The sequence below is a fragment of the Paenibacillus sp. J2TS4 genome, from assembly GCF_018403245.1.
Classification (GTDB): Bacteria; Bacillota; Bacilli; order Paenibacillales; family NBRC-103111; genus Paenibacillus_L.
Genome location: NZ_BOSH01000016.1, coordinates 1 through 57,671, shown reverse-complemented (window position 1 = coordinate 57,671; position 57,671 = coordinate 1). Strand labels below are relative to the sequence as shown.

The following is a 57,671-nucleotide window of genomic DNA, read 5'->3' as shown; positions in this document are numbered from 1 at the left end:
GCATCCCTTCCATTGATTGAACAATTGCTTCCGGTAGTGGACAACTTTGAACGGGCGATAGATTCCAGCAAGGAAACTAATGATTTCGATGCGCTTGTCAAAGGATTGGAAATGACATTCCGCCAACTGGATCAGGTCCTTAAGCAGGAAGGTCTGGAGCAGATCGAAGCGGTCGGCCAGCCTTTTAACCCTGAATACCACCAAGCGGTTATGCAGGTGGAGTCGGAAGAGCATGAAGAAGGAATCATAGTCGAGGAATTGCAAAAAGGCTACAAGCTGAAAGAAAAAGTCGTTCGCCCCGCTATGGTTAAGGTAAGTATGTAATTTAATATGCACTAAGAAGCATCTGGTCGCATATCACATATTTGAGGAGGTAGGAGTAGAATGGGTAAAGTAATTGGGATAGACTTGGGAACGACGAACTCATGCGTGGCTGTTATGGAAGGCGGCGAAGCAGTTGTCATTCCTAATCCGGAAGGGAACCGTACGACACCTTCTGTTGTTGGGTTTAAAAAAGACGGAGAGCGTCTCGTTGGAGAAAGCGCCAAGCGTCAGGCGATCACAAATCCGGATGGAACCGTCGCGTCCATTAAAAGATATATTGGTACAAACCATAAAGTGAAAATTGGTGATACGGAATACACTGCGCCGGAAATTTCCGCAATGATTTTGCAAAAGCTTAAATCCGACGCCGAGGCCTATCTGGGAAGCACAGTGACTCAAGCGGTCATTACGGTTCCTGCCTATTTTAACGACAGTCAGCGTCAAGCTACTAAAGACGCCGGTAAAATTGCGGGCCTGGAGGTTCTCCGTATCGTTAACGAGCCGACCGCAGCGGCGCTGGCCTACGGTCTGGAGAAGGATGAGGAGACGATTCTGGTCTATGACTTGGGTGGCGGAACGTTCGACGTGTCCATTCTTGAACTGGGCGATGGAACTTTCGAAGTATTGGCGACAAGCGGTGACAACAAGCTCGGCGGCGATGATTTTGACCAAATGATTATCGACTATATGGTAGCTGAGTTCAAAAAAGAGCAGGGCGTTGATCTGAGCAAGGACAAAGCGGCTGTTCAGCGACTGAAGGATGCGGCTGAAAAAGCGAAAAAAGAACTGTCCGGCGTACTGACGACGACCATTTCGCTGCCGTTTATTACGATGGTTGACGGGGTTCCGCAGCACTTCGAGATGAATCTGTCCCGCGCCAAGTTCGAAGAATTGACAGCCGGTCTGGTAGAAAGAACGCTCGGTCCGACCCGCCAGGCGTTAAGCGATGCCGGATTGACTCCGAACGATATTCAAAAGGTAGTTCTGGTCGGGGGTTCGACTCGTATCCCTGCCGTTCAGGACGCCATCAAAAAGCTGACCGGCAAGGAGCCTCATAAAGGGGTTAACCCAGACGAAGTCGTTGCTCTGGGGGCTGCTATTCAGGCAGGGGTTCTTACAGGAGATGTTAAGGATGTCGTTCTGCTTGACGTTACTCCGCTGTCTCTGGGAATCGAAACCGCAGGGGGCGTCTTTACCAAAATGATTGACCGCAATACGACTATTCCGACCAGTAAGTCGCAAATTTTCAGCACCTATGCGGACAATCAAACCAGTGTTGAAATCCACGTGCTTCAAGGCGAAAGATCGATGGCTGCCGACAATAAAACGTTGGGCCGGTTCATGCTTGGAGAAATTCCTCCGGCGCCGCGCGGTATTCCGCAAATTGAAGTAACGTTCAACATTGATGCTAACGGGATCGTTAACGTATCCGCTCTCGATAAAGGAACGGGTAAAAGCCAAAAAATTACAATTACCTCCTCCGGCGGGCTGTCTGATGAAGAAATCGACCGCATGATGAAGGATGCCGAGGCGCACGCCGAGGAAGACCGCAAGCGTAAGGAAATGGTTGAAGTACGCAATGAAGCGGATCAACTCGTATACACGGTTGACAAGACGATCAAAGACCTCGGCGATAAAGTGGATTCCTCCGAGATCGATAAAGCCAACGCAGCAAAGGATAAAGTGAAGCAGGCGTTGGAAGGAGACGATCTGGACGCGATCAAGAAAGCTACGGAAGAACTGACGGAGGTCGTTCAGCAGCTTTCGGTTAAGCTGTACGAGCAAGCTTCCCAACAAGCCCAAGCCGAGCAAGCCCAAGGACAGGATGCAGCGGGAGACGCAGGCAAAGGAAAAGAAAATGTAGTAGATGCCGATTATGAGGTAGTGGACGATCAGGAGAAAAAATAAACCGGCATGGTCGAAGCGTGATCGTTAGCGAGAGGAGGTCAAAGTCGGGACCGGCCTGACTTTGACTTTTCTTGCTGCAAGGTGCTATCTTATTCATTACAATTAATGCTATTGCTGCTCTATAGATATATAAGTTGAACTAAAGATTTAATAGATCATGGAGTGGAGAAAGAAAGATGCTTCCAGGGCGAGTTTTGGCTTTGTATTCCCACCATCCGAAGGCCCATCCCATAAATAAGGAGCTCGGTTTGGTCAGGGCCCCCGAAAAGTACCTGGAATCGCTTCGAAGCTCGTCTTCACTTTTTGGGGTAGAAGTATGATGTTTGAAGCTTCGGAGGCACTTTCCTTCGGAACGGAATGATCCCTTTCTTTAGTTCCAAATATATAGAAGATGAGAGTGCCGGTGGAAAGAGGGGTGAGCAAATGAGCAAACGCGACTATTATGAAGTGCTTGATGTGGATCGGAACGCGACTCCCGAGGAGATTAAGAAATCGTTTCGTAAAATGGCCAGACAATACCATCCCGATGTCAACAAAGAACCGGATGCGGAAGAGAAGTTTAAAGAAGTCAAGGAAGCCTATGACGTGCTGAGCGATTCGCAAAAGCGGGCAACCTATGACCAGTTCGGCCATATTGACCCTAACCAAGGAATGGGCGGTGCTGGCGGCTTCGGCAACATGGATTTCGGCGGCTTCGGCGATATTTTCGATATGTTCTTTGGCGGCGGAGGGGGAAGACGCAATCCGAATGCCCCTCAAAGAGGAAGTGACCTGCAGTATTCGATGACGGTTGAATTTAAAGAGGCGATCTTCGGCAAAGAAACCGACATTGAAATTCCGCGTACCGAAACGTGTGATACTTGTCATGGCTCGGGCGCCAAGCCGGGAACCCGACCGGAAACCTGCTCCGGCTGTAAAGGAACCGGGCAGCAGGAAGTGATCCAAAACACGGCATTCGGGCGAATCGTCAACCGCAGGATCTGCAGCCAATGTAATGGCCAAGGCCAAATCATTCGAGATAAGTGCGGAGATTGCCAAGGCACCGGAAAGGTGAAGAAACGCCGCAAAATTCACGTGAAGATTCCGGCTGGCGTAGATGAAGGCGCCCAGCTTCGGGTGTCGGGCGAAGGTGAGCCTGGAACGCGGGGAGGCCCGCCGGGAGATTTGTATATCGTCATCCGGGTGAAGCCTCACGAGTTTTTTGAACGGGAAGGCGACGATATTTACTGCGAGGTTCCGCTCACGTTCACTCAGGCCGCGTTGGGAGACGAGATCGAGATTCCTACGCTGACGGAAAAGGTCAAGCTGAAAATTCCAGCCGGAACACAAACGGATACTTACTTCCGCTTGAAGGGGAAGGGCGTTCCGAAGCTGCGTGGCTATGGCCAGGGAGATCAGCATGTGAAGGTCGTTGTCGTGACTCCAACGCATTTGAACGAGGAGCAGAAGGAATTACTTCGTCAATTTTCTAAATTTAATGGAGAAAAAACTCACGAGCAGCACCAATCGATCTTTGAGCGGATGAAAAAGGCATTTTTAGGGGAGTAATAGATCAGCTGAATAAGGAAGGACCGGTCGTCATAGGACGATGGGTCCTTTTTTTGTTGACCTGGTGGGAAAAGCTCGGGATAAGGGGTGTGAGCGAGCCGTCAAGGACATGACACGCCGGAATGGAATCTTCTGCATAACCGAATGCATACGGGATAAACTATGCGGGAAGGAAAATCTGTCCGCGGTTAGCGGCAGGAAGTGGAGGGATATGGTATGCACAACAGTGGCAAGGAACGAAAAGAAAAGAACGAAAATAGAAGCCGGGAGCTTCCCGTTACTAAAAATGAGGATGTGGAATTTTCCAGAGAATGGGCCGACGAGGACGATTTGGAGGCACTGGCCCGGGCGGAGGCCGCCGATGAAAGGGCGGGATCTTAATGGCGGAAAAAAACATATTGGCCTACTTTAAAGATCCGCAGGACGCTGAGGAAGTGGCCGCCAAACTGAAAGCTATGCGGGCTATCGATGTGCAAGTTGATCGAATCAGCCGTTTTCCCGGTGAGCCGGTCTCGGAAACCTTCAATCCAATCTCAGGAAATATTAGCGGACTGGGAGCACTCACTTCCGATGCGGATGTATCCAACAAGGACGTGGGCGTTCTGATCGCGGCCGATGTAACGGCCAGCGGAATGAGCGATGGAGGGCAGGATCCGCTAACCGGCAGAGATATACTGCTTGTTGCCGTTGTGGATGAGGAGATTCATCATCAGGCGTTAAATCTGATTGAGCAGAGCGGCGGCATGGTATAGATGGATATAATTGACAAACAGCTCTTCCTTGGCGAGGGCTGTTTTTTTGCAGTAAATCATATATAAAAAAGCGATCATGGTAAAAATGTTTTACTGGGGATAGGGTTGTAGTACAATAGACGATAGTGCATTTTTTTCCCGGCAACGGGCCGAATGGATGGGAGGGGTTTCATGCGTTGGCATGAAGTGACGGTTCATACGACAGAAGAAGCAGTAGAGATGATTTCTAATTTTATGCACGAGCTTGGTGCCGGAGGGGTATCGATAGAAGAATCCGGCACACTGAATAAACCGCGGGACACCTCGCTCGGTCAATGGTATGAACTGCCGTTGAACGATATCCCGGAAGGACGGGCGGTCATTAAAGGCTACTACTCGGAAGGAACGGATATGGAGCGGTTATTGCAGCAGTTGGAGCAGTCCATTAAGCAATTATCCGAATTCGACATTGATACCGGCTCACCTGTAATCGAACATGGTCTCGTGGACGATGAAGATTGGGCGAATGCGTGGAAGCAGTACTACAAGCCTTTGCGAATATCCGACAGGCTGACGGTCAAGCCGACATGGGAGGATTATGATCCGGCTCCGGGAGAGATCGTTCTTGAGTTGGATCCGGGAATGGCCTTCGGTACCGGGACTCACGCCACGACGGCACTTTGCTTGAGAACCTTGGACAAGGTCATCCGCGGAGGGGAAGACGTCATAGACGTCGGTACCGGCTCGGGAGTGCTTTCCATTGCGGCCGCCAAGCTGGGGGCCAGAGCGGTTCTGGCGCTTGATCTCGATCCGGTGGCCGTGTCCAGTGCAGAGGAAAACACGAGTTTAAACGGGCTGGAGAACCAAATAACGGTAAAGCAGAGCGATCTTCTGGGCGCATTGAAGGAGCAGGAACCGCAGCAGGGGGAGACGTCAATCCAGCTTCCCGTTCAAGTGGTCGTAGCGAATATTTTAGCTGAGATTATTGTGCAATTTGTAGAAGACGTCCGGGAAGCACTGCAGCCGGGAGGGCTGTATGTCGCCTCAGGCATTATACAAGCCAAGCAGGACCTTGTGGAAAAAGCGCTGACGGAGCACGGCTTCGTCATTGAAGAAACCTTTAGGGAACTAGACTGGATCGCTATCGTGGCGAGAAAACTGTAGAAGGCGGAGGTTAACAAATTTTGGAAAATTTTTTAAGATTTCCGCTGGACATGATTCCGTTTGTCTTTCTCGTACTTCTGATCGCTTTTACATTTCATGAATTTGCCCACGCTTATTTTGCTGATAAATTTGGAGACCCTACACCGCGCTCTATGGGCAGAGTAACCTTGAATCCGCGGGTTCATCTGGATCTGTTGGGGACGATTCTTATTTTTGTAGTTGGCTTTGGCTGGGCCAAGCCGGTGCTAGTCCGGCGCAGCAGCTTTCGCAACCCGCGGGTCATGAGTGTGATTGTTTCCGCCGCCGGACCGCTCTCCAACCTGATCATCGCATTTATCGGTGTTCTGTTAACGTATGTGCTTGCTTATTTTGGCTGGTTCGAGACGATGAGCCCTGGCGTGTTTGAAGCGGTGCGAGTTTTTCTCAGCCTGCTGATCTATTTGAACCTTATTTTATTTTTGTTCAATTTGCTTCCCTTGCCGCCGTTGGACGGCTATCGGATCATTCAGGAGTTTCTTCCCATGCGGGTAAGATTGAAGCTGCAGCAGTATGAACAGTGGGCCTTTTTCATCATTCTATTACTTGTGTTTGTCCGTCCGCTTTACAATGTTACGCTTGGGGCCGTTTTTTCATTAATGCCGCCCCTTTTATTCGGAATGGACTCTGTGTGCCAGATGATCTTCGGCAAGGCGATTCATTGGGCAAGCTTCCTTAAGATCAGTTGATTGAAATGTACAGGTCAGCTTCAAAAGATATTATGTAGTTTAGTACAAAAATCTTCCCGAACTTGGTATGGTGGTGGGACAAGCACTAACTGGCAGACGGCGCGGCTGAGCATATGAATTGCGGTTGAATTTGGCACTCCATGCGGACACTGACAGTGGCATTTCAGGCTGAAAAGTTGTATGATAAAATGTGATATTTGCACAGAAAGAGAGTCCGACTATGCAGCGATATTTCATACATCCGGACCGATTCACTGACGATTCGGTTGATATAACGGGCGAAGATGCCCATCATCTGGTCCGCGTCATGCGCGCGGCCATTGGCGATCAGGTGATCTGCTGCGACGGAATCCGCCGGGAATGGATCGTGCGCATAAGCTCGATCGAAGATGGCCTGGTGAGAGCGGAGCTCGTCGAGCCGTTGGGCAGAAGCAGCGAGCCCGGCGTCCGGATTACGATAGCACAAAGCTTGCCGAAGGGCGACAAGATGGAGCTCGTCATCCAGAAAGGAACGGAGATTGGAGCGGCAAGCTTCCTCCCATTCGTTTCGGAACGAACCATTGTACAATATGACGGGAAGAAAGAAGCCAAACGATTGGAAAGATGGAGCAAAATTGCTAAAGAGGCCGCAGAGCAAGCTCACCGCAGCCGGGTTCCCGAGCTGGCTTCGCCGGCATCATGGAAACAGCTTCTGACTTTGGTCCGGGAGGCGGATTTGGCTCTTTTTTGCTATGAGAAGGAAGAGACCCGGCAGCTGCGGCCGCTCATTCGCGATAAGCTGGCAGAAGCTCGTTCATCCGGCCAACCCCCGAGGGTGGTCGTGATTATCGGCCCTGAGGGAGGGTTCACCGAAAGGGAAGCGCTGGAGGCCGAGGCTGCCGGGTGTGTCCCCGTCAGTCTTGGCCGGCGGATTCTCCGTACCGAAACGGCCGCCATGGTGGCTTTAACCTGCATACTATACGAACACGGAGAGATGGGAGGGTAATTATGCCAAACGTTGCTTTTCATACATTAGGCTGCAAAGTGAACTTTTACGAGACGGAAGGAATTTGGCAGCTGTTTAAAAAAGAAGGCTACGAGCAGGTCGACTTCGAGAGGAAGGCCGACGTCTATTTAATTAATACGTGCACGGTTACCAACACGGGAGACAAAAAAAGCCGACAAGTCATTCGTCGGGCTATACGCCGCAATCCGGATGCGATTATCGCGGTAACCGGCTGCTACGCCCAAACGTCTCCTGCGGAGGTGGCAGCTATTCCCGGTGTGGACATCGTCGTAGGGACTCAGGATCGGGACCAGATCATTCCCCTGATTAACCGTTACCGGCAAGAGCGTCAGCCGATCAATGCCGTTCGCAACATTATGAAAACGAGAGAGTTCGAGGAATTGGACGTTCCCGAATTTACCGATCGTACCCGGGCGTTTCTGAAGATTCAGGAAGGCTGCAACAATTTCTGCACGTTCTGCATCATTCCGTGGTCACGCGGGCTGCTGCGCAGCCGCAAACCGGAAAGCGTCCTGACTCAGGCGAGACAGCTTGTAGATGCCGGCTATAAGGAAATTGTCCTGACCGGCATTCATACCGGAGGCTACGGCGAAGATCTGGACGATTACGGTCTGGCGAAGCTTTTGTGGGATCTGGACAAGGTGGATGGGCTCAAGCGGATCCGGATCAGCTCGATTGAGGCCAGTCAAATCAGCGACGAGGTGCTGGAGGTGCTGCAGGGCTCGGACAAAATGTGCCGTCATTTCCATGTCCCGCTTCAGGCGGGAGACGATCGGGTGCTGAAGCGGATGCGCCGGAAATATACGACGGCCGAATTCGGCAGCAAAATCGAGAAAATCCACCGTATTATGCCTGAAGCTGCCATTACGACCGACGTTATTGTCGGCTTCCCTGGCGAGACGGAGGAAATGTTCCGCAACGGGTATCGTTTCATGGAGCAAATGCAATTTGCCGAGATGCACGTCTTCCCATATTCCAAGCGGACCGGTACACCCGCCGCCCGCATGGAAGATCAGGTGGACGAAGAAGTCAAAAACCAGAGGGTCCACGAACTGATCGATCTGTCCGAAAGAATGCAGCTCGCTTATGCCAAGCCTTTCGTTGGACAAGTGCTGGAGGTTATTCCTGAACGTCCTTACAAAGAAGCCCCGGAAAGCGGACTCCTTATGGGCTACACGGACAATTATCTGCAGGTTGTCTTTCGCGGGACCGAGGACTTGCTCGGGCAGATAGTTCAGGTGAAAATCGACGAAGCCGGAGTCAATGAATGTCTGGGCTCACACGTTCGCACGCTGGATTCGGTTCGTTCTGCGGTTATCTGACCATTGGCTGCCGTTTCGGCAGCTCGTTTCCAGGATTTCGTTCTGTATCCCAGAATGAAATCCTTCTTAATTTTACAAGGAGAGGAAGAGGGCTAATGGAAATATCCGCCGGAGGCGTAGTATTCAGAAAAGAAAATGGGGCCTGCTGGATTCAAATGATTCAGGACCGCTACGGAAAAATCACTTTGCCTAAAGGCAAGATGGAGCCGGGTGAGACAGAGGAAGAGACCGCTCTGCGCGAAATTAGCGAGGAGACCGGAATAGAAGGAGAGATTGTCGAGCCGATCGAAACGATATCGTATCGATTTACCCACCCGAAGCATGGTTTGATGGATAAGCGGGTTCATTATTTTCTAGTTCGGGCGGTTGGAGGGAATCTCCATGCTCAAATCGAAGAAATCCGCGGGGTCGAATGGCTTGAGCCGAGAGAAGCCTGGCGTCAGCAGGTCCAGTATGGGTATAACAATAATGATTCGGTGCTGCGCCAAGCTTTAAGCCGATTAGGAATCGAGGTGAGCGGCGATGAAATGGGATAAAATGAATCTGGCACAAGCTATTGATCACACGCTGTTAAAGCCGGATGCCCGGACGGAGGCCATACGGCAACTGTGCGAGGAAGCGGTGCGGCATCAATTTTACAGCGTATGCGTTCATTCCGGCTGGGTGCCTGTCTGTCGAGAGCTGCTCGAGGGCTCGGGAGTACGCATAAGTGCGGTTTGCGGCTTTCCTCTTGGGGCTAATTTGAGCGAGGTGAAAGCGTTTGAAGCGGCCCGCTCTGCGGATAAAGGGGCCACCGAAATCGATATGGTGCTGCCTATCGGGCTGCTGCTGGATAATCGCATAAACGAAGTGGAAGCCGATATCAGACAAGTGGTGGACGCGGTCGAAGGACAAGCCGTTGTCAAGGTCATTCTGGAAACCGGAAATCTGAATGATGAGCTCATACGAGCGGGCTGTCAGGCAGCCGAACAAGCTGGCGCCGGATTCGTCAAAACAAGCACCGGATTCGGCCCTGGAGGAGCGACAGTAGAACATGTCCGGTTAATGCGGCAGACGGTATCATCGGCGGTCGGGGTCAAGGCTTCGGGTGGCGTTCGTGATGCTCATACAGCAATGGCAATGCTGGAAGCTGGCGCCAATCGGCTCGGCACCAGCTCAGGGGTCGCTATTGTTACCGGGATACAGGGTCTGGAAGCGTATTGAGGTTCATCCGGGATGCGTATCGGGTGAAGTTACGTTCTATAAGCATACAGTGCGAGTCTCGATCAAGCAGCACCTACGGCGAAGTCTAACTCAAGAAGTCTATAGAGGTGAAGCCTGGTTCAGGTGCATCTAAGCTAAGGATGCCTGACTTATTTTAATCGTTTGATCAGCGAGGTATAGCATAACGGCAGCGCAATTAAAGAACAGGCGATGTTGAAAATGGTCTGGGCGCGGGCGACTTGCAGCGACGGTGAATCGGTCATCCAGGTAACGACGTCGCCTAGTACTCCAATCAGAGGATAGAACAGAATGGCCCCGCCGACGTTAAGCAAAATATGGCTCCAAGCTACGTAGGCGCCGAAGCGGCTGCCTCCTATGCTGGCCATAAGGGCGGTTACGCAAGTACCGACGTTGGCTCCGATCGTAATGGCGATTCCGACCTCCGGAGAGATGACCTGAACCGATGCGAGCGACATAGCCATCGATATCGTCAGCACCCCGCTGTGGACGATTGCGGTCAGAATAGCGCCTGCGATCATGGCCCACAACAGACTGCTTTGGGATTGCTGGACGAACCAACCGAATAAACCGCGGGAGCGCAGGTCCGGAATAATCGACTGCATCACCTGCATGCCTAATAAAATACAAGAAAAACCAAGGACGGCCAATGCCCCGTTGCGCACATGTCTTTTCCATAATTGAGGATACTTGGGCAGGCCGGGAAGAACGAATGTGGCGAGCCATACGGCTAACGACACAGAGAACAGCGACAAGGAGTGCTTGTGCAAATTCAGGCCGATGAGCTCGGTCGTCAGGCACGTCCCGATATTGGTTCCGAGAATGATGCCGAGAGTCTGGGGAAAACGCATCAATCCCGCATTGACCAGTCCGATCGTGATGACCGTGACGGCGGTGCTGCTCTGCATGGCCGCTGTAATGCCTGTCGAGGCCAGCATTCCGCGAAACGGCGTTCTTGTGAATCTTTCCAACAGCACTTGAAGATATCGGCCCGCCCATTGGTGAAGTGCCGCCTCCATCACTTTCATGCCGAGCAGGAAGACGGCAAGCCCTAGAGTCATTGGGATAAAAATAGTTGTAAACATGCCGTGCTTGTCTCCTTTTTCAGAATTAGTCCATGTATATGTCTGAAAAAAGAGATCCATGATAGATGAGGATGGATTGGCCAGAGATCCAGGGACAAACCATGGGCTGATTGCAATACGGATAAGATAAGAACGGTTGAGGCTATTAAGGTGCAGAAGTGTTCTTTAATTTACCACATGACCGGTTTTTGTCGATTAAGGTGCATTTGTGCTTTCTAATCGCATTCGTTTAAGGAAATTCTGGATTTACCAACAATTAAAAGGTACTTTTGCACTCCGTTCAACGAAAACGCAAAATTAGAGAAATTAAGGGGTAGTATTGCACTTTAATTTCCGCACTTCTTTTTGCCCCAAACCCCATAACCGCAAACCGCAAACCGCACACTCCCCTCCTAATGACATCTTATTCTCTTCCTGCTCCACCATTCATCCCCCTGTATTTTGATATATAAAAAACCGCCCGTTTCTCAAAGCCGTGCAAATTCACAAATCGAAAGCTTGCTTCACTCAATTAAAACTAGAAATTAACATAATAAGGAGAAAGAAACAGGAACAAATGATCTCCCTCTCATCATAGAAATATGATAGAATTAAGTAGACAAATCGAAGGGGGACGACCCATGAATAGTAGAATTATCGTTGGCCGGGCCGGCAGCGGCAAGAGCGAGCTGTGCTTGCGCGAGATTCGTGAACGGCTCAGGGACAAGCCTGATGGTACGCCGCTGATCCTCCTCGTTCCGGAGCAAGCGACGTTTCAGGCGGAGCAAGCCCTGGTAACAACACCCGGAATATCGGGAATGATACGGGCCCAGGTCTATAATTTTTCCAGACTCGCCTGGCGGGTCATGCAGGATACCGGGGGCACGGCGGGCATACCAATAGACGAAACCGGGAAAACGATGCTCCTGCAGCGGATTCTGCATAAGCACAAGGAGCGGTTCCATTTGTTCCAGCACTCGGTCGATCAGATCGGGTTCGCGGAAGAGGTATTGACTCTGTTCAGCGAGCTTAAGAGACAATGCATTACGGCCGAAACCTTGCAGCAACAGCAGGAACGATTGATTCCGCTGTTGGAGGAGCAGCCCGGAACGCTGCGGCACAAGCTGGACGATTTACTGAAAGTATACATAGATTACGAGCAGCAATTGGCTGAGCAATACTTGGATGCGGATGCTTTCTTGGAACGGATGGCAGCTCAATTGGCGGAATGCCATTGGATGAAGGATGCGGATATTTGGGTGGATGGTTTTTTTGGCTTCACCCCATTGGAGCAAGCGGTTCTGGTCCAATGTATGCTTCATTGCAACAGTGTGACGGTAACGCTCTGCCTTAATAAGCCCTATGATGCGGGGGAATTGCCGAACGAGCTGGATTTGTTTTATCCGACGGCCATCACGATGGTGCGGCTGCGGGAGCGGATGAATGCTCTGGGATTGCCGGACCCGCAAATCGTTCGACTGGAGCAGGATGTTTCGCCGCGATACGCTGAGAATCCGATGCTGGCTCATCTGGAGCGGAACTATGAGCACAGGCTGTCGGCGGCGAAGCGGGCTTACACGCGACAGGAAGTTCAGGCTGGATTGTCGCTGCGGGCGGCGGTACACCGCAAGGCGGAGGTGGAAGGGGTTGCCCGGCAGATGCTCCGGCTGGCCGGAGACCGCCATATACGCTGGAGAGATATGACCGTCATGGTCCGCGATATGGATGGATACGGGGATTTGCTGACAACGGTGTTTCAACAGCTGGGCATTCCTCATTTTATTGATCAGAAAAGACCGGTGCTTCATCATCCATTGACGGAATTTATCCGTTCCGCTCTGGAAATCATTATTCGTCATTGGCGTTATGATGCAGTATTTCGCTGCGTTAAGACGGATTTTTTCCTGCCATTGGATGCTTCGGAAGACAACTGCGTAGATCGGCATGCTATGGACGAATTGGAGAACTATGTTTTATCCACCGGTATTCAAGGATCTCGCTGGCAGGATGAGCGGGCCTGGCAGATGAGGGGGAGAAGCGCGTTGGAGGAGGATTCCACAACGGATGATTTTCGTCCTGATCCCGAATATGTCAAACGGATGGAACGATGCCGCAAGCGAATAGTGGAGCCGTTGACCGCTTTTCAGCAAAGCTTTGGGCAGGCCGATAATGTCCGGCAAATGGCGGAAGCATTGTATGGGCTGCTGTTGGAGGTAAAGGCGCCGGAACGGCTGGAAAGATGGAGCGAGGACTGTATTCAGAGCGGAAATCCGGAGAAAGCTCGAGAGCATTCCCAAGTATGGGAACGAATTGTCGACTTGCTGGATCAACTGGTGGAGATGCTCGGTGACGAAAGTGTCGGACGCGAGCTGTTTGCGGAGATGGTGGATTCCGGACTGGATAGTATCCGTATGGGGCTCGTGCCTCCGTCCCTGGATCAGGTGCTGATCGGAACGATAGACCGGACCCGTTCGACCCGGGTGAAGTATTGCTTCGTCCTGGGCGTCAACGATGGTGTGCTGCCGGCCAAGATAAATCTCGACGGAATCCTGTCGGAGAACGAACGGGAGCTTATGCGGGAAGCCGGAGTGAAGCTTGCCGACGGCGGCAGACGCAAGCAATTGGACGAGCAATTGCTTATTTACTCCGTGCTGTGCACTCCTTCGGAGCATCTATGGCTCAGCTACCCTCTGGCGGACGAAGAAGGAAGAGCCCTGCTGCCTTCGGAGACGATCAAGCAGATTCAAGCGATGTTCCCGACGGTCGAGGAAAAGCTGCTGTTGGCTGAGCCCGACGCCTCGCTTTCCATAGAGGAGCAGATGCAGTTCATAACGCCTCCCGGACAGGCCGTCTCTTATTTGTTCGTGAGAATGAAGCAATGGATGAAGGGCGAGGAGATGGCTGATTTTTGGTGGGAGGTGTACAACTGGCTGCAGAAGCGTCCCGAATGGCGGGACAAGCTGGACATGATGGTGAAGGCGCTCGATTATTCGAACCGGGAGAGTTCCTTGTCCGTCCAATCCAGCAGGCTTCTCTATGGCGGTCAATTGAAGGCCAGCGTATCGCGGATGGAGCGGTTCGTCTCTTGTCCGTTCTCCCAGTTTGCCTCGCATGGCTTGCGGCTTGCGGAGCGGCGGGTTTATCGGCTGGAGGCTCCCGATATCGGACAGCTGTTCCACGCCGCTCTTAGCGGGTTAATCGGTTCCTTGCAGCAGGAGCAGGCCGATTGGGCGATGCTCAGCCGGGAACAGCTGCAGGATCGGGCTTCTGCCATCGTAGACAGGCTAGCCCCGCGGCTGCAAAGTGAAATTTTGCTGAGCTCTCCCCGCTACCGATACATAGCTCGGAAGCTTAAAGGCGTGATAGGCAAAGCTTCCTATATTCTCGCGGAGCACGCGAAGCGCAGCGGGTTCGTGCCCGTCGGGCTGGAGCTTGGCTTCGGGCCGGGAGAGACTCTGCCGCCGTTAACGTTCCAATTAAGCAACGGCTGTACGATGGAAATCGTCGGCCGAATTGATCGGGTCGATCGGGCGGAGAGCGAACGCGGCCTTCTGCTGCGGGTGATCGACTACAAGTCGAGCCAAACATCTTTACAGCTGGCTGAGCTTTATTACGGCTTATCTCTTCAAATGCTTACTTATCTGGACGTAGTTCTCAGTCACTCCGAGCGTTGGTTGGGCCGGCAGGCTCAGCCGGCCGGGGTGCTGTACTTCCATGTCCATAATCCGCTTATAAGAACGAAGCATCCGATTTCTCCGGAAGAGGCCGAAGCGGAAGTCCGCAAGCAATTTAAAATGAAAGGGCTCGTTCTGGCCGATGAGGAAGCGGTCCGGCTCATGGATAAGGAACTGAAAAGCGGTCATTCCCAGTGGATTCCGGTTGCGCTGAAGACGGATGGAAGCTTCTATTCATCGGCATCGGTCGCCACGCCTGAACAATGGGATCGGTTGAGGGGCTATGTCCGCCGGAAAATTCGCGGAATCGGGACGGAGATTACCGAGGGCAATGTGAGCATCACTCCATTTCGCCTGGGAGGCAAGTCGGCCTGCACCTTCTGTCCCTACAAGCCGGTCTGTCAGTTCGACCCGCTGCTGGAGGGGAATGAGTTTCGTATTCTGGAAAGAAAGAGCAGTACCGATATATGGACCCGCCTGGGGGAGGAACAGGCGATAGACATGATGGGAATTGGAGGGGAAGCCGCGGATGAACCGGGAACTGGAGCAAGATAACGAGCTATTGAGTCCGCCGGCCTTCGCTGCAGACAAGCCAGCCGGATCCGCTTGGACAGACGAGCAGTGGGAAGCGATTAGCCGCACCGGGCAGAATATTCTTGTCGCCGCGGCCGCGGGATCGGGCAAGACCGCTGTGCTGGTCGAGCGAATTATCCGGCGGATTTCCGACGAGAGCGAATCGGTGGACGTAGACCGTTTGCTGGTAGCCACGTTTACGAAAGCGGCGGCCTCCGAAATGCGCCAAAGAATTCGCGACGCCCTGGAGAAAGCGTTGTTTGAAAAGCCGGATTCAGCCTATTTAAGAAAGCAGCTGGCTTTGCTCAACCGGGCCTCGATCACGACATTGCACTCGTTTTGTCTGGAAGTGATCCAGCGGTATTTTCAGCTCATTCGGCTGGACCCTGGATTTCGCGTAGCGAACGAGACGGAAACGGCGCTGCTGCGCCAGGATGTGCTCGAAGAGCTGTTCGAGCATTACTATACTTATTCAGAAGAAGACAGCGAATTCTGGAATGTGCTGGAGTGGTTTGGAGGAAACCGCAGCGATGAAGCTTTGTTCTCTCTCGTGCTCCAGCTGTATGACGCCTCGCGCAGCCACCCGCAGCCGGACAGGTGGCTTGACCAAATGTGCGGGCTGTTTGATACGGATGCTACTGAGCCGACCCTGTGGCTGGACAGTCTTGAGAAGGATGTTCGTCTCGATTTGGAAGGAATTCTCGGATTGTTGACTCAAGCTTCTCATTTGGCTGCACAACCGGGAGGGCCTGCTCCCTATTTGGATAACCTGACGGACGAAATAGCTATGACAGAGCAATTGATAGAACGGTGTGGGGAAAGCTGGGAATCGCTTTACGTAGCGTTCCAGACCGCATCGTTTGGCCGTCTGAAGGCATGCAGAGGAGACGGGCTGGACAAAGCGCTGCAGGATCAAGTGAAGGCGGTCCGCGACGCAGCCAAAGAGCGGTTCAATGCGATGCGTGAGGAGCTGTTTACTCGTTCGCCAGAACAGTATAAAGCTGAATTAATGGCGATGCATCCGATCATGAGTATGCTGGCGGAATTGGTGAAGCAATTTGGCAAGCGTTTCTCCGAAGCGAAGCGAGGCAAGGGCTTGATTGATTTTGCCGATTTGGAGCATTATTGCTTGCAGGTGCTGACCGACCCGGATTCCCCAACAGAGGAGCTCAAGCCTTCGGAAGCGGCTCTCGAATACAGAGAGCAATACGTCGAGATTTTGTTGGACGAGTATCAGGATACGAATTTGGTGCAGGAAGCGATTGTAGAGCTGCTGTCCCGGGAGGATAGAGGAAATCGCTTTATGGTCGGGGATGTGAAGCAGAGCATCTATCGCTTCCGACTGGCGGAGCCGGGACTCTTTCTCGATAAATACCGATCGTTCCGTCGTGATGGAAGCGGTCGGGGCCGGCGAATCGACCTGGCTCGTAATTTTCGCAGCCGCAGACAGGTGGTCGACGGCGTGAATTTCGTGTTCAAGCAAGTGATGAATGAAACCGTAGGCGAGATCGCTTATGATCGTGAGGCGGAGCTTGTGTACGGAGCGGAGTATTACGAGCGCAGCGAGCAAGGCGCTGAGGTTCGCCAGCTTCCGGTGGAATGGATGCTGATTGATCGGGCCGGCGAATCCTCAGAGGCGGATTCCGGCGGGTGGCCGACGGAAGAGCCAGGTGAGTCGGCAGAAATAGCAGGGGCCGGCGGACAAGAGCCGGGGCCCGTCTCGATAACCGAGGAAATCCGCGAAATGGAAACGGCTCAAATGGAGGCTAGAGCCATTGCTCTGCAAATCCGTAAATTGCTGGGTGAAGATGGAGGAGAGCAGTTCACGGTTTATGACAAAAGGGAGAACGGGATGCGGCCTGTTCAATACCGGGACATTGTTGTTTTACTGCGCGCCACGCACAGCTGGGCCCCGGTTTTTATCGAAGAGCTGCGACAGCAAGGGATTCCAGGGTATGCCGATTTGAATACGGGGTATTTTTCGGCGACGGAAGTCGATGTTGTCCTCTCCCTGCTCAAAATTATCGACAATCCTTATCAGGATATTCCTTTGGCCGGGGTTCTTCGCTCTCCCATTGTCGGCCTGAGCGCGGACGATCTGGCCATCGTCAGGATGACGGACCGGAAGGCAGGATTTTACGGAGCTTTGCTGCAATTTACGGCAGAGCAGAGTGAAGAGCATCAGGAGCTTCGGCACAAGCTAGCCCATTTTATATCGCGCTTGGAGCAATGGAGGACGGCCGCCCGCCAAGGAACGTTGGCTGACTTGATCTGGTCCTTATATCGGGATACCGGATATTATGATTTCGTCGGCGGAATGCCCGGAGGTCTGCAAAGGCAGGCGAATTTACGGGCGCTGCATGATCGGGCCCGCCAGTACGAGGCGACGTCGTTCCGCGGTTTGTTCCGGTTTTTACGATTTGTCGAGCGGATGCAGGAAAGCGGAGGCGATTTAGGGACGGCGAGAGCGTTAGGCGAACAGGAAGACGTTGTCCGGATTATGTCCATTCATAAAAGCAAAGGTCTGGAATTTCCGGTCGTCTTCGTCGCCGGAATGGGCAAAGGCTTCAATCGCCAAGATTTAAACTCGCATTTTCTAATCCATAAAGAGCTTGGGCTGGGTCCTTATTATGTAGACATGGAAAAAAGGATCAGCTTCCCTTCCTTGCCCACCTTGGCCATCCGCCGGAGAATGCGGCTGGAGATGCTGGCGGAAGAGATGCGGGTGCTGTACGTCGCTTTGACGAGAGCCAGAGAGAAATTGTATTTACTCGGCTCGGTGCGCTCCCTCGCCAAGCAGCTGGACGTATGGGCACGAACCGATCTGGAGGCTCCGGTCCTGGCGGACTATGAGCTGGCACAAGCGAAGTGCTACCTGGACTGGATTGGTCCGGCCTTAATAAAGCATAGGAGCAGTCAGCCGTTAAGAGAAATGGGCCATATGCTTCATTCCGCAGCAGACTGGGCAGCCGAGGATCCGTCCGAATGGAAGGTTTCCGTTATTTATCCGGCAATGCTCGCGCAGGAGGCGGCAGCGGCCGAACAGCCTTCCAGCCTGCAGGAAGCGAGGCTGGATGCCGTCCGGCGTTTGCTGCCGGTAGACCTGCCGGACCGCTCGGAGGAAGAGGAGGTGGCCCGCCGGCTGGGATGGGCTTATCCTTTTGCCGAATCGACGCAGCTGCTTTCCAACACATCGGTCTCCGAGCTTAAGCGGATGCATGAGGAGAAGGTGCTGGCCGTTTCCGACGATACGGCTGCGCGTTTATCCGCGATCAGCGCTTTTCAGGCCCCTGTATATCGCCGGCCCCGCTTTATGGAGCAGCGACAGATGAATGCTGCTGAAAGGGGGACCATTCATCATGCTGTTATGCAGAGGGTGCGGCTGCATCCCGGATTGGACGAGGCGGAGATCGTGGAGGAAATACAGCGGATGGTCGATCTCCGTTTACTGACAGAGGAGCAGCGACAGGCCGTTGATCCTTCTATGATCGCGGGATTTTTCCAGACGGACGTTGGCAGACGGCTTCTTGCAGCCGATAGAGTTAAGCGCGAAGTGCCTTTCAGCTACGGGCTGCCGGCCAGGGAGGTTTACCCCAAGGCGTCCCCGACCGTAGAAGGGGAGACGATTCTCATTCAAGGGGTGATCGACTGTCTGTTTGAGGACGAGGAAGGACTCGTGCTCCTCGATTATAAAACAGATGCGATGAGAGGTCGTCCGCCGGAGGAACTGGCGGAGCGCTATTCCATTCAGCTTGGTTTATATACCCGGGCCATTGAACGGATCTGGCAACGGGAGCTGTCTCATATTTATTTATATTTCTTTGACGGCTCCCATTTGGTGAGGATGGACAATAAAATTAAGCCGCTTCAGGGGGGAGAGTAATGCGCATATTGCATACAGCCGATTGGCATCTCGGGCGGACGCTGGAAGGAAGAAGCCGGCTGGAGGAACAGGAAGCCTTTATGGACGAACTGGTCGCGATTGTAAAGGATCAGCAGATCGACCTCGTGCTGATGGCGGGCGATGTGTATGATACGGTCAACCCGCCGGCACAGGCCGAGAAGTTGTTCTATGACAGCATTTCCCGCCTGGCGGATGGCGGGGAAAGGCAAGTCGTGGCGATAGCGGGCAATCACGATAATCCCGAACGGCTGGCAGCCTCTACTCCGCTTGCCGGGCGTCAAGGGATTACACTGCTGGGGCTGCCGGACAGCGAAGCGATATCTGTCGATATTCGCCGGACAGGAGAACGGGCCATCCTCTATGCGCTGCCCTATCCTTCAGAATCGCGCTTGAAGGAGTTATTATCCGACGAGGCAGATGAAGAAAGCTTGCAGGCGGCCTACTCGGATCGAATCGGCGCGATGATCCGGAGGGCAACGCACCGCTTCTCGCCGGCTACCGTTAATCTGATCATGAGTCACCTGTATGTGCTTGGCGGATCGGAATCGGACTCCGAGAGGCCGATTCAGGTCGGCGGAGCTTACACGGTTAACGCCAACGCTTTCGGCTCCGCGGCCGATTACGTCGCACTGGGTCACCTTCATCGCCCGCAATTCGTCAAGGCGGAAGTGCCGGTCAAATATGCCGGCTCCCCGCTGGCCTACAGCTTTTCTGAAGCCGGGCAGGCGAAGTCAGTCACCATCCTCGATATTCACCCGGGAGGGACGGGGCAAATGGAAGAAATATTCCTGACCAGCGGACGCCCGCTGGTCCGATGGAAAGCGGTGCAAGGCATCGCACAGGTCTATGAATGGCTGGAGGAAAACAGGGATGCTGCGGCGTGGATTGACCTGGAGATCCATCTGGAGGAATCCTTATCTATGGAGCAAATTCAAAATTTGCGGAAGCAGCGAAGCGGGATTATTCAAATCCGACCGATATTTGCGTCATCCGTCGAGCAAGTCACGATGGAGCAGGAGAGGCTGCCGATCGATGAAATGTTTTGCCGGTTCTATGCCAAGCAAACCGGGGGGGCGCGGCCGGAGCCGGAGTTGCTTCAGCTATTTATGGAGCTGCTTCATTCCTCGGAGGAGGAAACCGCAGTGGACAGGGAAGGAGAGGAGAAACGATGAGGCCGGTTTATTTGGCACTCTCCGGATTACAGAGCTATCGCGAGAAGCAGGAGATTGACTTTACCCGGTTATGCGATGCCGGAGTCTTTGGAATTTTTGGCCCGACGGGCAGCGGGAAGTCATCCATTCTCGACGCCATCACTTTAGCTTTATATGGCAAAGTGGAACGGGCCAGCAACGGGACGCAAGGCATTCTCAACCATGCCGAGAAAGTACTGTCCGTTACTTTTGCGTTCGAGCTGTCTTATGCGGGCGGGGTTAAAAAATTCCGCGTCGAAAGGCAGTTCAAGCGGGGAAATGAATTGTCCGTTAACAATACTATCAGCCGTTTGATCGACGAAACCGACGGAGGCAGTCTTGTTCTCGCGGACAAGGTATCAGAGGTCAACCAGCAGGTTCAGCTCATCCTTGGCTTGTCCATGCAGGATTTTACAAGAGCGGTCGTTCTTCCCCAAGGGAAATTCGCGGAGTTTTTATCGCTCAAAGGAAGCGAAAGGCGGCAAATGCTGCAGCGGCTGTTCCATCTGGAGCAATATGGAGATCTGTTGAATGCGAGAGTCAGCCGGAGGCTCAAGGATACGGAGTCCGTAATCAGGGAGCTCGCCGCGGAGCAGCAAGGACTGGGAGATGCCTCCGAACAGGCGGTGACGGCAGCGAAAGAGCGCTTCCGAACGGCGGAGGAGTACGCCAAGCAGAAGCGCGAGCAGCGGCAGTACGCCGATCAGCAATGGGAGGACGGCCGGAAGATTTATCTGCTCCAGCAGGAACTGGGCGTTCTTCGGCAGCAGGAGCAGGAACTGGCCGCTAAAGAGCCGGCTGTCCGCGCCATGGAGCAAGGACTGCAAAGGGCTGCGGAGGCGGATGCTCTCTACCCGCTCTTCCGGGAATGGGAGGAAGCCCGGCGTCTGTCGGAGGAGAAGGCGCGATTACATAAGGAAATCAGGACGAAGTATGAGCAAATGACGAAGCATCATGATGAGACCTCCCTCCGCTATACGGAAGCCCGAAAGAGGCTGGCCGAGCAGGAGGCTCCTTTGCGCATTCGCATGGAAGAGCTCCAGCAAGCCCTCCGCCTTATGGAAGAGGCGGGCAAAAGCGAAGCCTCGCTTCGGACGATAGAGGCCCGCAAGCGGGAGGCTGCGGCGCGGAAGCAAGCGGCGGAGGAGGAGCTCCTGAAGGAGCGGGAGCTTCATGCGAAGGCTGTTCGCCTGCAGAGCGAGCTGAAGGAGCGCCAGCGCTTGGCCGAGGTCTCCTCCGAGGAGCGGCGGCTCCTTCATGAGGCCTCAAACGCGAAGCAGCAGTGGGCGCTGCTGGTCCGCCAGCGGAGCGAAGCCGAGGCGGAGGCGGCAGAAGCGCAGCAGCGTCTAGCCTTAGCGGAGCAAGAAGCGGGCGAAGCGCAGGGCAGGCAGGGAAGCCTGGCCCGCGAATTGCAGCTGCTGGGAGGCGATATGGCGGAGCGAACGATAGCTGTCGCCCGCTTGGAGCAAGCCGCTGATGGACTGCTTCGCCTGGCGGGCGAGCGCCTTAGACGCTGCAAGGAAGAGCAGAAGGAGCGGGAGATCGGCCGACTGGCTTCGATTCTCGCCGCTTCTATGGCTCCAGGCGACGCCTGTCCGGTGTGCGGCTCCGTTCATCATCCCGACCCGGCAAAGCCTGCCGGAACCGACGAAGCGGATGGAGAAGCAGAAGAGCTGGAGAAGGTGATGGAGCACACGAAGGAGCTGCAGGTACAGACGATACAGCTCAAGCTCTCGCTCAGCCATTGGACGGATAAGCTGGCTGAGCGCTTGGACGGGGGCGCTATGGAGGAAGCGGCGGTAGCGGCTGACATCGTTCCTGTGAGGGAAGTCGCCGAGGCGGAGGAAGAATCGGATAAGCCGGCGGGACTGCTTAAGCGAAGCCAGGTAATCCGCGAACGATTAGCCGCCGAAAAGGCTCTGCTGACGGAACGGGAAGCCCGGCTTCGCGAGGCCTTCGCCGAATGGAAGCAATGGGAGCAGCGGCATGGGGAGCTAGCGGCCCGGATTGACGCGCTTCGGACGATGCGTGACGGGACCATTCGCAAGCTCGAAGCCACTCAAGCGGAGCTGCGTTTGCAGGAGGAGCGCTGGAAGCAGCTATTTCCGCAGGTGGACAAGGAAACGTTGGAGAATAAGCTCGCCGAGCTGCGGCGGAAGGATGAAGCCAGCGAAGAACTTCGCAAACGCCTGGATAAAAGCGTCAGCTTCCTGGACGAGTCGCTGCTGAAGCTAAACGGCTTGCAAGCGGAAATGGTGGAGCGTGAGAAGGAATGTTTGCAGCTTGATACGGAGGGCAAAGGGATCGAACAATTGCTGCGAATGCAGGAGCAGCAGTTGATTGAGAAAGCGGGCAGCGAGCCGGTAGACCAGCAAATCGCTGAGGTCCAAGGCCGCCTGAAGCAGCTTATTTCCGACGAACGGGAACAGTCCGATAAGCTGGAGCGGCTGCAGGAAGAATTGCGAGAGCTTAACCGGCAGCACATTACTTCGGAGCAGGATGGTGTAACAGCCGCTCAGCAACTTGCCAAAGCGGAAGCCAACTGGCACCGGGCTCTGGAGCAGTCGCCGTTCAGCGGAGAAGAGGAAGTTCGCAGCGCGCTGCTTACCCAAGAAGCGGCAGACGAGTGGTCCGAGGAAGTGAAACTGTACCGGGAACGGAAATCACGCCTCCAGGCGCGGTTGGAGCATGTGGAAGGCCAACTGGACGGTGCTTCTATGACAGAAGAGAAGTGGGAGGAAATCCAGAAGCGGCGGGAGGACGCCCACCAGCAGGATGAGCAAGCTCTCAGTGAGCGGGCTAAAGCGGAGCGGGATTTGGACGATGTAATCCGCAAGCATGCGGAGTGGTCTGAATTGGAAGCCAAGCGAATTCGTTCCGAGCAAGATTACGGCCGCTTGCACAAGCTGCAAACGGTCTTTAGAGGAAATGCCTTCGTCGAATTCATTGCCGAGGAGCAGTTAATGCAGGTAAGCGGGGCGGCATCGCAGAAGCTCGGGCAATTAACCCGTCAACGATATGCTATCGAGGTGGATTCCAGTGGCGGATTCGTTATACGCGACGATGCGAATGGAGGAATTCGGAGGCCTGTCAGCTCTTTATCCGGAGGGGAAACTTTCTTGACCTCGCTTGCTCTGGCGCTTGCCTTATCCGCCCAGATTCAGTTGAGCGGTCAATATCCTCTCGAATTTTTCTTCCTGGATGAAGGCTTCGGCACATTGGACCCGGATTTGCTGGAAACGGTCATTGGGGCTCTGGAGAAGCTGCATACGGACAGGCTGACCGTAGGAATCATTAGCCACGTCCCGGAACTGAAAGCCCGTTTGCCCCGTCGGTTAATTGTCCAGCCGGCTGAGCCATCGGGCCAGGGGAGCCGGCTTTACTTGGAAACTTTATAGTTTAATTCGAACAAGTACCAATCCATAAAGGTCTGGGCCGTCATCGGCTTGCCGATCAAGTAACCTTGAACTTCATCGCAATTAAGCTGTTTTAAATAATCGTATTGCTCATAGGTTTCAACGCCTTCGGCTGTTACGTTTAATTTAAGAGTATGGGCCAGGGCGATGATCGCCTTGACGATGGCGGCATCATCGGCATTTTTATGGATTCCGCTAATAAAGGTCCGGTCAATTTTGACAACATCAATCGGAAACCTCTTCAAATAGCTGAGGGAGGAATAACCGGTGCCAAAGTCATCAATGGCGATCGTGAGCTTCATTTCTTTCAGCTCTCGCAGCATATGCTCCGCATAAGTGACGTCTTCCATGGCCGCGCTTTCGGTAATTTCCAGCTCGAGATGCTCGGGAGATAGCTTCGTATCCCTCAGCACTTTGGCAATCGTCTTGGGCAGATCCTTTTGTCTGAACTGTCTGGGGGACAGGTTGACACTCATGCGAAACGGCGGAAGCTCCGTGTTCAGCCATTGTTTGCATTGTGTACAGGCTTTGCGCAAAATTTGCTCCCCCAGCGGAACGACAAGACCTGTATCTTCCGCCAACGGAATGAAATCTTTAGGGGGAATCATCCCCAATTCCGGATGCTTCCAGCGCACGAGCGCTTCAACGCAGACCAGGCCGCCGGAACGAATATCGATTCTCGGCTGATAGTTGACGACCAGCTCATCTCTCTCCAAGGCATGTCTCAGCATCGTTTCCATTTGAATTCTTTCAATGCCGCCGGTATCTACAGGCGGGGTGTAGAATTGATAATTGTTTCTGCCCTGATCCTTGGCTCGATACATGGCAGTATCCGCATTTTTCATTAACGTTTCTGGATCGGTTCCGTCATCCGGATATAGAGCGATTCCAATACTAGTTGTAATAAATACTTCCCGATGATGAAGTGGAATCGATTGCTGGAAAGCTTGAATAATCAGCTCCGAGACATGAGCCGCTTCATCGGGATGCTTCATGTTCGGGAGCAGCAATGCAAATTCATCGCCGCCCATGCGGGCAAGCAGCGCTTCGGCAGGCATTTCCTTCTTGATTCTTTCGGCCACCGTTACAAGCAGCTCGTCGCCTGCAGCATGGCCCATCGTATCATTTATGTATTTGAATCGATCCAGATCGAGGAACAAGACCCCGATATAACGGCGTAATTTGCGATTGTCCCGAATCGCATGGACCAGCTGTTGCTTGAAGCGAGCCCGGTTAGGCAGCATCGTCAGCCAGTCGGAGAAAGCCATACGATTTAGCCGGTCCGTGCTTCTTCCAATAAAAATAACGAACAAAATCATTCCTAAAAAAGTGAGAATCGTATTCAAAGACCAAAAATCCGAATTTTGACTGAGATGGTAGATGACTATGTTCATTGTACTGAGCAAGCTGAACAGGACGGAAGAGGCCACCCCAAATTCAAAAGCGTAAAGCGGAACTAACAACAGCACGATCCAGGTCGGTTCATATTGTCCTTGCCACGAGGGGATCGTAAAAATCGCTGTGCAGAATACGGAGTCTATGAGCAAATAGATCCAATAAAACCCTTTAGTTAAATGATTATGTAATTTCTTTTGGTAGAAAGCTTGAAAGATTAATAATAAGCACCATAATATGGCCAATAAGGCGATGACTAGAATAGAGGCCTGCCGATAATTAAAATATAAACTAATAAGAACGATAGGCACAAAGACATGGCCTAAGGAAAACATTCTCTCGCTCTTGTGGATCATAATAGCACCTCGTCGGTGATTCAGATAGGCTTAAAGTCACACTCTCAATATAGTAGTATATTATATTTCCCTTTTTCTTACTATGCATAATCCGAGTTGTTCTTTCAAAAGACGACAAAAAAATCACTCTTCATTTTTCATAGAGTGAGTTTTTAATGGAATTGTATAGCAGCCGTTTGACTGCTCGCCGTTATTGGCCGGAAGCAGACCTGATATGGCACGTCTGCCGGCAGCGGCCTTGCTGGCTAACAGACTGAGAATCGGTTCGATCGGAGTTGGTCTATTTGAAGTTCCTTCGACAATGCGACATAAATCTGCATAATTCGAGAAAATCTGGTTTGGCTTGCTCGCTCCATCTACAATAGTTATAAGTTTTTCTCATCCATTATATCGGAGGATTCCGACCCGGTCTACTGACGAAATAGCGACAGTTTGGGGGGAGTTCAGTTCGCTGAAAGATCCGATACGGTTCTGGGGGGGAAGAAGCTGGACAGTAAGTTGGATGTGTTCCTTTTTTTTGCTACAATAAGTAGTATTATTTAAATTAAGTGGAGGAATGGTTCGGATATGGATTGTATTTTTTGTAAAATTGTTGAAGGCTCGATTCCTGCCAATAAAATTTATGAGGATGATACCGTGCTGGCCTTCCATGATATTCAGCCGGCGGCTCCTGTCCACGCCCTGATCATTCCGAAGAAGCATATAGCTGCGATGAAGGACGTTCGGGAAGAGGATTTGCCGCTCATTGCGGATATTCACCGTGCCGCGCAAAAGGTAGCCAAGGAGCTCGGTGTAGACGAAAGCGGGTACCGACTGCTTAATAATTGTGGGAAGAACGCGGGTCAAGTCGTGTTTCATATCCACTATCATTTGTTAGGCGGAGCCAAGCTGGGGCCATTAAATCATTGAATAGCGGTGCCGTAAAAGGCTCATAGACAATAGACTCGTCAAACAGATTGTAAAAGACGTTCCGGCATGAATGATGTAGGTTGACACCCGCTTTCTTTTTAACATATAATGAAGTTTGATAACCGTGTTTAGTCGTCTTGGACGGTCTGTTCGGAGGGAGGGAAATCTGGTGTCAGAAACAAAAGTTCGCAAGAATGAAACAATAGATGCTGCTCTTCGCCGCTTTAAACGTTCCATCGCTAAGGATGGGGTGCTGGCTGAAGTTAAAAAGCGCAAACATTACGAGAAGCCCAGCGTTAAGCGTAAGAAGAAGTCGGAGGCCGCTCGGAAGCGGAAGTTCTAGGAGGACTTATTAATGAGCTTAAGTGATCGATTGAACGAAGATATGAAGCAGGCGATGAAGAGCCAAGATAAATTCAGACTCTCCGTAATCCGAATGATTCGCTCCGCGATTAAGAATATAGAAATCGATCAGCGAAGATCGTTGGATGACAACGAAGTGCTTGATATAATAAGTCGTGAAATCAAACAGCGAAAAGATTCCCTCCAGGAATTCGAAAAAGCAGGCCGAGAAGATTTAGCGCAATCTGCTAAAGCAGAAATTGCCGTCATCGCTGAGTACCTTCCGCAGCAATTGACAGAAGAAGAGGTTAAAGTTCTTGTACAGCAGACCATCCAAGAAACAGGCGCTTCTTCCAAAGCGGATATGGGCAAGGTGATGGCTGCTCTGATGCCGAAAGTAAAAGGCCGCACGGACGGCAAGCTCGTCAATCAGTTGGTCCAACAACTGCTGACTTAAACCGACAACAAGCAAAACACCCCGGATCGGGGTGTTTTTTACTGCCCGAGGAAGGGTCAGTGATCCTGCCATGGATGGTTTCAGAATAATAAAGTCCCAAAGATGCGGATGAAAACGGTTGTTTTATTTTCTATAAAGTTACATATAATCCAAAATGTTTAGATCTATGGGGAATATGTTATTATCCTGACCAGAAAATTGTTTAAGGATTGAAACATAAGCCGAAACTTTACGTAGTACTGTGTAAAGGTAATTAAGCTAACGCTTGAGGAAGGAGGGGTATACTATGAAAAGAAGATGGTTAATCGGACTGCTAATGCTGCTTCCTCTGCTCGCCGTATTGCTTCCTTACCCGGGAGTGAGCGCCGAAAGCAAGACAGCTTCTTCACGTGCAGTCTATATTATCCCCGTGCATCAAACGATTGAAAGCGGACTGCAAAGCTTTCTCCAAAGGGCATTTAAAGAGGCTCACGAAGCGTCAGCTCAGCTGATTGTGTTGGATATCAATACGTTGGGTGGCGAAATAACGGCAGCGATGGAAATTGGCAATATGGTCAAGGACAGTCAGATTCCAACGGTGGCGTTCGTTCATGGAGACGCCGCATCGGCTGGAACTTTCATTGCCTTGAACGCTAATGAGATCGTCATGGCTCCAGGCAGTGTCATTGGAGCGGCCTCTATCGTGGATCAGTCCGGCAGAGAAGTGACGGATGCCAAGCTGGTTTCTTATTGGGTGGAATCAATGGAATCCGTAGCAAAAATGCGCGGCCGCGACCCCCGAATCGCCGCTGGAATGGTAGATAAAAATATCGACGTGGATATTCCGGAGGCCAACCGGAAATTTGCAGCAGGACAGCTGGTTTCGCTTTCTTATGACGATGCTTTGAAAGCGGGCTATTCGGAGCATACGGCGGCTACTCTGGAAGAGGTGCTGCAGTATAAGAACGTACAAGATGCTCCCCGTATTCAAATTGAGCCCAGCACCGCCGAGAAGCTCAGCAGGCTGCTAACAAGCCCTGTAGCCAAAACCTTGCTTTTGTTGCTTGGTATTGCCGGGGTAGCGATTGAACTGTTTGTTCCTGGGTTTGGCTTGCCCGGCATTCTTGGAGCTCTTGGCTTTGGCTTATATTTTTTCAGTCATTATATTGCCGGGTTTGCAGGAATTGAAGAAATCGCGTTATTTATTATCGGTATTATTCTGCTCTTGGTTGAAATTATCGTCCCTGGCTTTGGCTTGTTCGCTGTTGCGGGCTCCATTGCGCTTATAAGCGGAGTGGTGATGGCATCCTACAATACGGCCAGCGGTCTGAAATCTTTAGGGATTGCGGCGATCGTCGCGATCATTGTTATTGCCATATTTATTAAAATTTTCAAGCATAAAGGGGTGTGGAATAAATTTATTCTGCGCGATGAGCAGAAGAATGAGATGGGCTACACTTCCACTTCTTCCAAGGAGCATTTGATAGGCAAATCAGGGATTTCTCTAACAACTCTTCGTCCGTCGGGCACGGCTCTGATCAATGAGGAACGCGTTGACGTTGTGACGCTCGGAGACTATATTGACCGCGGTCAGAAAATTAAAGTGACCCAAATAGAAGGAACACGGGTCGTGGTTCGCGAACTTAAAGAGGATGAAATCTGATTTAAAATTTTGGGTTGTAATCTGGTTCGACTAATACCAATTAAGTACAGGAGGTTATTTCATTGGATCCTACTAGCATTTCTTTTTTGCTGTTAGCAGCACTGGTCATTATCGTATTAGCCGTATTCTTCAGCTTCTTTCCGATCATGCTGTGGATTTCGGCTCTTGCATCCGGCGTACGCGTCGGCATATTTACGCTGGTGGCCATGCGCTTGCGTCGAGTCATTCCAAGTCGGATTGTCAATCCCCAAATCAAAGCGACTAAAGCGGGATTGGGTCTTAATATTAACCAATTGGAAAGCCACTTCTTGGCGGGCGGTAACGTGGACCGCGTAGTTAACGCCTTAATTGCCGCTCAGCGTGCTAATATCTCGCTCGGCTTTGAACGGGCTGCAGCGATCGATCTTGCAGGCCGGGATGTGCTGCAGGCGGTACAGATGAGCGTTAACCCGCGTGTTATTGAAACTCCCATGGTCGCTGCTGTAGCTAAAGACGGAATTGAAGTGAAGGTTAAAGCCCGTGTAACCGTTCGGGCCAACATCGACCGCTTGGTCGGCGGAGCCGGGGAAGAAACGATCATTGCCCGGGTAGGGGAAGGGATCGTTACGACGGTCGGTTCTTCCAATACACACAAAGATGTACTGGAAAATCCGGATTTGATCTCCAGAACAGTACTTGGTAAAGGATTGGATGCCGGAACCGCATTCGAAATTCTATCCATTGACATTGCGGATGTGGATGTAGGCAAGAACATTGGGGCTAATCTGCAAACGGAACAGGCAGAGGCCGATAAGCGGATTGCTCAGGCGAAGGCGGAAGAGCGCCGGGCTATGGCCGTTGCTCAGGAGCAGGAGATGAAAGCAAAAGTGGTTGAGATGAAGGCGAAGGTTGTTGAAGCCGAATCCCAGGTACCGCTGGCTATGTCAGATGCGCTGCGCCAAGGCAAGCTTGGAGTGATGGACTACATGAATTTGAAAAATATTGAGTCCGATACTCAGATGCGCTCCAGCATAGGAAATACTCAGAATACGAACGATAAGAATGTTAAGGAATAACCCTGGTTTCGCCATAAACCGAAGCAGAGGGGTGAGCTGAATGGATATCATAGATTTTTTGAAGAACAATATATTTATTGTATTTATATTGTTTGCTATTTTATCCGGTTTGATGAGCAAGGCCAAGCCGGGCAAGCAAGGAAATACAAGATCGATGCCACCTTTTGGAGGAGGCTCTACGTCGCCGCCTTCCGCATCGGACGGCTCCTTGGAACCCGAGCGACCCAGGACGGAAGCCCCCGAGTATAACCGCCGGGCTGAAGGCCGGACGGTATGGATGGAAGAGGCGTATGATGGGTTATCGGGCCATGAAGATGAACGCAACGATGATATTTCTGGTTATGAAAGAACCTCTTACGATAAAAAAGCGGCCGCTTCCTCGCGGAAAGCCAGCTTTTCTCTTGATCGGGAGACGATGACTGACAGGCAGGCGGAGATAGATGTTAACCGAAGAGCCGAGGAACTGCAGCGCCAAGTGGTTCAAGGAATCATCTGGTCTGAAATTCTGGGACCGCCCCGGTCCAAAAGACCCTTTCGCAAATAGACTTCCCCCTGTCGGCTTGCCGGCAGGGGAATTTTGCATTCTTTAATCGATAAAGGAGTGCCCGAGATGATAAGAGCTATTGGAATCACTCTACTCCTGCTGCTCGTCAGCGCATGCTCAATTGATGGGAACGGGCAGGGTCTTCCTAGAGAGCCAGAGGAGAATGCCGTTGCAGGGGATAAGTTTCCATACGAAATGGAAATCCTGGCTAATCAATTAAATGTGCCTTGGGAAATGGTTTTCACCCCCAACGGAGATATATTGTTGACGGAAAGACCCGGACAAATCCGACGAATTCAGGAAGGGAAGCTGGTGGACGAGCCGGTCTTCCGCTTTGAGGAGCCGTTCATTAGCCGGGGAGAAGGAGGCCTGCTCGGGCTGGAAATCGATCCGAACTATTCGGAGAATGGCTATTTATATGCTTATCACAGCTACGAGACGGGCGGACAAGTTAAAAACAGGGTACTTCGCCTGAAGGACCGGGAGGGCCGCGTAGAATTGGACAAGATATTGATTGCGGACATCCCGGGCGATACGAATCATAACGGAGGCAGGATCAAATTCGGCCCGGACGGGCTTCTTTACATTACGACCGGGGAGCGGTATGATCCCCAGCTTGCGCAAGATTTGCACAGCCTGGGGGGCAAAATCCTTCGTCTCCATTCCGATGGCTCCATCCCGGAGTCCAATCCGTTTCCGGATTCCCCGATTTACAGCTGGGGACATCGGAATCCGCAAGGATTGGCTTGGCATCCTGTTACGGGCAAGCTCTACAGCTCAGAACATGGTCAGACTGCCCATGACGAGATTAATCGGATAGAGCCCGGCGGCAATTACGGATGGCCAGAAATAAGCGGGGATGAGGAGCGAGAAGGAATGATCCGTCCCCTTCTGCACAGCGGGGAAACGACCTGGGCGCCTTCCGGTATGACCTTCGTCAGCCAAGGGCCGTGGAAGGACAAGCTCTTGGTAGCCAACTTGCGCGGGATGCAAATTCTGGAGATCACCTTCGGCGGGGCGGATTATACTTCCGTAGAACATATGGATGGATTATTTCAACAGCAATTGGGGAGAATCCGCAATGTGGCGGAAGGTCCCGACGGTTCTCTCTATATCATGACCAATAATCGGGATGGGCGCGGAACCCCGACACCCGAAGATGATAAGTTGATTAGATTCCGGCCCCTATTTGAATCATAAAATAGCAGGAAACATTCCAAGCAGAGCGATAGAGCTCTGCTTTTTTCTTTTATCCGCGAAGAGAGAAGCAGTCCTTTTCATAATTAACGGCCCATCAGCATATTTTGTAAAAAAGCCTATCGGTTCGGAGGGATGAGCGAGGCATGCGCTCCATTAAAAAAAAGCTCAACATGGTTACAGCGAAGCTGCTCGAAGTGCCTCAGGACGTCATCCTCGATCTGCCCAGATTGACGATGATCGGTAATATGCAGCTCTATATCGAAAATCATCGGGGAGTTCTTCATTTTTCCAGTCAACTGCTGAAATTAGCATTCGGAAAAGGCGAGCTGGAGGTTCACGGCAAAGATTTGGTCATGAGGGGCATTCAGACGGAAGAAGTGTTCATCGAAGGGACGATTAACGATATCAAATATATCAATAACGACAAAGGGTGAATTCGGGTGCAGCCAAATCTATTTTCCAAGATTAAAGGATACATTACAATCGAATTGCGTGGCGAACGGTTGGAGGAGCTGATTAATCTGGCTGTGGCCACCCGCCTCGTTCTGTGGGATATACGGATAATCAAGGAGCAACTGGCGGAGGTGAATTTATCCATCTCGGATTTCTACAGGCTTCGTCCGCTGTTAAAAAAGACAGGCTGTCGCTTGCATATCCTTCATCGCTATGGGCTTCCCTTTTTTTTGGACAAACTGGGTAAACGAAAATTTTTTGTCGCGGGCGTTTTCTTTTTTCTAGCCGGTCTTTTTCTGCTGACCTCTCTTGTCTGGAAGGTCGAGGTGGAAGGAAATGAGAAGCTCATGACGGTCGAAATTTTGGAAAAAGCGAAGCAACTGGGGATTTATGAATATCAATGGAAATTCCGCTTGAAGAACCAGGAGGATCTGGCTCGGGAATTGCATAATCAGCTTCCCGGGGCAGCCTGGATAGGTGTCCAGGTGGAGGGGACCCATATCCGCATTAAAGTGGTGGAGAGCGCCAGCCCCGAAGAAAGAGAGCCTATGAATCCACGTCATCTGGTCGCGACGAAGAATGCGGTGGTCACCCAAATTTTAGCGGAAAAAGGGAAGCCGGTCGTGCAGCCGAATCAGTATGTTCGCGAAGGGGACGTGCTCATCTCGGGATGGATCGGCAACGAGGCGAATCAGCAAACCGTCGTCTCGCAAGGTCAAGTGAAGGGACTCGTCTGGTATACGAGTACAATAGAAACCCCGCTGGTCCGCAAATATAAAACTTATTCCGGGAATTCATTTAAACGGTTTTATCTCGTTTTTGGCAATCGGGCCTTGCAATTAACAGGCTATGGTCATAAGTATGAGGCATCCGAATCGGCCTCGTCCCGCAAAACGCTGCAGTGGCGGAATTACGGTCTGCCTGTCGGTTGGCTGAATGAAAAGGTGCGCGAGGTTCATCTGCTGGAAGAGCCCTTGGAGAAAGAAGCGGCACGGGAGATCGGATTAGAGCGGGCTCGCGCAGATTTGCTGCAGGAAGCCGGCAAGGAATCCAAAATTATAGCAGAGAAAATATTGAAGGAGCAAGAGGAGAACGGGAAGCTGGTGATGGAGGTTCACTTTGAAGTGGAGGAAAATATCGCCGTGGAGCAGCCGATTGTGACCGTACCGCCCGAAGAAGCGGCACCGGATCAGGAACCAGGCTCGGGTCCAGGTCCTGTCAGCTAACCCCATCCCACACGAAACTAGCAGCAGCATATAACGAAGCAGCAGAGATTTGAGGCGGCGCCGGTTGCGGCGTCTTTTTTTTCCTTATAGAAATTTGAGGGGTTATTTTATGCACATGGTTGTCGTTTATAGCCTCTGCTTTCTAGCATTGTAAGCCTTTGCTCCTTCTTCAGGAAAATTCTTGGCATCCTTCGTGAACAAAAGGGGACTTTTTTCCCGTCTCTTCAGATTAATATTTGCTTCCAGGCGCACATATACGATAATATCTTACGTATAATATAGTTACTCAAGAGCTAAGGAGAATGAGGCCTTTTGACCGATCAAGAACAGATTGTTGTTAAAATTCCGCTCGCTAACGTAGCCGAAGGGCTGTCGTTGTTCGGGCCGCAGGACAAGTATTTGTCTATTATCGAAAAGCAAGCCGATGCCAAAATCTTTTCTCGGGAAGAAGAGATCGTTATTCAGGGACAAGCCCGGGAGGTCCAGCAGCTTCAGCAGCTGTTCGAGGTGTTGCTGGAATTGGTTCGCAACAACTATCCGTTATCCGAACGGGACGTTCTGTACGCCGTTGAATTATCGAAGCAAATGATGGCCGATCAGCTTCTCGATTTGTTTAAAGGGGAAATTACCCATACGTATCGGGGGAAGCCGATCCGGATTAAAACAATAGGGCAGAAGCAGTATGTCGGCAAAATCCGCAAGCAGGACATCGTCTTTGGAATTGGCCCTGCAGGTACTGGAAAAACTTATTTGGCGGTTGTGTTGGCTATTGCCGCTTTGAAGGAAGGCAAGGTCAAGCGGATCATTCTTACCCGTCCTGCGGTGGAGGCAGGGGAAAGTCTCGGATTTCTGCCGGGAGACCTTCAGGAAAAGGTTGACCCGTATCTACGGCCATTGTATGATGCTCTTAACGATGTCCTCGGAGCTGAACAAGTAGCGAAATCGTTGGAAAGAGGGCTGATCGAGATCGCCCCGTTAGCCTATATGAGGGGCAGAACACTTGACGATTCGTTCATTATATTAGATGAAGCCCAGAATACGACCCCCGAGCAGATGAAAATGTTTCTGACCCGCTTAGGCTTCGGCTCGAAGATGGTGATCACCGGCGATATTACACAAATCGATTTGCCCAGGGGCAAACGGTCGGGGCTGGTGGAAGCGGAGCGGATTCTGGCGGGAATTGAAGAAATCGGATTCGTCTATTTCTCGGAGCAAGATGTTGTCCGTCACTCCCTGGTCCAAAAAATTATAACTGCTTACAACCTAGATCAAGAAAAGCATGGATAGAGAGGACTGAGTTTCATGTCAGGAAACGAAGCGTCCGCCAACGGAAAAGCCTCTTCCCGGCTGAGTCAGTGGAAAACAAGCCCGATTATCCGGTATGTGCTGTTGTTGGGTTTTGCTTTGCTTTTCTACTTCTCTCTTATTAATAAGGTCGTTCCGGAAACCTATGATATTCAGCCGAACACCATAAGCGAGAAGACTATACTGGCCCCGTACCAGGAGGAAAATTCGTTGGCTACGGAGCGGGCGAAGGAAGAAGCGGCTTCCCGGCTTCAGCCCGTGTACAAGATTATATCGATCAAGAACGAGCAAATTGTCGAAACGATATTCGACAAATTGGAACAGAATAATGCGGATCCGGAAATGACCTTCGACGTCAGGGTCAGTCTATACCGCAACCTGCTTCCATCTATTTATACCGATTATGTTGAAAGATTCATGAAGACGATGAGAGCGGCCGGGAACTATAACGATACTTTGATGAATGAGATTGAGAAGCAGCTTCTGGAGCAGCAGTACAAGTTTTCGGAGGAAAGCTTCTATAAGTTTCCGAGGCTGACCAAGGAAGATTTGACCGATATGGAAAAGGTAGCCAAGGACATTGTCAATAAATTGATGAATGATCCCTTGGTGGAAGCACAAGCCGCCCGCTCTAAAGTAACAGAGATGGTGAACTCTTCGACGCTGCAGAAGAATACGGCGCGGGAGCTCGTTCAGGAGATTGTCCGATTCGCTCTTACTCCTAACAAATTCTATGACGCCAAGGAAACGGATCAAGCCCGGGCGCAAGCCAGAGAAAATACGAAGCCGGTTCTATTCGGAAAGAATGACGTGCTTGTGTATAAGGGCGAAATGATAACGGAGGAAACGTATCAGCGGTTGAAAACCTTCAATCTACTGAAGGACAAAACCGATATTCGGCCTCATCTAGGCCTGGCTCTGCTGGTGTTGATGTTCGTGCTCGTTATCTTCCTGTTTATTCGCCAGAGTCAGTTGAGCATTCGGACTAACAATTCCCAACTCGTTATGCTGTTGCTTATCTTCTTCCTAAACATTATTGGAATGAAGATCGTTGCTTTGGGACAAAATTTGGAGTATCCGTACATCGGCTATCTGGCTCCCGTTGCTATGGGGACGATGCTGGTTATTATATTGCTGGATGCTCCCCTTGCCTATGTTTCGTCCATTCTATTCAGTCTGATGTCCGGAATTATCTTTAATATGGATCAGGATCGATTAATGGATCACCGGTACTTGTTTATTTCTTTGATCGTAAGCTTCGCGGCTATTTTCTCCCTGCATAAGGCGAGCCAGCGGATTACGATTTTGAAGGCGGGCATTATGGTATCGGTGTTCGGCTGTCTTGGAATTGTCACCCAGGTGCTGCTCGACAATCGAATGACGATGGCCGATTTGTCCTTCGGGCTTTCCTTCGCGGCATTGGGAGGAATCATCAGCGCCATTCTGGTCATCGGAATTATGCCGTTCTTCGAGATGGCGTTCGGAATTCTTTCGCCTCTCAAGCTGGTCGAGCTTTCTAATCCGAACCTGCCTCTGCTGCGCAAGCTGCTGACGGAGGCACCAGGCACATACCATCATAGCGTCATGGTAGGGAATTTATCGGAAGCCGCCGCGGAAGCGGTGGGAGCGAATGGTCTGCTTTGCCGGGTAGGATCATACTATCATGATATTGGCAAAACTAAACGGCCCAGCTATTTTATTGAGAATCAGATGAATATGGATAATCCCCATGACAGCATAGAACCCAGCTTAAGCAAAGCGATCATTACCGCTCACCCTAGAGATGGGGTAGAAATGCTTAAGGAGTACAATCTGCCTAAAGCCATTCGCGATATCGCGGAGCAGCATCATGGCAAAACGCTGTTAAAATACTTTTACTACAAAGCGGTCAAGCAAGCAGAAGAATCAGGGGAAACGGTAGAGGAAAGCGATTATCGTTATCCCGGACCCAAGTCTCAGTCCAAGGAAGCGGCCATCGTAGGCATTGCCGACTGTGTGGAAGCGGCCGTCCGCTCGCTGCGCAGCCCAACGATTGAACAAATCGATTCGATGGTTCGTAAAATTATTAAAGACCGGTTGGATGACGGCCAATTTGACGATTGCGATCTGACCATTAAAGATTTGGACACTATTGCCAAAGCGCTCAAGGAAGCACTGCTAGGCATTTTCCACGCCCGCATTGAATATCCGAGTGATTTGCCTAAAAATAATGAAAGCAAAGGAGAGTCATAAGCGATGGCCTTGTTGCTAGAGTGGAGCAATGAACAAGATCAGTACGAAATTACACCGGAGCTGATTTCGTTGATCGAGGAGCTGCTGCAAATCGCCGGGAAACGGGAAGACATTCCGCTTGGTGAAGTGGCCCTCAGCTTTGTTACCGACGAAGAAATTCGTAAGTTGAACAAAGAATACCGGGCGATAGACCAGGCTACCGACGTGCTTTCATTTCCAATGATGGAGTTCGGTGCGGGAGAGATCGAAATCAATTATGGCGACCTGGAGGAAATTGCTTCCGATGAGGATACCCTCACCGGAAGCATGTTCGGCGGAGATCAATTGGGAGATATCATTATTTCAATCCCTAGAGCCATAGAACAATCCCAGGAATACGGTCATTCGGTAAATCGGGAAATCGGCTTTTTGTTCGTGCATGGCTTTCTTCATTTGCTCGGCTACGATCATCAGACGGAGGCTGAAGAGCAAGTGATGATTAGAAAGCAGGAAGAGATTTTACAGGAGGCCGGCTTGACCAGGTGAACGGAATAACGAGATGGCTAAGAAGCTTCCGATTCGCTTATTCGGGAATCAAATATGCTTTAACGACCCAGCGGAATATGAAATTTCATTTTTCCGCTTCTTTCGTCGTCCTGCTGTCCGCTCTCTTTTTCCGGCTGGGCAAGTTGGATATTTTATTCCTTCTGCTGGCCATTACCCTTGTCATTGTTACGGAACTGATTAATACAGCTGTAGAAAAGGCGGTGGACCTGGCCATGCCGGAGGTTCATCCCCTTGCCAAAATTGCTAAAGATGTTGCCGCAGCCTCTGTCCTGGTGTCTGCGGTTTTTGCCGCTGTCGTTGGAATGGTCGTTTTTTACGAGCCATTGGAGCGTTGGATTAATGGGGTTAAGGAAGAGCCGGCCAGGCTGTCCTCCTCTGCGGTCTGGCTCTATCTTGCGCTAGTCGCTTTTACTCTGATTGCGGTGGAATCTCGATTCTCTGCCAAATCGGCGATCAGGCCCAGCCTGTGGATGGCCGTCTCATTTTCGATATCCACTCTTATTTCGGTCATCTCCTTGCAACCTTTGGTGGCTGTTTTAGCCTACAGCTTGTCCCTTCTTTTTATGTTCATGCTATACCAGAGGAAGACCCGCACCTGGCCTGCGCTTTTGCTTGGCGCGTTCATCGGGACAGCAGTGACGATTTTGGCTTTTTGGCTGCATACGTTATTATAGGAGTAACCGTTATATTCTGACGGCAAATAGAATTAACACCCATGCATGGGGTGGGGCCAAAAAGCTGTCGACAGGGCAAGTTATCGTAGATTAGAGTTACATCGGTTACGTTTGGGTATAGGTTAATATACTGGGGCCCCCGAAAAGTACATGGAAATCACTACGAAGCCCATCTTCACTTTTTGGGGAAGGAGTATGATGTTTGAAGCTTTGGAGGCACTTTCCTTTGTAAAGGAATGATAGCTTTTTTAGTGCCACATGTTTAACAATAAAAAGTCCCAAGTGAAAGCTTTACTTATTGCACGCAAGGAGGTAGAGGAATGGATGTATCCGCATGGATAAAAGAAGCTGCCTTGGCGCGGGACAAGGCCTACGCGCCTTATTCGGGCTTCCGGGTGGGCTGTGCGTTGATAGGTGCCGATGGTACTGTATTTCACGGATGCAATATTGAGAACGGCGCTTACGGACCGACTAATTGCGCCGAACGAACCGCGCTTTTCCGGGCGATTGCAGATGGACAAGCACCGCGATCGTTTCAGGCTCTGGTCGTGATTGGGGATACTCCGGAGCCGATCACTCCCTGCGGAGTTTGCCGCCAGGTCATGATTGAGCTATGTTCGCCGGATATGCCGGTTTATATGGCTAATTTGGCTGGGGACGTTCAGGAGACAACCGTGTCGGATTTGCTCCCCGGAGCGTTTATGCTGCGAGTATAATGGAGTACTAACGGAAGAGCGGCTTTCTTTAGGTGGGTTGGATCGGGGTCCCCGAAAAGTAATTGGAACTCACTTCGAAGCCCATCTTCACTTTTTGGGGTTTCATGCCGGAATGGACTCCAGGAAAGAATAGATCAGGAGGATAATCAATGAAACCAAGCTTTTCTTCAGGCTTTGTAGCCATTATTGGCCGGCCTAATGTGGGCAAATCCACACTGCTAAACCAAGTCATTGGACAGAAAATCGCGATTATGTCAGACAAGGCGCAAACTACCCGAAATAAAATCCATGGAGTTTATACAACGGATCACAGCCAGATCGTCTTTCTCGACACTCCGGGAATCCATAAGCCAAAGTCCAAGCTCGGTGATTACATGATGAAGGTGGCGGAAGGAACACTGAACGAAGTCGATGCCATTCTATTCTTGGTCGATGTAGTCGAGGGCCTGGGCGGCGGAGACCGATTTATTATAGAGAGATTAAAGCAGGTGGATACGCCGGTGCTGCTGGTTCTTAATAAAATCGACCAAGTTCATCCGGAGGAGCTATTGCCGATTATTGCGCAATATAAAGAGCTGTATTCGTTTGCTGAAATCATCCCGGTATCGGCTTTACAGGGGAACAACGTGAATGCCCTGCTGGAAGCTCTGTCGCGGTATTTGCCGGAAGGGCCGCAGTATTATCCGGCGGACCAAGTGACCGATCATCCGGAGCAATTCATCTGCGCAGAGCTTATTCGCGAGAAAATTCTGCATATGACCCGAGAGGAAATTCCTCATTCGATCGCGGTGACGATAGAGGACATGCGCCAGGAAGAAAACGGAGTCGTTCATATTTCGGCAGTGATTTACGTGGAACGGGATTCGCAAAAGGGGATTATTATCGGCAAGCAGGGCGCTTTGCTGAAAGAAGTCGGGAGGCAATCCCGAATGGACATCGAGAGGCTGCTCGGTTCCAAAACTTTTTTGGAGCTGTGGGTCAAAGTAAAGAAGGATTGGCGGAATCAGGAACGAATTTTAAAAGATCTAGGCTTTCGCCATGATTAATTGCAAATCGTCAACTGTCAATTATTGCATCGCATAGGAGTCGAAGATTGGATCATCCTATTAGTAAGCATTTATACTTTTCTTGGAAAGGGAGCTGCTTGCTTATGAATGAGTTTTATTGGGATTATTTTTCCAGGACGGGCAGTATAGACGCTTATTTGCTTTACAAAGATAACGACGAATGGTCGGAGGAAGACTGGAATTGGACGGACGAGGAGCCGAACAATACAAGGGAAGCATAATGCCTTTCCGGCTAGTATAAGAGAGGAACGAAGCCTATGCTTTACCGGACGGAAGGAATCGTTATCCGCACGATGGATTATGGGGAAGGTCACAAAATTTTATCTCTGTTCACACGCTCGCTGGGGAAGGTAAGCGTGATGGTACGGGGAGCGAAGAAGGTTAAAAGCAGGTATTCCGCCATTGCGCAATTATTTACGCATGGCGATTTTGTTATTTATAAAGGAAGTCAGATGGGAACGCTGAATCATGGGGAGCCGATTCATTCTTACCAGGGACTAAGAGAAGATTTGCATAAAGCGGCTTATGCCGCCTATTTGGTTGAGCTTGCGGACCGTATTCTGCCGGAAGCCGAGCCCGACCTCGTTATGTTCGAGCAGTTGACGGCGGGATTATCGGCGATTGATGAAGGGAAAGATCCGACGATAGTTCTCCATATAATAGAGATGAAGATGCTGGCCTTGTCCGGCTATCATCCCCAGTTGGACGAATGCGTTTCCTGCGGCAGGGCGGCAGGGGAAATGGTGTTAAGCCCAATGCAGGGAGGGATTCTATGTTCGGCATGCAAAGGAAAGGATCATTCAGCGGTTCCTGTGCCGGCAACGATCTTGCGCCTTCTTCGTCTGTTCCAAAGAGTGGATCTCCGTATGCTGGGGACGGCTGACGTTAAGCCCGAAACGAAAAAAAGACTTAAGGCGGCGATGAGAGCCTTTATGGATGCGCATCTCGATATCCGCTGGAAATCTCGAAATTTCATAGATCAAATGGAGAAATATAACATTTGAATAAAAATAGAATAAGAGTAGTGAAACGAATGGTTGAAACAAACGTATATAATATAATGGGCATCTAACTTGATGCTCTCCAAGTTGCAGCATTTTAGCGAACCCGAGCTCTATTGTCCGGGTTTATAACATAGATAAGGGAGGTTGCAAATGACGGAATCTATCGCAACACCAGTCGTATTTGTCGTCTCCGACTCCGCAGGGGAGACCGGGGAATCGGTCGTGAAAGCGGCTGCCGTACAGTTTTCCCCGATCAAGATTGATATTCGCAGGGCGACCTATATCCACGATAAGCAAGGAATAGATAATATCGTTCACATGGCCAAAAAAGTGAACGGGGTGATCGTGTTCACATTAGTTATTCCTGAGCTGAGGGATTACCTGCTGGAGCAGGCGGTTATTCAGCAGGTCATTACCATCGACCTGCTCGGTCCGATTATTACGAACCTGGAGAAGGTGCTTCATCGTCCAGCCCGGCATGAGCCCGGCATGATTCACCAATTGGACGAGGCCTATTTCAAAAAAGTGGAGGCTATTGAGTTCGCAGTCAAATATGACGACGGCCGGGATTCCCGAGGGATTTTGAAAGCAGATATCGTACTGGTTGGCGTCTCCCGTACTTCCAAAACTCCGTTAGCTATGTATTTGGCACTGCATAAACGATATAAGGTAGCTAATGTGCCGCTCGTTCCCGAGATGAAGCTGCCCGACGAGCTATTTAGTATTTCCAGCAAAAAGGTAATAGGGTTGACCATTAGGTCAGACAAGCTGAACGTGATCCGTAAAGAACGGCTCAAGGCGTTGGGTTTGGCCGGAAACGCCAACTATGCCAAGGTCGAACGAATTAATGAGGAACTGGAATATTCCGCATCGGTTATGTCCAGGCTGGGGTGCGTAGTCATTGACGTGTCCAATAAAGCTGTTGAAGAAACAGCCAGCCTGATAGAAGACATTTTACGCACCAGAAGATAGGATTTTGTATGAATAGCAGGAATTTATCAATAAGAAGCGTATATACTTAGTGACGATTAATCCAATTCGGAATGTAAACCGGATGCGAGGGAGGTAACGGGTGAAGGCACCTAAAGTGATTGTCGATGCGGATGCGTGCCCGGTAAAGGCGGAGATTGTGAAGGCGGCCGGTTTTTATCGCATCGCTGTCTGGATGGTAGCATCTTTTGACCATCATTTGTCTCCCCGGGAAGGGGTTCGGGTCATTCAGGTGGACCGCTCCGATCAATCCGTCGATCTGTACATCGCCAACCATATTTCACCGAACGATGTGCTCGTTACGCAGGATTTTGGCTTGGCCACGATAGGCTTGGCCAAACAGGCGGTAGTTATGTCGAATCGAGGCCAAATTTATTCCGATAGGACCATCGATTTTCTTCTCGAGCGAAGGCATGAGCAGTCCAAAAAACGGCGGGCAGGGAAACATACGAAGGGCCCAAAGCCTTTTACCGACGATGATCGGGAGCGATTTCTACAAACTTTGACAAAACTTTTAGAGAATTTGCAGGAAAACGGGTCCATATAGCGAATAGTATTACGTGTTAACGATTGAAGGTGATTTGGAATGAGCTATGGACGAATTCCTGAAGAAGTCATTGAGGCTGTCCTGAACTATCACGATATTGCCGACGTTGTGGGCAAATACGTCAACCTGACGAAGCAGGGCCAATACTTGAAAGGATTATGTCCCTTCCATTCCGAAAAGACCCCTTCCTTTACGGTGACTCCGGAGAGGCAGACGTATTACTGCTTTGGATGTCACGCGGGCGGAAACAGCATTCATTTCCTGATGGAGAAGGAAGGATATTCCTTTATTGAAGCCGTTCGCCACATGGCGGAGGAGGCCAATATCCCGATCACCTGGGAGAGTTCCTCCGGAGAAGAAACGGAAAGACAGAAGGAAGCCTCGGCCTTGCTGGCTGCCCACGAATTGGCGGCCAAGTGGTATCATTACGTTCTTCTCAACACGGAGCAGGGAAGGCACGCGCTCGAATATTTGCGTTCCCGGGGGCTGGGTGATAAATGGATCGATTTTTTTCAAATCGGCTACGCTCCCCCCATGAGAGATAAGCTGGGGCAGTTTTTAATGAAGCGAGAGCTGCCGCAACCGATGCTTGAACGGGCCGGACTTATCGCAGCGCGATCCGATGGCAGCGGTTATATCGACCGCTTTAGAGATCGCATCATTTTTCCGATACATGATTATAAGGGGAGGGTCATTGCTTTTGCGGGAAGGGCGCTCGGAGACTTTCAGCCTAAATATTTAAACAGTCCCGAAACGCCGCTATTTAACAAAAGCCGTCAATTATTCAATCTTCATCACGCCAGACCGACGATTCGCAAATCCGGGCAGGCCGTCCTGTTTGAAGGGTACATGGATGTCATTAAAGCGTGGGAAGCAGGCGTGTTGAACGGGGTGGCCACTATGGGAACCGCTTTGACGGAAGAACATGCCTTGGCCTTGCGAAGAGTGGCGGATACGGCCATTGTCTGTTATGACGGAGATCAGGCCGGGCAAGCCGCCGCCTATAAAAGCATACCGGTTCTGGAGAAGGCGGGGCTGCATGTCAAAATTGCGGTCATCCCTGACGAATCGGATCCTGATGAATATATTTCCGCTAAGGGCGCGGATAAATTTCGGTCAGAGGTAGTGGAAGCAGCGATGCCGGCGGTACAGTTCAGATTGGCTCATATCCGAACCAATTTTAATCTGAACGATGTGGACGATAAGTTCCGCTATTTAACTACAGCTGCCCGTATTATTGCGGAGCTGCCGTCTGCGATAGAGCGGGAGCATTACGTTAAAGAGTTGTCCACTGAATTCTCTTACTCCGCCGATGCAATCAAGCAGGAGATGAACGAATTCCGCCAGCAATTTCTAAAAAAGAGGGAAATTGGGGATAATAACGAAAATCCGTGGAATAATGGAATAGATAATAATAGAGGTATGAAAAAAGCCCCCTCCCTGTTGCCTGCTTTTCATATTGCAGAAATCAAACTGCTCGCTGCCATGATGCTCGACCGGGACATTGCGGAAGAGGTCAGCCAAAGGATCGGGGACCAATTTAATATAGAAGATCACGCAGCGTTAGCTGCCTATTTATACGCTTTTTATAATCAAGGGAACCGACCGGAGATCAGTCGTTTCTTGGCATTTCTTCAGGATGAAGGCCTGAGTCGACTGGCTAGCTCTATTGCGGTCCGGGAAAGCGGGCAAGGAATTAATCCGCAAGTGATAGAAGACTATATACGGGAAATTAAAAAAGTGCCTTACCTGAACGCTATCAAGCAAAAGAAACAAGAAATGGTCCAAGCGGAGCGTTCGGGAAGCATCGTTCAGGCGGCACAAATCGCAAGTGAAATCATCACTTTAGAGAAACAACTGAAATCATTGTAGGTTCTACCTTTTGATGATTCTAGGTAGGAGGGAGCAGACATTATGGCGAATGAACACCATACGGAGCTAGAAACGGAATTAACTTTGGAACAGGTAAAGGATCAATTGATCGAATCGGGTAAGAAACGTTCATCACTTACTTATAAAGAGATTATGGAAAGATTGGCCCCTTTCGACCAAGATCCTGAGCAAATTGATGAGTTTTTCGAACAATTGTCTGAGCTGGGAATCGATGTTGGCAACGATTCGGAAGACGATGTTCTCCCTATAGGAGACGAGGAGCAGGAGCAGGATGAATTTAATTTTGACGACGATTTATCCTTGCCTCCGGGAATTAAAATTAACGATCCGGTTCGCATGTATTTGAAGGAAATCGGTCGGGTCCCGCTGTTATCTGCAGAGGATGAAGTTGATCTGGCCAAAAGGATCGAGAACGGGGACGAGGAAGCGAAGCGAAGATTGGCCGAGGCGAACCTCAGATTGGTCGTCAGCATTGCCAAACGGTATGTGGGCCGAGGCATGCTGTTCCTGGATTTGATCCAGGAAGGCAATATGGGATTGATCAAAGCGGTTGAGAAATTCGACTTTACGAAAGGCTTTAAATTCAGCACCTACGCTACCTGGTGGATTCGCCAAGCGATTACTCGGGCTATTGCCGATCAGGCGAGAACGATCCGCATTCCGGTTCATATGGTGGAAACCATCAACAAGCTGATCCGCGTCTCTCGCCAACTGCTGCAGGAATTGGGCAGAGAGCCGAGTCCGGAAGAAATTGCCAAGGAAATGGATTTAAGCACCGATAAAGTGCGTGAAATTATGAAAATTGCGCAGGAACCGGTTTCTCTGGAAACTCCGATCGGTGAGGAAGATGATTCTCATCTGGGAGACTTCATCGAGGATCAGGAGGCGCTGGCTCCGGCTGATGCGGCCGCTTACGAGCTGCTTAAAGAACAGCTGGAGGATGTGCTCGATACGTTAACGGAGCGGGAAGAGAATGTTCTTCGTCTTCGCTTTGGACTCGATGACGGGCGTACCCGCACTTTGGAAGAAGTAGGCAAAGTATTCGGTGTCACCCGGGAAAGAATCCGGCAAATCGAAGCGAAGGCCCTTCGCAAGCTTCGTCACCCGAGCCGCTCCAAGCGGTTGAAGGATTTTCTTGAATAAATTGTCCGTCTGGCCTTTCTGCTTGCAGTAAGGCCATTTTTTTCGGGCTGAGTTGGTCTGGGCTCAGACCCCATGAACCTGGTATGGCAGGCAGCCTGTCCGATTCCGTGGAAGAGGTGACGGTAGGTTTGGAACCGGAGAGAAAAAAAGTGATTATTAAAGAAATTCTGGAATGGCGCAGAAGTCGGCTGCTGCCGGAGCAATATTGTGACTTCCTGCTCAATCTGTATCAGGATGATCCTGACAGCAGAGAAGATCGGGGCTGGCATGGCTTGTCCGCCGCACAAATTCGTAAAGGGAGCATCCGCAGCTGGGCATTATTTTTTGGTATAATTGTAATAATTTTCTTATTTTCTTTTAATTTTAACTCTTTTCATCCTGCATTGCAAATAGCCGTTCTATCCCTGGCCGTCATGCTATGCTACGGCATAGGATTGCGTTTGCGGTCCAGACTTCCGGCTCTGGCTTCCATAGCTATAGGAGCTGCTTCACTGCTGTTGCTTTCAGGCGGAATAAGCCTGCTAAGGGGCTTTGGAGCGGAAGCTGCCGCTCTTGTCATTTATGGGGCGGTCTGTGCCGTGGTCTGGATGGTTGCCGGACTTATGGCCAGATTTGCCATCTTTCATTTCTGCGGATGGATTTTGCTCGCGTTAGTCTATGGCTGGTTTCTCAATCAACATTTAGCTGACATCGATTGGATAGAGATGGAAATGGCTTGGATACCCGCGGGGATCCTTCTTGTCTGGGTCGGTTGGCTGCTTCATAGACGTCACCGATCCGCTTCAGCCGTCCTATTGGCCGTAGGATCGCTCCTTTGGTTCGCGCCAGAGGTGTATGGTTATTTGATCAGCGACTTGCCGAAGGAGCTCCTTCAGCTTGGTTGGATCGGAAAGCTGCTTATTGTAGCTGCATTATTATATGTATTTAGAAAAAAATGGACAGAATGGGTTGCGTAGCATGATAACATTATCGAGAAGACTCCAACAAATAGCTGATCTGGTTCCAAAGGGAAGCCGCTTGGCCGATATCGGCTCCGATCACGCTCTGCTGCCGGTCTATCTGGCCCAGCGCGGCATTATTAGGTCCGCCATCGCCGGGGAACTCAATCCGGGTCCCTTCGCGGCAGCGGCCAAACAGGTTCGCGATGCGGGATTGTCAACATGCATTGAAGTTCGTAACGGGGACGGACTTGCTGTCCTGCGGGAAGACGGGGAAGCCGATGTCGTGACGATAGCAGGGATGGGCGGTAATTTGATCGTCCATATATTGAGTGAAGGTACCGGGCTTCTTGGCTCGGTCAGCCAATTGATTCTGCAGCCGAATGTAGGGGAAGAGGCCGTGCGTAACTGGTTGCTGGATAACGATTGGTTTTTGCAAGAGGAATTTATTGTCGAAGAAGACGGAAAGATTTACGAAATATTATCGGCCGTTAGAACCGATCATGCGAAATCAGCTAATCGGGCTCTGTACGATGACCGGACGATACAACAGATCACGTTGGGTCGTACGGATTTATTGAGAATGGGCCCTTATTTGACCGAGCAGGTTTCCCCGGTCTTTGTCTCCAAGTGGGAGCGGGAAATCGCTAAGCTCGAAAAAATAACAAGTCAGTTGGCTCATTCCAGACAAGAGGATTCCGAAGCGAGGCACCGAGAGTTTAACGATAGAATGAACCGGATCAAGGAGGTACTGCAATGTTTGCAAAAGGCCAAACGGTCATCCAATTGATGGAGCGATTGGCTCCGAAGCATTACGCGGTTCCGGATGACCGAATCGGACTTCAACTGGGAACGCTGAACAAAGAAGTAAAAAAGGTCATGGTAACCCTCGATGTTGTAGAGGAGGTTGTAGATGAAGCCATTTCTCGGCAAGTGGATCTGATTATTGCTCATCATGCGATTATTTTTCGCCCCCTCAAAAGCCTGCAAACCGATACACCGGCGGGCCGGCTGTATGAGAAGTTAATCAAACATGACATTGCCGTCTATATTTCTCATACCAATCTGGATGTAACCGATGGCGGAATCAACGATATGATGGCGGACGCTTTGCAGCTAGATGCTGTTAAACCGCTGGATACCGTCTACACTGAAAAGTTGAAAAAGTTGGTCGTATTTGTTCCGGAGGATCACCACGAACGGGTATTGATGGCGATGCTGGATAACGGAGCCGGCGCTATTGGTGAATATAGTCATTGCAGCTTTAATCTGTCCGGAACAGGAACATTCAAACCAGGAGAAGGCTCTCAGCCTTATATCGGAGCTCCCGGACAATGGGAACGAGTCCCGGAAATTCGGATCGAAACGATTGTTCCGGAGGGGCTGGTAAAAAAGGTTGTGCAAGCTATGCTTAAAGCCCATCCTTACGAAGAAGCAGCTTATGATCTTTATCCGCTTGATATTCCGGGACGCCAGCTCGGTCTGGGGAGAGTAGGCCGTTTGCCTCAGCCGGTGAGTCTTGCTGAGCTGGCGGAGCAGGTTAAAATCGCCTTCGATGTTCCGGCGGTCCGGATAGTCGGCGATCCCCAGCGCATCTTGCGCAAAGCAGCGGTGCTCGGGGGATCGGGAGGCCGTTATGTCGGGCAGGCGATATTTGCTGGGGCAGATGTGCTGGTGACCGGGGACATCGATTACCATACCGCTCAGGATGCGCTTGCCGCCGGGCTCTGTATTATTGATCCGGGGCATAATTCAGAGAAAATTATGAAGGCCGGGGTGGCGGACTATTTAACCAAGGCTCTCAACGAAAGTCGATCGGCTACGGAGGTTATTGCATCCAAGGTAAATACAGAAGTCTTCCGCTTTCTGTAGCTGCTCCTGCGAAAACGGAAGGACAGCTTTCTTAAGTGCTGCTTATATGGCTTTGCCAGCTAATGGTGGTTGTTTTTAAGCAGTAATCATTGTATACTCTATAAGTTGGGAAGTTTGACAGACAATCGCCGGCTGCGAAAGACCTCGCAGCGGGAGGAAAGTCCGGGCTCCATAGGGCAGGATGCTGGATAACGTCCAGTCAGCGCAAGCTGAAGGATAGTGCCGCAGAAATGGACCGCCGATGGCCTGGAAGTATGGGTGCTTTGCATTCATGCCTCCAGGCACAGGCAAGGGTGGAACCGTGGTGTAAGAGACCACGAGGAAATATGGCGACTTATTTCCTGGTAAACCCCATCTGGAGCAAGACCGAAGAGGGACGCGGCAAGAATGTTAATTCTTGCAGCCTTTGCCCGAGGTGCGTCCGGGTTGGTCGCAGGATCCGTACAGTAATGTACGGACTAGATAGATGATTGTCACTTCAATGGTGGGAGGGTTAGCCCCGTTTGGACCACTGGAAGTACAGAACCCGGCTTATGGCAAACTTTCCTATACATAACAACGACTCGCCCTGTAGAGGGCGGGTCGTTTTTTCTAAAAATTATACAATTTATAAAAATCGTTATCGGTAATTTCGACGGTAAACGCAGGAACGAGCTATCTCGCAATAGTTATTTATGGGGTGTAGCTTGACTCGATCCGATCAATATCTCTTCTGAGCCATTGATCCCAATTGGCGACGGATCGTTTGCCACGAGAGGCCATTTGCAATGCTTTGTTAACGTCAATTTGTCCGTAGCCGAAATACTTGTCCTTGCCCGGCGTCCCCAAATCAGCGGCTGACTTGCGCATAATTTCCATCACTTCCGTATTTTTTAACAACGGATTGACAGAGCGGATCAACCCGGCTAATGCGGCTACATGGGGACTGGCCATCGAGGTGCCGGATAAAGCGGCATACTGGTTCTTCGTATAGGTGCTCGGGATATTGGCGCCGGGTGCGGCAACGTCAATATAATCGCCGTAATTGGAGAACGAAGCTTTTTTCTTGTCGGAATCCGTTGCCGCTACGGCGAACACTTCGGGATAAGCGGCCGGATATCCGGGCTGCTCCGTATTGTCATTCCCGCTTGCGGCAATGAGCACGACATCTCTGTCGAAGGCATATTTGACCGCTTCATGGAGGAAATTCGCATCGGCGTAATTTCCCAAGCTAAGATTGATAACCTTGGCCCCATGATCGGTTGCCCAAATAATGCCTTGAGCGACTGCATAGGTGCTACCCGCTCCAGTATGATCCAATACTTTAACCGGAAGAACCGGATTGTACCAGGTCATTCCCGCCACTCCGATATTATTATTGGTCGCAGCGGCAATTACGCCGGCAACATGAGTCCCGTGACCGACATCATCCTGCGGGGAATCACTCTGGGCAACAACGTTCCAGCCGGGCAGTAATCTGTCCTTCAAATCGGGATGCTGCAGATCAACCCCCGTATCAACAACCCCGACAATTACTTTCTGATCCCCTCTGTCCAGCTGCCATCCGCGGTCGGTGGCAATGATAGGCAGATTCCATTGATACTTCGAGTAGAGCACATCATTAGGGATGACGGCGGCAGATGGCCCTGTCGGAACCTGGACCGTATCATCCTCGTTCGTTAAATACAGAAAATGCGGTTCGGCGTATTCAATATCCCATTTTTCAAAATATTTCAACAACTGCTGGGCATCCAGCGCTCCAGACTGAAAAACATAGGTATATCCCAGCTTCTGAGCTTCTCCCGGAGCATGAATTTCCTGCTGAATTTGTTTTAGCTTAGCTTCGTCCGGGGGAGAGTTGAATTTGACCACCACTTCATTGACATGATAATGGCTGGAGCGGCCGTTTTTGTCCGGATGGTCGATCTTAATATCTTTATGCGTACCTGCTTCCACGGATTCAATCTTCCAGTTCCCATCGGCAGGGTAAGGAACCGTCCTTAAATTTTGCTGCTGCCTGGTTTCTACAGCGTTAAGAACTTCTTGATGGACGGCTCCGACAAGAGAGGAATGCCCGTCGATCGGAAATCCAAGGACGAAATAAGATTGAGAGCCTACTTTCAGTGGTTCCGATTCGTAATTTTTTCCGGCTTTAACGGCTTCCTTTGCTTCATTCATTTTAGGCAGGAGCGCTTGTTCGGCAGCTCCGTCAATTTGGCCTACTGTAGTCCCCGCTTCCAGGGGCTGATCATTACGAGACCAGGTTAGTCGAGTCATGTGCGGATGACTGGAATGAATCTGCTGCAGCTTGTTGGCTACGTGCTCCGCAGGGGAGGATTTCAATTCTTCTGCGGTCTGCTTCAAAACAGCCGCACACTGAATTCGGCATAATTGATCGGTTACATGTACGTCCTGAGCAATAAGCTGCTTCTTATGCATGAGCTCCTGATCTCCGGACATTTGTTCCGGAGTTTGTTGTAAGCACCCAGCCGGGATGAGGGTTAGGGCAGCTAATAGGACTACCCATACCGTTTTTGTTCTCAATGGTCCTGCACCTCCTTTAAGTTTTGAATAAGTGAAAGCCGCGGCGGGAAGATGAAGAAGCCTAGAATAGTTTCCCCCAGACAAAGAGACGGCATTAAAGATTTGGGGCCCAATTAGTGGAAAAGAGCATCTCTTTGCAAGCGATTGGAATGCTACATTGTTTGCTTGCGACTTGATTCTCACTGAGAAGCTAGTCCATCCAAAGTAAGCGATCATCCTAATCAGATGACTATAATTTGGAACAAATCGAAGTTAAGTCTTGTTGGCCGCCTCTATAGGTTTCGATAAGAGAAAGCGAATTATGCGGTCGCTCATCCTCGAAGAACCCGATAGGAGTTTGTTCGTTTGCCGGGAAGAGGAGTGAGGTTTTGGAAAGAATAGTTCGGTACGTTCATCGGGAACAATGAAGGTGGGAGGTGAAGACGATGCCGGAAGTCAAATGCAGCGTAGCCAATTGCAGCTACTGGTCTGAAGGAAATAATTGCGTGGCGGACTTGATCATGATCGAAGTGGATAAACATGCCGATGCCAAATTCAACGAGGAATTTGCAGGGGAATCCTTCGACAGCAACCATCAGGATGCTGCCCATAAAAGTCGTGAAACGTGCTGTCACACCTTCAAAGCGAAGAAATAAGTCGGACAGAAATGAGGTGACGGATGAATGAGTAAAAAGAAATCCAAGCTCTCTAAAGAAAAGAAAATGAAACGAGAGGACAACGATTTTCGTCCTGATGTCAAGGATGATGCGGAGTTCGCTTCGGAGGTTGCCCCTTATCCGGTTTATCCGGTAGACGCCAAAGAGGACGACGGACAGGTAGGCAATGAAACGGAATCGACTCCTGTTCTCGGATGGATCGGTTTGATTACGGCCATTGTTTCTTTATTCTTCCTGCCAGCTATTCTAGGACCGGCTGCAGCTGTTCTCGGATTTATTTCATTCCTGCAAGGAAACCGAACTTTGGGCGCATGGTCCATAGTCCTCGGCTTAGTCAGTCTCTTTGTCGCCTTGTTTCTGAGTCCCTTTTATTAAAATCGGGTAAGAAACGGATAGCCGACAAAAAACTCAGGCAAGCTTTTTAAAGCTTTGCCTGAGTTTTAATTTTGGAGCGGGAAGGGGACTTCCATTTCAAATAGGCCCCCAAAGCAAGTGGAAGCAACAGACAGCTCAACAAGGTTACCGAATGGTTCACAAACCATTGCATTAGCGCCAGTGTCAAAAGCATCGATGAGATGGGGGAAATGAACCAGACGGCAAATATTTTTTTGACGACGGGCTTACGAAATAGACTCCAGCCAACCGTATCCGTCCCTACTCCGATTATGGCCATAGTGGTTGCTTGTGTAAGCGGAGCCGGAATACCAAACAGGGAAGCAACAATGATTAGGGAGCCGCTTGTAAACGAAACGATACTTCCTTGCAGCAAAGTCATCTTCGTGATTTTTTTTCCGTTCGTTTCCAGTACCCGGCCTCCCAGAGCAATCGCCCCAGCAGCCATGAACAAAGAACCAAGCCAGATGCCGCTTGTCGTGTTGATGACCCCGGCGCCGATGAGAGGGCCTATCGCATTAGCCACATTGTTCATTCCGGCGGAGAAGGCTTCGTAACACCCAGTGACAATGAGCAGCAGGGTGAGCAGATGCGGCATTAATCGGGGCCATCTTCGTTTCCAGCCCTCCTCCCGGCGTGAGAGAAACCGACCGGTGGCAAAAGCAACCGCAAACGCAAGAAATGGAATGACGAGCCAGGTGGAAACGATGAGGAGCAGCTTCGACCAATAAACACCGCCTCCAGCCAGACCGGCTCCCACGATGCTTCCAACCGTTACCTCGCTGGTCGATAGAGGGATACCCATTCGGTTGGCGATAAACAAAGTGGTGCAGGCAGACAGCAGAATGATGACGGTTACCTGAACCGTAACGCCTGAAGGTGAAATAATTCCTTTACTAATGGTTGTGACGACTTCTTCTCCACCCAGATTGGCACCGACTACGGCGAATAGCGCCACCAATATGACGGCAAGCTTGCGACTGGCCAAGGCACCGCTGCCGTAGGCGGAGCCCATAGCGGCTGCGGTTCCGCTCGCTCCAATATTGGCTGCAAAAAAGAAGGCGATGGCGAAAGCGATAATAGTGATAAGCAATTAGCACACTCCCTTAGCCATTCGAAAAAGGTTCCTTAATCCATTTTCAATGAATACATAGGTAACATATGTGAATAGGCCTAGTATAGGTGCATTACCACTCCGCCCAAAATTTGAAAATCAACGAAATGATATTTTGCGGTTAATTTGTAGTGGATGACCCTGCCGAAAAAGTGTACAATAAAGGAAGTATGCTTATAATAAGCAAGGTTCGGTGTCGAATCGGCTTTCAGACATACTTTAATGATCAAAAGGGGACTTTTTGAAAAACCTCTTATAGAAGGAAAGAGGCACAGAGATATGACGATGAAGCTGGACCCGCGCACCATACAGCAAATACTGCAGCTGCAATTATATGAACAATCGAATAGGTTAGCATCGATAAGTCCTTATCCCGCGGACTCAGCGCAACCGTCTTTCGCGGGAATGCTTGACGAAATCATCGGCTTGACCTCAACGTTCGAGCCGGAGAACAAGCCGGTTAATAACGGTTATGCGTTATCTGGACAAGTTCTACCGCATCCATCACTGGGTAAGCCGACTTCATATGATCCGATTATTCACGAAGCCAGCATGAAATACGGCGTGGAGACATCCCTTATCAAAGCGGTCATTCACGCGGAATCCTCCTATAATGCTTACGCTCAATCTCACGCAGGGGCCAAAGGACTGATGCAGCTAATGGACGGCACGGCTCGGGGATTGGGAGTTACCGATTCCTTCGATCCTGAGCAGAACATTCATGGAGGAACGCGATACTTATCCTCCTTATTAGCTAAGTATAATGGACAAGAAGCGGTTGCCCTGGCCGCTTATAATGCGGGACCTGGCCGAATCGACCGGCTTGGAATAGCCAATGAGGCTGACTTGCGTGCGAAATTTAATCTCCTGCCCGGGGAAACGCAGAAGTATATAACTAAAGTGATGGATTTGAAGCAAACCTATATGGCTTGATGGAGCGGAAGAAAGGATCGCAAGACGGTCTTTTCTTCCTTTTCCGTTAATCATCCTAATCAATAAAGGAGCAGGAACGCGAAATGCTTTACTTGGATTATTGCGCCACTACACCCATGAACGACGAAGTGATGGAATCGATTGTTAAAGTGATGCAGAGGCATTACGGCAATCCGTCCTCGATTCATCGAATCGGAATGGAAGCGGAGCGGCTATTGAGTAAATCGAAAGAAGTGATCGCCGGAGCGATCGACTGCAAACCGGAGGAAATGGTCTTCACCTCAGGTGGAACCGAGAGCAACAATTTGGCGATTAAAGGCGCGGCGCGAGCTTATCGAGGCAGGGGCCGGCATTTGATCACATCCGCTATCGAGCATTCATCGGTATATGAATCCTTCCGCCGATTGGAGGAGGAGGGCTTCCAAGTGACCTATCTGCCGGTCGATTCCAGCGGGGCGGTTTGTATGGAGGAGTTGAAACAGGCTCTCAGAGAGGATACGATCCTGGTGAGCTTGATGCATGTCAATAACGAGACCGGAAGAATTCAGCCGGTAGAGCAAGCCGGTCGATTATTGGCGAATTATCCTAAAATTCTTTATCATGTGGACGCTATACAAAGCCTTGGCAAGCTGCCTGTCATGCCTGCTCGATTCGGGGCTGATTTAATGAGCGCGTCGGCTCACAAGATCGAAGGCCCTAAAGGGGCTGGATTTCTCTATGTCCGGGAAGGGCTGAAGCTGCAGCCGCAGCTGGACGGTGGGGGACAGGAGGGGGGAATCCGTTCAGGCACCGAGAACGTTCCTCTGATTGTAGGGATGGCGAAAGCGGTTCGCTTGGCGGTGGATCGGCAAGCGGCTAACAGCTCTCGTCTGTACCGGATGAGAGAAGAACTGGCGAATCGAATCCGTGAGATTCCCGGTCTGTATGTAAGCGGAACAGCGAGCGGGGAGGGAATGGCGCCCCACATTATTCATTTTACTTATCCGGGAATGAAGGCGGAGGTCGTCGTTCACGCTTTGGAAAAGGAAGACGTCTATATATCAACCCGTTCTGCCTGCTCCTCTGGAGAAACGAAGCCTAGCCGAGTGCTGCTTGCCATGGGAATGGACAGGGAACGGGCAGCCAGCGGCTTGAGAGTCAGCTTCTCAGCGAACGAAACGAGCGAGGAGCTTAGCCGTTTTGGGGACTTATTGGAGCAAACAATTCTAAGCTTTAATGCAACGATGAAAGGATGAACGACGGATGGAACGAATGAAACAGCAGGTGGCAAGTATCGGCTCCACAATGGTTCCGGATGTAGTCATTGTACGATTTGGGGAAATGATGCTGAAAGGCAGAAACCGCCATCGGTTTGTCCGTTCGGTTCACCGGCAGATCGAAACAGCTTTGACACCTTGTCCGAAAGTGGTTATTCAGGAAGAACATGGGCGGCTCTACATCCAGTTGAATGGCGAACCGTTTCATCAGGTAGCGGAAGGGCTCGATAAAGTATTCGGAATTGCGAATTACAGTCCGGCTTGGACAACGGAATTGGATATTGATTTGATCAAGACAGCGGCCGTTCGACTTATAGAGGCTGCCGAACCGCAGCCAGCTACTTTTAAAGTTTCGGCCCGGCGAGCGAATAAACAATTTCCTTATGATTCCCAGGAGATTGGCCGGGAAGTGGGCGGCTATGTGCTTCATACGGCAGGCGGAGGACTCCGGGTAGACGTTCATTCTCCGGATATGGAAATCAGAGTAGAGATCCGCGAGCAGCACGCTTATGTATTTACTGCCATTATCGAAGGGAATCGGGGATATCCGTTAGGCAGCAATGGCAAAGCTCTTTTGATGCTGTCGGGAGGAATCGACAGCCCCGTCGCCGGCTGGTTAGGGATGAGAAGAGGCCTGGAGCTCGAAGCGGTTCATTTTCACAGCTATCCTTATACAAGTGAGCGAGCCAAGCAAAAGGTAATAGAGCTGGCCCGGATTTTGTCTCAGTATTCCAATCCGTTTACTGTTCACTTAGTTTCTTTTACCGAGATTCAGACGAAGCTGAAGGAGCAGTGCCCGGAAAGCCTCCTCATTACGATCATGAGAAGGATTATGCTCCGTATTTGTGACAGGTTGGCTGAGCCAAGACGTGCTCTTGCGATTGTGACAGGGGACAATCTGGGCCAGGTTGCCAGCCAGACTCTGCCCAGCCTTAATGTAATCGGCCGGGCAACGGAATTGCCCATTCTGCGTCCACTCATCACCATGGACAAACTGGACATAATCCGACATGCCGAACAAATCGGCACTTACTCCACCTCCATCTTGCCTTATGAGGATTGCTGTACCATTTTTCTTCCTAAATCACCAAGCACTAATCCGGCGCTGTCTCATGTAGAGGAAGCCGAGGGAAGCATGGAATGGCTGAAGGAGGAAATCGATCGGGCGGTTTCCTCGATCGAGACAATAAATGTTCGCTGGCAGGATAAGGACAACTTGGACGAATATTTTTAAATGCAGGGCTGTACAATGTAAAGAGCGAAAGAGCCCTCTGTTAATTGGATAAGCAAGGAGCTAGGAGCGCTCGGTTTCAACCAGCGCTTCTATTTGTTGCGCGAGTGAAAAATCTTTGCCCGTTACCCCTCCCTCATCGTGAGTCGTTAACCGCACGATTACACGGCTGTATTGAATTTGCAGATCCGGATGATGATTCGCCTTGTCGGCCAGAAGGGCAATTCCGTTGGCAAAGCGCATCCCCTCGTTAAAATGCTCTCGTTTAAACAGCTTGACCAAAGCGTTGTTTTCAAACTTCCAACCAGGCACCTGTCGCAAGTAAATCTCTATTTGTTCCTCGGATAATCGGTTCATGGGAAGCCACCTCTTTCTTGGCATTAGATCTGTAATCACCGGGGTGTGAGATGTAAGTTGAATAACCTCTATTATACGAATACATTACCCGAAATAACAGGAGGTCCAATCATGCTGGAAACCGTCTCGTTATTTTTACAAATCTTGCTAATCAATATTGTTCTGAGCGGGGACAACGCGGTCGTTATCGCTCTCGCCAGCAAAAATCTGCCGGCAGCCCAAAGAAAGCAGGCCGTGCGCTGGGGAGCGTTCGGTGCGGTAGCATTGAGAATAGGGCTGACGTTAGTCGCGCTGGTTATTCTCAAGGTGGCCTATTTGCAAGCAATCGGGGCGCTGCTTTTGCTTTGGATCGCTGTGAAGCTGTTGGTAGAGGATGACGGTCCTTCCCGTGTGAAGGAAGCTTCAACCTTGAGCAATGCAGTCACCACTATTATTATGGCAGACATCGTAATGAGCCTGGATAACGTACTGGCGATTGCGGCGAAAGCCGACGGTCATATAGGAATTATTATGGTGGGAATTGGAATCAGCATCCCTATTATCATTTGGGGGAGCTCCCTGGTCATGAATTTGCTCCATAAATATCCGGCGCTCGTATTCGTCGGGGCTGGCATTCTAGGCTATACCGCAGGCGAAATGATACTCAAGGATCAAAAGATTGGCCGTTTCGTTGACCACGAGGTCCTGCATTGGCTAGTCCCCATTACCGCCGGACTGCTTGTAGTTCTGGTCGGATGGATCAAAAGAAAGCTGGACAAACCAAGAACGGTTCAATGAAATATCCTTTTCGTGGTTACTGCAAAAGTGGAGCGACCAAGCCTAGGTCGAGTGAGGTAGTAGGTGTGAACCCTGCTTGGAAAGGCGCCAACCACGCCACCAATAACGAGTCTTGGAGCGGACATGGTAACAGGTCCGTTTAAGCGTAGACAGAT

Annotated in this window: 50 protein-coding genes and 1 other RNA gene (1 of these 51 running past the window's edge); 46 read left to right on the top strand and 5 right to left on the bottom strand. The window is 50.7% G+C overall.

All coding sequences use genetic code 11. The annotated features are described in order from the left end of the window. From grpE to deoC, 11 genes are all read left to right on the top strand, one after another. Positions 1-324, top strand: partial view of a nucleotide exchange factor GrpE gene (gene grpE, locus KJS69_RS25040; protein ID WP_213586540.1) — the 3' portion only. It extends 306 nt beyond the left edge of the window; 324 of the gene's 630 nt are visible here — the last part of the coding sequence; the start codon falls outside the window, past its left edge; its stop codon occupies positions 322-324. Positions 325-384: 60 nt separating this feature from the next. Then, entirely contained in the window at positions 385-2,232 is a 1,848-nt protein-coding gene (gene dnaK / locus KJS69_RS25035; protein WP_213586539.1) for a molecular chaperone DnaK, read from the top strand. Positions 2,233-2,655: 423 nt separating this feature from the next. Then, positions 2,656-3,780 (top strand): molecular chaperone DnaJ, encoded by a 1,125-nt coding sequence (gene dnaJ / locus KJS69_RS25030; protein ID WP_213586538.1) that lies wholly within the window; start codon positions 2,656-2,658, stop codon positions 3,778-3,780. 216 nt (positions 3,781-3,996) lie between these two features. After that, entirely contained in the window at positions 3,997-4,161 is a 165-nt protein-coding gene (locus KJS69_RS25025; RefSeq protein ID WP_213586537.1) for a YfhD family protein, read from the top strand. Next, positions 4,161-4,532, top strand: a complete 372-nt coding sequence (locus KJS69_RS25020) for a hypothetical protein (protein ID WP_213586536.1) — start codon at positions 4,161-4,163, stop codon at positions 4,530-4,532. The genes KJS69_RS25025 and KJS69_RS25020 overlap by 1 nt, the downstream gene beginning before the upstream one ends. A 171-nt stretch (positions 4,533-4,703) precedes the next feature. Continuing rightward, a complete protein-coding gene (prmA, locus tag KJS69_RS25015; RefSeq protein ID WP_213586535.1) occupies positions 4,704-5,675 on the top strand; it encodes a 50S ribosomal protein L11 methyltransferase in 972 nt (323 codons plus the stop codon). A 20-nt stretch (positions 5,676-5,695) separates the two neighbouring features. Beyond that, entirely contained in the window at positions 5,696-6,400 is a 705-nt protein-coding gene (locus tag KJS69_RS25010) for a site-2 protease family protein (RefSeq protein ID WP_249730698.1), read from the top strand. Positions 6,401-6,620: 220 nt separating this feature from the next. Beyond that, entirely contained in the window at positions 6,621-7,385 is a 765-nt protein-coding gene (locus KJS69_RS25005; RefSeq protein WP_213586534.1) for a 16S rRNA (uracil(1498)-N(3))-methyltransferase, read from the top strand. 2 nt (positions 7,386-7,387) lie between these two features. Beyond that, positions 7,388-8,728, top strand: a complete 1,341-nt coding sequence (gene mtaB / locus KJS69_RS25000; protein WP_213586533.1) for a tRNA (N(6)-L-threonylcarbamoyladenosine(37)-C(2))-methylthiotransferase MtaB — start codon at positions 7,388-7,390, stop codon at positions 8,726-8,728. Between the two features lie 95 nt (positions 8,729-8,823). After that, positions 8,824-9,264, top strand: coding sequence for an NUDIX hydrolase (locus KJS69_RS24995; protein WP_213586532.1), 441 nt, complete (start codon positions 8,824-8,826; stop codon positions 9,262-9,264). Then, entirely contained in the window at positions 9,251-9,931 is a 681-nt protein-coding gene (deoC, locus tag KJS69_RS24990) for a deoxyribose-phosphate aldolase (protein ID WP_213586531.1), read from the top strand. The genes KJS69_RS24995 and deoC overlap by 14 nt, the downstream gene beginning before the upstream one ends. A gap of 149 nt (positions 9,932-10,080) precedes the next feature. Here deoC and KJS69_RS24985 read toward each other — a convergent pair whose 3' ends face one another. Continuing rightward, on the bottom strand, positions 10,081-11,034 hold the full coding sequence (locus KJS69_RS24985; protein ID WP_213586530.1) for a Na/Pi cotransporter family protein: 954 nt from the start codon (positions 11,032-11,034) through the stop codon (positions 10,081-10,083). A gap of 620 nt (positions 11,035-11,654) precedes the next feature. On the opposite strand from KJS69_RS24985, the gene addB reads away from it, so the two are divergent. The 4 genes from addB to KJS69_RS24965 are packed head-to-tail and all read left to right on the top strand — an operon-like array spanning position 11,655 to position 23,752. Beyond that, positions 11,655-15,242: a helicase-exonuclease AddAB subunit AddB gene (gene addB / locus KJS69_RS24980; RefSeq protein ID WP_213586529.1), complete on the top strand. Its 3,588-nt coding sequence runs from the start codon at positions 11,655-11,657 to the stop codon at positions 15,240-15,242. Then, complete coding sequence (gene addA, locus KJS69_RS24975; protein ID WP_213586528.1) at positions 15,217-19,143, top strand: helicase-exonuclease AddAB subunit AddA; 3,927 nt, start codon at positions 15,217-15,219, stop codon at positions 19,141-19,143. The genes addB and addA overlap by 26 nt, the downstream gene beginning before the upstream one ends. Continuing rightward, the gene (locus tag KJS69_RS24970; RefSeq protein ID WP_213586527.1) at positions 19,143-20,336 is read left to right on the top strand and encodes an exonuclease SbcCD subunit D; all 1,194 of its coding nucleotides are present in this window, start codon (positions 19,143-19,145) and stop codon (positions 20,334-20,336) included. Before addA ends, KJS69_RS24970 begins: the two co-directional genes overlap by 1 nt. Further along, positions 20,333-23,752, top strand: coding sequence for an AAA family ATPase (locus tag KJS69_RS24965; RefSeq protein ID WP_213586526.1), 3,420 nt, complete (start codon positions 20,333-20,335; stop codon positions 23,750-23,752). The genes KJS69_RS24970 and KJS69_RS24965 overlap by 4 nt, the downstream gene beginning before the upstream one ends. Here KJS69_RS24965 and KJS69_RS24960 read toward each other — a convergent pair. Next, complete coding sequence (locus KJS69_RS24960) at positions 23,734-25,521, bottom strand: putative bifunctional diguanylate cyclase/phosphodiesterase (protein ID WP_213586525.1); 1,788 nt, start codon at positions 25,519-25,521, stop codon at positions 23,734-23,736. The two genes, KJS69_RS24965 and KJS69_RS24960, sit on opposite strands and share 19 nt — an antisense overlap. A 567-nt stretch (positions 25,522-26,088) precedes the next feature. On the opposite strand from KJS69_RS24960, the gene KJS69_RS24955 reads away from it, so the two are divergent. The 25 genes from KJS69_RS24955 to rnpB all read left to right on the top strand — a co-directional run bounded on the left by KJS69_RS24955 (position 26,089) and on the right by rnpB (position 48,825). After that, entirely contained in the window at positions 26,089-26,430 is a 342-nt protein-coding gene (locus tag KJS69_RS24955; protein ID WP_213586524.1) for a histidine triad nucleotide-binding protein, read from the top strand. A 169-nt stretch (positions 26,431-26,599) separates the two neighbouring features. Then, on the top strand, positions 26,600-26,773 hold the full coding sequence (gene rpsU / locus KJS69_RS24950; protein WP_005547957.1) for a 30S ribosomal protein S21: 174 nt from the start codon (positions 26,600-26,602) through the stop codon (positions 26,771-26,773). A gap of 12 nt (positions 26,774-26,785) precedes the next feature. Then, complete coding sequence (locus KJS69_RS24945; RefSeq protein ID WP_213586523.1) at positions 26,786-27,229, top strand: GatB/YqeY domain-containing protein; 444 nt, start codon at positions 26,786-26,788, stop codon at positions 27,227-27,229. 286 nt (positions 27,230-27,515) lie between these two features. Next, positions 27,516-28,871 carry an NfeD family protein gene (locus KJS69_RS24940; protein WP_213586522.1) on the top strand — a complete coding sequence of 452 codons (1,356 nt, stop codon included), beginning with the start codon at positions 27,516-27,518 and terminating at the stop codon, positions 28,869-28,871. A 62-nt stretch (positions 28,872-28,933) separates the two neighbouring features. After that, complete coding sequence (gene floA / locus KJS69_RS24935) at positions 28,934-29,926, top strand: flotillin-like protein FloA (RefSeq protein ID WP_213586521.1); 993 nt, start codon at positions 28,934-28,936, stop codon at positions 29,924-29,926. Between the two features lie 40 nt (positions 29,927-29,966). Beyond that, complete coding sequence (locus KJS69_RS24930) at positions 29,967-30,470, top strand: hypothetical protein (protein ID WP_213586520.1); 504 nt, start codon at positions 29,967-29,969, stop codon at positions 30,468-30,470. A 66-nt stretch (positions 30,471-30,536) separates the two neighbouring features. Next, positions 30,537-31,670: a PQQ-dependent sugar dehydrogenase gene (locus KJS69_RS24925; protein WP_213586519.1), complete on the top strand. Its 1,134-nt coding sequence runs from the start codon at positions 30,537-30,539 to the stop codon at positions 31,668-31,670. Between the two features lie 143 nt (positions 31,671-31,813). Continuing rightward, positions 31,814-32,104, top strand: a complete 291-nt coding sequence (gene yqfC, locus KJS69_RS24920; protein WP_213586518.1) for a sporulation protein YqfC — start codon at positions 31,814-31,816, stop codon at positions 32,102-32,104. 6 nt (positions 32,105-32,110) lie between these two features. Further along, positions 32,111-33,349 (top strand): sporulation protein YqfD, encoded by a 1,239-nt coding sequence (yqfD, locus tag KJS69_RS24915; RefSeq protein WP_213586517.1) that lies wholly within the window; start codon positions 32,111-32,113, stop codon positions 33,347-33,349. A 312-nt stretch (positions 33,350-33,661) separates the two neighbouring features. Then, positions 33,662-34,636 carry a PhoH family protein gene (locus KJS69_RS24910; protein WP_213586516.1) on the top strand — a complete coding sequence of 325 codons (975 nt, stop codon included), beginning with the start codon at positions 33,662-33,664 and terminating at the stop codon, positions 34,634-34,636. A gap of 15 nt (positions 34,637-34,651) precedes the next feature. Next, positions 34,652-36,886 carry an HD family phosphohydrolase gene (locus KJS69_RS24905; protein ID WP_213586515.1) on the top strand — a complete coding sequence of 745 codons (2,235 nt, stop codon included), beginning with the start codon at positions 34,652-34,654 and terminating at the stop codon, positions 36,884-36,886. Positions 36,887-36,889: 3 nt separating this feature from the next. Next, the gene (gene ybeY, locus KJS69_RS24900; protein ID WP_213586514.1) at positions 36,890-37,411 is read left to right on the top strand and encodes an rRNA maturation RNase YbeY; all 522 of its coding nucleotides are present in this window, start codon (positions 36,890-36,892) and stop codon (positions 37,409-37,411) included. Further along, a complete protein-coding gene (locus tag KJS69_RS24895) occupies positions 37,408-38,106 on the top strand; it encodes a diacylglycerol kinase family protein (protein WP_213586513.1) in 699 nt (232 codons plus the stop codon). Before ybeY ends, KJS69_RS24895 begins: the two co-directional genes overlap by 4 nt. A gap of 320 nt (positions 38,107-38,426) precedes the next feature. Beyond that, on the top strand, positions 38,427-38,822 hold the full coding sequence (gene cdd / locus KJS69_RS24890; RefSeq protein ID WP_213586512.1) for a cytidine deaminase: 396 nt from the start codon (positions 38,427-38,429) through the stop codon (positions 38,820-38,822). A 149-nt stretch (positions 38,823-38,971) separates the two neighbouring features. Next, the gene (era, locus tag KJS69_RS24885) at positions 38,972-39,868 is read left to right on the top strand and encodes a GTPase Era (protein WP_213586511.1); all 897 of its coding nucleotides are present in this window, start codon (positions 38,972-38,974) and stop codon (positions 39,866-39,868) included. Positions 39,869-39,972: 104 nt separating this feature from the next. Then, entirely contained in the window at positions 39,973-40,110 is a 138-nt protein-coding gene (locus KJS69_RS24880) for a YqzL family protein (protein WP_213586510.1), read from the top strand. A 36-nt stretch (positions 40,111-40,146) separates the two neighbouring features. Beyond that, entirely contained in the window at positions 40,147-40,893 is a 747-nt protein-coding gene (gene recO / locus KJS69_RS24875; RefSeq protein ID WP_213586509.1) for a DNA repair protein RecO, read from the top strand. Positions 40,894-41,043: 150 nt separating this feature from the next. Next, the gene (locus KJS69_RS24870; protein ID WP_213586508.1) at positions 41,044-41,865 is read left to right on the top strand and encodes a pyruvate, water dikinase regulatory protein; all 822 of its coding nucleotides are present in this window, start codon (positions 41,044-41,046) and stop codon (positions 41,863-41,865) included. 100 nt (positions 41,866-41,965) lie between these two features. Further along, on the top strand, positions 41,966-42,430 hold the full coding sequence (locus KJS69_RS24865) for a YaiI/YqxD family protein (protein WP_213586507.1): 465 nt from the start codon (positions 41,966-41,968) through the stop codon (positions 42,428-42,430). A 39-nt stretch (positions 42,431-42,469) separates the two neighbouring features. Beyond that, the gene (dnaG, locus tag KJS69_RS24860) at positions 42,470-44,302 is read left to right on the top strand and encodes a DNA primase (protein WP_213586506.1); all 1,833 of its coding nucleotides are present in this window, start codon (positions 42,470-42,472) and stop codon (positions 44,300-44,302) included. 42 nt (positions 44,303-44,344) lie between these two features. Further along, positions 44,345-45,466 carry an RNA polymerase sigma factor RpoD gene (rpoD, locus tag KJS69_RS24855; protein WP_213586505.1) on the top strand — a complete coding sequence of 374 codons (1,122 nt, stop codon included), beginning with the start codon at positions 44,345-44,347 and terminating at the stop codon, positions 45,464-45,466. An 83-nt stretch (positions 45,467-45,549) separates the two neighbouring features. After that, positions 45,550-46,422 (top strand): hypothetical protein, encoded by an 873-nt coding sequence (locus KJS69_RS24850; RefSeq protein WP_213586504.1) that lies wholly within the window; start codon positions 45,550-45,552, stop codon positions 46,420-46,422. A 1-nt stretch (position 46,423) separates the two neighbouring features. Beyond that, positions 46,424-47,194: a tRNA (adenine(22)-N(1))-methyltransferase gene (locus KJS69_RS24845; RefSeq protein ID WP_213586503.1), complete on the top strand. Its 771-nt coding sequence runs from the start codon at positions 46,424-46,426 to the stop codon at positions 47,192-47,194. Next, a complete protein-coding gene (locus tag KJS69_RS24840; RefSeq protein ID WP_213586502.1) occupies positions 47,161-48,276 on the top strand; it encodes a Nif3-like dinuclear metal center hexameric protein in 1,116 nt (371 codons plus the stop codon). The genes KJS69_RS24845 and KJS69_RS24840 overlap by 34 nt, the downstream gene beginning before the upstream one ends. A gap of 109 nt (positions 48,277-48,385) precedes the next feature. After that, an RNA gene (gene rnpB, locus KJS69_RS24835) (RNase P RNA component class A) lies at positions 48,386-48,825 on the top strand. Between the two features lie 123 nt (positions 48,826-48,948). Here rnpB and KJS69_RS24830 read toward each other — a convergent pair. Then, positions 48,949-50,799 (bottom strand): S8 family peptidase, encoded by a 1,851-nt coding sequence (locus KJS69_RS24830; protein ID WP_249730697.1) that lies wholly within the window; start codon positions 50,797-50,799, stop codon positions 48,949-48,951. Positions 50,800-51,224: 425 nt separating this feature from the next. Here KJS69_RS24830 and KJS69_RS24825 point away from each other — a divergent pair, with 425 nt between their 5' ends. Both KJS69_RS24825 and KJS69_RS24820 read left to right on the top strand, forming a co-directional pair. Further along, entirely contained in the window at positions 51,225-51,434 is a 210-nt protein-coding gene (locus tag KJS69_RS24825) for a DUF1540 domain-containing protein (protein ID WP_213586501.1), read from the top strand. Between the two features lie 27 nt (positions 51,435-51,461). Continuing rightward, positions 51,462-51,830 carry an MFS transporter gene (locus KJS69_RS24820; RefSeq protein WP_213586500.1) on the top strand — a complete coding sequence of 123 codons (369 nt, stop codon included), beginning with the start codon at positions 51,462-51,464 and terminating at the stop codon, positions 51,828-51,830. A 46-nt stretch (positions 51,831-51,876) separates the two neighbouring features. On the opposite strand, the gene KJS69_RS24815 is transcribed toward KJS69_RS24820, so the two are convergent. Further along, positions 51,877-52,941, bottom strand: coding sequence for a sulfate permease (locus KJS69_RS24815; RefSeq protein WP_249730696.1), 1,065 nt, complete (start codon positions 52,939-52,941; stop codon positions 51,877-51,879). 300 nt (positions 52,942-53,241) lie between these two features. Between KJS69_RS24815 and KJS69_RS24810 the strand changes: the two genes are divergently transcribed. The 3 genes from KJS69_RS24810 (at position 53,242) to thiI (ending at position 56,385) form a co-directional block, all read left to right on the top strand. Continuing rightward, complete coding sequence (locus KJS69_RS24810) at positions 53,242-53,895, top strand: lytic transglycosylase domain-containing protein (protein WP_213586499.1); 654 nt, start codon at positions 53,242-53,244, stop codon at positions 53,893-53,895. Positions 53,896-53,978: 83 nt separating this feature from the next. Further along, entirely contained in the window at positions 53,979-55,130 is a 1,152-nt protein-coding gene (locus KJS69_RS24805; protein WP_213586498.1) for a cysteine desulfurase family protein, read from the top strand. A 7-nt stretch (positions 55,131-55,137) separates the two neighbouring features. Then, positions 55,138-56,385 carry a tRNA uracil 4-sulfurtransferase ThiI gene (gene thiI, locus KJS69_RS24800; RefSeq protein WP_249730695.1) on the top strand — a complete coding sequence of 416 codons (1,248 nt, stop codon included), beginning with the start codon at positions 55,138-55,140 and terminating at the stop codon, positions 56,383-56,385. Between the two features lie 60 nt (positions 56,386-56,445). Here thiI and KJS69_RS24795 read toward each other — a convergent pair whose 3' ends face one another. Next, complete coding sequence (locus KJS69_RS24795; protein WP_213586497.1) at positions 56,446-56,739, bottom strand: 4a-hydroxytetrahydrobiopterin dehydratase; 294 nt, start codon at positions 56,737-56,739, stop codon at positions 56,446-56,448. Positions 56,740-56,850: 111 nt separating this feature from the next. Between KJS69_RS24795 and KJS69_RS24790 the strand changes: the two genes are divergently transcribed. Next, complete coding sequence (locus KJS69_RS24790) at positions 56,851-57,516, top strand: TerC family protein (protein ID WP_213586496.1); 666 nt, start codon at positions 56,851-56,853, stop codon at positions 57,514-57,516. Positions 57,517-57,671: the final 155 nt, after the last annotated feature.

Bases quoted from the DNA above. Each gene is read 5' to 3' on its own strand.
- addB (WP_213586529.1), top strand. From the start codon at position 11,655: ATGAATAGTAGAATTATCGTTGGCCGGGCCGGCAGCGGCAAGAGCGAG.
- KJS69_RS25005 (WP_213586534.1), top strand. From the start codon at position 6,621: ATGCAGCGATATTTCATACATCCGGACCGATTCACTGACGATTCGGTT.
- ybeY (WP_213586514.1), top strand. From the start codon at position 36,890: ATGGCCTTGTTGCTAGAGTGGAGCAATGAACAAGATCAGTACGAAATT.
- KJS69_RS24905 (WP_213586515.1), top strand. From the start codon at position 34,652: ATGTCAGGAAACGAAGCGTCCGCCAACGGAAAAGCCTCTTCCCGGCTG.
- KJS69_RS25025 (WP_213586537.1), top strand. From the start codon at position 3,997: ATGCACAACAGTGGCAAGGAACGAAAAGAAAAGAACGAAAATAGAAGC.
- thiI (WP_249730695.1), top strand. From the start codon at position 55,138: ATGGAACGAATGAAACAGCAGGTGGCAAGTATCGGCTCCACAATGGTT.
- KJS69_RS24945 (WP_213586523.1), top strand. From the start codon at position 26,786: ATGAGCTTAAGTGATCGATTGAACGAAGATATGAAGCAGGCGATGAAG.
- KJS69_RS24970 (WP_213586527.1), top strand. From the start codon at position 19,143: ATGCGCATATTGCATACAGCCGATTGGCATCTCGGGCGGACGCTGGAA.
- KJS69_RS24940 (WP_213586522.1), top strand. From the start codon at position 27,516: ATGAAAAGAAGATGGTTAATCGGACTGCTAATGCTGCTTCCTCTGCTC.
- dnaG (WP_213586506.1), top strand. From the start codon at position 42,470: ATGAGCTATGGACGAATTCCTGAAGAAGTCATTGAGGCTGTCCTGAAC.
- KJS69_RS24960 (WP_213586525.1), bottom strand. From the start codon at position 25,521: ATGATCCACAAGAGCGAGAGAATGTTTTCCTTAGGCCATGTCTTTGTG.
- deoC (WP_213586531.1), top strand. From the start codon at position 9,251: ATGAAATGGGATAAAATGAATCTGGCACAAGCTATTGATCACACGCTG.
- KJS69_RS24985 (WP_213586530.1), bottom strand. From the start codon at position 11,034: ATGTTTACAACTATTTTTATCCCAATGACTCTAGGGCTTGCCGTCTTC.
- KJS69_RS24810 (WP_213586499.1), top strand. From the start codon at position 53,242: ATGACGATGAAGCTGGACCCGCGCACCATACAGCAAATACTGCAGCTG.
- KJS69_RS24805 (WP_213586498.1), top strand. From the start codon at position 53,979: ATGCTTTACTTGGATTATTGCGCCACTACACCCATGAACGACGAAGTG.
- KJS69_RS24955 (WP_213586524.1), top strand. From the start codon at position 26,089: ATGGATTGTATTTTTTGTAAAATTGTTGAAGGCTCGATTCCTGCCAAT.
- addA (WP_213586528.1), top strand. From the start codon at position 15,217: ATGAACCGGGAACTGGAGCAAGATAACGAGCTATTGAGTCCGCCGGCC.
- KJS69_RS24870 (WP_213586508.1), top strand. From the start codon at position 41,044: ATGACGGAATCTATCGCAACACCAGTCGTATTTGTCGTCTCCGACTCC.
- KJS69_RS24820 (WP_213586500.1), top strand. From the start codon at position 51,462: ATGAGTAAAAAGAAATCCAAGCTCTCTAAAGAAAAGAAAATGAAACGA.
- cdd (WP_213586512.1), top strand. From the start codon at position 38,427: ATGGATGTATCCGCATGGATAAAAGAAGCTGCCTTGGCGCGGGACAAG.
- KJS69_RS24840 (WP_213586502.1), top strand. From the start codon at position 47,161: ATGTTTGCAAAAGGCCAAACGGTCATCCAATTGATGGAGCGATTGGCT.
- rpoD (WP_213586505.1), top strand. From the start codon at position 44,345: ATGGCGAATGAACACCATACGGAGCTAGAAACGGAATTAACTTTGGAA.
- yqfC (WP_213586518.1), top strand. From the start codon at position 31,814: ATGCGCTCCATTAAAAAAAAGCTCAACATGGTTACAGCGAAGCTGCTC.
- KJS69_RS24825 (WP_213586501.1), top strand. From the start codon at position 51,225: ATGCCGGAAGTCAAATGCAGCGTAGCCAATTGCAGCTACTGGTCTGAA.
- prmA (WP_213586535.1), top strand. From the start codon at position 4,704: ATGCGTTGGCATGAAGTGACGGTTCATACGACAGAAGAAGCAGTAGAG.
- KJS69_RS24790 (WP_213586496.1), top strand. From the start codon at position 56,851: ATGCTGGAAACCGTCTCGTTATTTTTACAAATCTTGCTAATCAATATT.
- KJS69_RS24850 (WP_213586504.1), top strand. From the start codon at position 45,550: ATGGCAGGCAGCCTGTCCGATTCCGTGGAAGAGGTGACGGTAGGTTTG.
- KJS69_RS24845 (WP_213586503.1), top strand. From the start codon at position 46,424: ATGATAACATTATCGAGAAGACTCCAACAAATAGCTGATCTGGTTCCA.
- era (WP_213586511.1), top strand. From the start codon at position 38,972: ATGAAACCAAGCTTTTCTTCAGGCTTTGTAGCCATTATTGGCCGGCCT.
- KJS69_RS24930 (WP_213586520.1), top strand. From the start codon at position 29,967: ATGGATATCATAGATTTTTTGAAGAACAATATATTTATTGTATTTATA.
- KJS69_RS24965 (WP_213586526.1), top strand. From the start codon at position 20,333: ATGAGGCCGGTTTATTTGGCACTCTCCGGATTACAGAGCTATCGCGAG.
- dnaK (WP_213586539.1), top strand. From the start codon at position 385: ATGGGTAAAGTAATTGGGATAGACTTGGGAACGACGAACTCATGCGTG.
- KJS69_RS24795 (WP_213586497.1), bottom strand. From the start codon at position 56,739: ATGAACCGATTATCCGAGGAACAAATAGAGATTTACTTGCGACAGGTG.
- dnaJ (WP_213586538.1), top strand. From the start codon at position 2,656: ATGAGCAAACGCGACTATTATGAAGTGCTTGATGTGGATCGGAACGCG.
- recO (WP_213586509.1), top strand. From the start codon at position 40,147: ATGCTTTACCGGACGGAAGGAATCGTTATCCGCACGATGGATTATGGG.
- KJS69_RS24880 (WP_213586510.1), top strand. From the start codon at position 39,973: ATGAATGAGTTTTATTGGGATTATTTTTCCAGGACGGGCAGTATAGAC.
- KJS69_RS24995 (WP_213586532.1), top strand. From the start codon at position 8,824: ATGGAAATATCCGCCGGAGGCGTAGTATTCAGAAAAGAAAATGGGGCC.
- mtaB (WP_213586533.1), top strand. From the start codon at position 7,388: ATGCCAAACGTTGCTTTTCATACATTAGGCTGCAAAGTGAACTTTTAC.
- KJS69_RS25020 (WP_213586536.1), top strand. From the start codon at position 4,161: ATGGCGGAAAAAAACATATTGGCCTACTTTAAAGATCCGCAGGACGCT.
- KJS69_RS24925 (WP_213586519.1), top strand. From the start codon at position 30,537: ATGATAAGAGCTATTGGAATCACTCTACTCCTGCTGCTCGTCAGCGCA.